Raw genomic sequence first — 57,289 nt, 5'->3', positions numbered from 1 at the left:
TTTGGCTAATTGCCGTCTATAAAAACAGCTTACAAAAAAAAACCGCCCACTTAGGGCGGTTATAGTTCCAGAGTCATATTTGGTTCATATTCGAGTCTATTTTTGTTTTAACTTTTGTCATCTACTTTGTCCGGCATGGTATCACGCTCCATCATGAGGCTTGGAGGATATTGGCCTGGTTTAGGATCCATGCAGGCCGTTAGTGAAGATGCTACTAAGAGTGCAGCTAATATGAGTGAAAGTTTCATTTTTGCAGTCTCCTATATAGTAAAAAAAAATATAACAAAATAGATCTTCTAAAATATATTTACGACCACTTGCCCTTCTAATTTGTTACTGAAAGACAGCAATAGATTTATCATGACCAAAATAGATTGTCAAGAAATAAATATTGTCCAAATTCCGCGATTGAATTTTTAATTTCATATAATTTGCCCATTCTTTAAGTTTAATTCGGAATAAAGGTAATGCCTGTCATTGCGAAGTACATAATAGCAGGAACGATGGAGCACGAAAAAAATTATCGTTATTTAGCAGTAAGATAGCGACCGATATACGCTACTACTGTGGGAATTTGGGGCAAGTTTTGTCTTCTGTTTCACTCTATTTTAGCTCTGCGCCAAAATTAACCCTTTGTAAGAGAAGGTCAGGTCGCTATTGGTTGCTGAAAAGTCTAGGATAACGCTAGGATGTGCTCGTGTTAAACTTGCAGAAGTCAACCTATTTTAGATATTCATAAAACTACATAGAGTATATATTTTGTATCAAAATTAAGGTTAGATCATGAGGGTAAGCTGTGTATCAGATTGAATTGATGCCGAGGGCTATTAAAGATCTGAAAGATTTACCGAAATTAGATGTCAAGAAGATTATTGAAAAGATAAAAGTGCTTGAGAATGGGTTATCCGGAGATACCAAGAAACTAACAAACTTTAGTCCAGAATATCGACTGCGTGTTGGGAATTATCGAGTACTCTTTGAGATTGAGAACCACAAAATTATTATTTATCGAATCAAGCATCGAAAAGAAATTTACTTACAGAAATAATGCTATGAAACTCCATCCACAGATATTAGAAAAAGAAGGTAAGAATGAATTCGTCGTGCTTCCTTACGAAGAATATCAGGCATTGATGGAACTGATGCACGATTATGAAGACCTGAGGGATTTAAGAGAAGCTAAAGAGGAATCAAAGAAAGATAAAAGTATTCCACTTGAAAAAATAATTTCTAATCTGTGATTCCGCATGATGGGGTCGCGAATGAAGAATTTGATCTATTCAGATCATATCGCAACATATCGGGGTCAGGCCGATAATCAGGAGTTCGAATGCTCCAATTACTTTCCACCAAGCTTTCTCGAATAAAGAAGGCGGGCCGGGCCGAAATTAATATTAATACGCCAATGAGAGTTACTTTATCTTCTACAACCCTACATGAACACAGCCTTACCTTCCTTGCCCCATAAGGTCGACAACGGCGCTGCCCAAATCCCGTTTCCGAGCGGCATCGTCTCAGTACCGTCGTACAGCAATACGCCCATCTTGAAGTGGTTACCCGCTAGGCTCGCAAGCTTCTTGAGCCCACGAAGATCGTTTTCCTTAACAGTGGCGGCAGCTTTGACCTCAACCCCTATCAGCCGTTCTGCCGTATTCTCAATCACGATATCGACCTCAAACTTGTCAGCGTCTCGGTAATACATAAGCCGATAGTCGCCATCTGCCATGGTCGCGTGCTTCAGCAACTCTCCAAAGACAAAGGTCTCCAGTACATTACCAAACCGCGTACGGTCCTGATGCACCTCCCTGGCTGTCAAATCAAGCAATGCAGCCAGCAAGCCGGTATCGATGAACTGCAACTTTGGTGTCTTCACCACGCGGTTCAGTCGGTTACGTGCCCAGACATCGATCCTCTTAAGTAGGTACATCTGCTCGAATACACCGACGTAGCGCGAGGCAGTCTTGCCATCCAACCCGACCTGACCACCAAGCTGGGTGTAATTGCACATCTGGCCCGCCGTCTGTGCCAGGGCACGTAGGAATCGCGGCAACTGGTCGAGCTTCTCGATACCAGCCACGTCACGAACATCGCGCAGAATGATGGCATTGATGTACTGACGCGCCCACACCACACGGCGTTTGGCCGATGCGCGTGAAATCGCTTCGGGGTAGCCGCCACGCAGCACGCGCTCGATCAGATCACTGCCCAGTGCGGGCTGATTCACCTTGAGTATACGGCCCGCGAATGCGCCATCGATCCAGTTCGCTGAGCACGACTCGATCTCGCTCTGCGACAACGGCAACAACGACAGGGCTTCCATCCGGCCAGCAAGTGAGTCGGCTACGGTTGGCAACGCCATCAAGTTGGCTGAACCGGTCAGCAGGAAGCGCCCTGGGCGCCGGTCCTCGTCCACGCTCTTCTTGATGGCCAGCAGCAACTGGGGCGCGCGCTGAATTTCGTCGATCACCGCTCGATCCAGGCTACGGATCATACCGACCGGGTCTTCCCGTGCCGACAGCAATGTCAGCTCATCATCCATGGTCAGATAGCGCAACCCCTGTTGCTCAGCAATTTGCCGTACCAGCGTTGTCTTGCCTGCCTGGCGAGGACCCGCCAGTAACACGACAGGCGTGTCCAGCAGAGCTTCAGCAATGCGCGGTTCGATTCGACGCGGGAAGAGAGATGTCACAGTCATATCCTCATGGTATCTAAAATACCGGAATCATTCAACGTAAATTACGGAATTTACTGCCGTAAATATCGGAATCAAGGCACGTAAATCAGGGATGAATAGCCTCTGACGTAAACGGCAGAAGTTCGTCGATGCGGCTATGAGGTCAGGCGGAGAGTTTTTCGAGGGTTTCGGTTAGCCATTTTTCAGGGTCGGGGGTCGAGGTCGGGGTCGGGGTCGAGTTGACCTCAATCAATCGATGACTTTGCTAGCGTTTTCATGGCGTTATTATTCCAGGGGAGCCGCTAAAAGCGGCGTCAATATTGGCTTTCAGTTATATTTCTTGATACAAATTGTCGCGCTCAATCGACACCAATCCACTCCCATGATCAACCACTCCCCATTGCGCCTGCGTCAGGCTGATGCATCCTTCCTTGGCACACTGCCAAATCGCCAAATCTATCCCAACACGGGTGATTTTCATAACCTTCCTCCCACTCACTCTTTGATTGCTAAAATCTTTAGTTTGGTACATTGCAATGCCATTGAGTGGGAAAAGTCCATTCCATCGTCCTATGCAGGCTGAGACAGATTCGTTTGCCATAGGGGGCAATCAACAACGCGAATAAACCCCCATTTTTCACATAACGGCACAACGCCCGATGGCGATTGCGCCTTACACGGGCTACTCGTCCTTTTTTGAATAATCTTTCCATGCGTCGTACGCAAGGTAATAGACAAAGGCAATAAAAATACACCCCATTATCGCCATCAGGATACTATTCAACATTTTCCAGTCTCTCCAGTAATTGTTTGATCTTTTTATAGTTCCAGACACCAAAACCGGCTGCACCGATCAGGCTAATCATGGCTAACAAAAGAACCCCAGCACTGACCGATAAATAATTGTTTGCGGCCCATCCCAGCAACCCAAGGATCATGGCGATTGCTGTAAAAAACATTTTTTCATGAAAAGAAATTTCAGCCTTTAATCTATCCAACTTACTCATGTCAAAAGGCTACGCTGATTGAAAATTTAAGTCAATTCCACTTCAATAAAGCTGTACTTCTTTAAAATTTACAGATAAAAGCATATAGCACGCCGGATGGTAAAAAAACCGCCCTGATGTTTTTTCCCGAGCGGCTTCAGTTGTAGAGTGAGGTGGTAGGATAATAAGCAACGCGCATTGCACCATCGGTCGGCGTTATTCCTTACGTGACCCAGAGCAAAGAATTACCCGGCAGAAAATTCACCTTACAGAATTATTCTTCTGACAGCTTATATACTGCAAACAACATTAATGCCGCTGTCAGCACAGCAATGCCAATAATTGCAAGCAAAGCCAGCTCCATAACTATAACCCCCTGATCTCTTTTGTTTTATTAGAAATTTTAAGGATTAATAAGAAAATAACCAACAACAAAAATAGCGAAAATAACACACCCAACCAGAAAATCGTATCTACACGATTATCGTAGAAGCGCTGTCCCGGCGCTTAAGCGGCCATAGAAAAACCGCTCCCAGTTTCCCGGGAGCGGTTTTTTTGAATACGCCGCACGTGGGCACATGAAACGGTGCCCACCCTACACAGCTGTTATTTCACATGCGGCGCAATGCCCAATGATTATTGCGCCCTCCGCGGGTTGTCAATTATTGTCGTGATGTTTGATATACCAGATCAGGCCTAAGCCGATCAGGTTGATGACTGCCAGTGAAATCAGCAATGCAATCAATTCGGTTGACATTTCATTGCCCTCCTTCTTTATCCCTGCGAATGTAGGACAATATCCATACAGCAAGGCATTCGATGTTCAAAAAACCCAGTGCAGCAAACCCTATTTGCAGCCATTCCACCGGCCGAGCCATCAAACCCGTATAGCCAAATACTGCAAACAGGCCAATCGCCATGACATGGAGAACGGCAGCAATATGTTTTAACTGATCATTGTTCATGAACAAATTATAGCGCCACGATAAGCCAGTAGACAATGAGAAACCAATTCGGCTGGCGGCTTTTTTTTAGCGTGCGCTATAAGCAAAGCGCATTGCGCCGTAATAAGTATCACTTTTTATCCCACATCCAGCGAAATGCCCGATGGTTATTGCGCCCTACGCGGGCTGCCTTTTTAAGAGCGGCCCGTAACGCAAGAATAGGCCTCACGATGTGCATGTACGCGTGTCATGATGAGAGGCCTGACCCCTTTGTGCTGTAACTCCACATTACGGCACAATGTCCGAGGGTTATTGCTTGTTAAGCGAGTTAAATGGAGTTAATGCAACACGACATATAAATAACAACATTAATTAGTACCAGTAAAAGCACGATTACTATAAAGAACCAATGACCTTTGCCAACAGCGCGGTTGAAGCAACAATTTCTTGCGATTACAGCATCTCCATATTTTTTAAATAAAAACTCATCAAGACATTCTTGAGGTATTTCAGGATCATTAATCCTGATTGATTTAAGGAGATTTCTTGAGTAAATCGAGATTACAGCATTTATTTTCGATATTTTTTCGTGGTATTCACAAATTAAATAACAAAAATATCCCGGAATTACGAACACAATCACAAACGCCAAAAGACAGAAAGTAATCGTATCGCTCGAAATGCAAAGAGAATTATTTGCATTGAGCTGCAAAGCCATTAATCCCGCATACAACGTCGCAGTCAATACAAAAACAGTATGATGAAATTTTCTATAATACCTGCTCTCTTCAAACGCCTGATTTAATAAAATTTCTTTCATTCCCCCCCCCTAAATTCAGCTACATTCCCTACCTACTGCAGGCGCAATAAGCGAAGCGCATTGCATCATCGGTTGGCGTTATTTCACGTACTACGCGGGCTGAAGTGGCCAGAGGCCGCTTTTACCATGAAAAAACCGCGCCCGGGAAACCGGGAGCGGTTTTTTTTAAGCATGTTGGTAGGCACATGAACGGTGCCCACGCTACTAACCAAAGGTTAGAAGTTGATGTCGGTTTCCGACAAGGTAGCCACGCCCGTCAGCTTAACGATCAAATCATCAGCCGCAGTGAAGTTCCCATCTTTGTTAGCATCGATAAACGCGTAGATATTAGCTCCAACTGAAGAGTAAGCCACGCCACGATCACCTGCTGGCGTATTAAACAGATCTGCAATACTAGTCAAATCGGTAGCTGCAGTGACAGAACCAGAAACATCTGATACGCCCCGTTGCGCACCACTGAAAGCAAAATTAGTGACATCCAGACGATCATTGGTTAAACCACCACCACCGTTGAATACAACTATTTCATCAAAACCGGTGTCGTTAGTGAGGTCAATTTTGCCATCCTCGTTTGTATCCGTAATTTGAGAGTCAGTAGCAGCCTTCAAAACGAAGGTATCACGCGCTCCTGCGGCTCCAAGTGTTACTACGTCGGCACCTTGAGCGGTGTATATAACATCACCTTTTGCGCTTCCTTTATAAGTATCAACACCCTCTGAGCCGTTATAAGCCACGCTATTGCCTTGAGTAGAAAAATCAATGGTAACATTGCCTTTGGAAGTAGTTGCATCGACTTTACTTACCACACCAATCGTTGTAACCCCTGAAAGATCTACCGATGCATCACCCTTGATCGTCAGTGTTTCTGCTGCTGCTGCAGTAATTGCAGCTTTCAATGTGTGCTCAGAAGCGGCTAGTGCATCAGTGCCACCATCAAGGGTACCCACATTGGCATCAATAACCAAGTGCTCAACATCTGCTACTGTAATAGCGTTAGCGACAATATTACCATTAGCAACATTATCCTCATCACCATCATGTATAGTTGCAACCAAAGTAAAGGTTTCCGCATCGGCTGTAGCAGTCGCTCCGGTGTAATCTTTACCAGTCACTGTAATAGTATTACCGACCGCAAAATCAGCGCCTGTTCCTGCTTCACTGGCAATATTAAGCGTGAAGCTATCCGGCGCATTTTTGAAATCAACAGCACCAGCTAGCGCGCCATTGATGGCTTCATCGATCTGGACAGTAGCAAAATTGTTCAGAGACACATCATAGTTACCCGTTCCACCCGAGACATCCAGCGTTTCAAAATTGGTAATAAATTTTGAGTTTGTTGCATCCAACGTTGCGCCATCAGTGATGTTGATGATATCGGTCCCTTCACCTCCGTCAGCGCCTTTGTTGAGGTTAGCAAGTTGCGCGCCTACATAAAGTTTGTCGTCACCTTTACCTAATGCAACCGATGAATCTTTCGTTACAACAGTATCCATATCGATTGTATCTGCACCATCGCCTGTGGTCACTGTCGCCGCGGCGGTACTTTGAATATTTGCTTGAACACCGCCGGTATTGGTAGCCGCATCAAACTTGGTCAATGCACCGGTGAAAGCAGCACCAGTCAAATCAACCGATCCCTCGCCACTGACCGTCACAGAAGTCGCTTTAGCAGCTTCAGTCATTTTCAGAATATTTTCACCAGAAGCAGCAATGCTCAGCGTTTTAATTATCTCGCCAGCATTAGAGTCTGTCACTTCTGCATTGGTATTATTAGCCGTCACATTTAAGGTCGTTGCTTTTGAAGGAACAGCACTCCCTAAATTAACAACAGTTTGTGTTGGCGTTGTGAAATTACCCACTGTATCCAACGCCAAGCCTAGAGTGGCTGCAGTAGAGCCGCTAAAATTAGCATTTTGCACTTGATTTTTTACTGCTAGATTAGCAGCGCTACCTACGCTGGTAACGGTACCTACAGCTGTACCATTGGCCAAGGTAACCGTTTCTACACCGCTAGAACTGCTAAGATCAACTGATTGCGCGGCAGTAAAACGCAGATTGACATTTTCGATATTTTTCAGTACGGGTGCAGGACGTCCGCTATTGATAGTTGCATTCAGGGTATCTGTTCCAGTATTGCCATCAATAATGTCGAAAGACTCAAGGGTATCGATCGTTGTGCCTGCATTGCTTTGTATAACAGGCGCATCAAAAATATCGTTATTCGTTGTTCCGGTAAGCTTATCTTCACCGATCGTTAGTGTGAACGTGCTGCCCGGATTTTCGCCAAATCCGAGATCTTCCAGATATGCCATCGCATCGGCTTCATTCGCAGGTCCTGCTGCCGTTACGCCTGCTAGGATAGCTTGTAAGTCAGCTACGTTGTCATCAGAATTTTCTCTTGAGTAAATACCCGCAACCAGAATCTTGTTTTTGAACAACGCGGCCACATCTGCAAAAGCGGCAGCGGGGCTGGCGGGATCGGTATTGCCCGGTGCCAATCCAAAGTTGTTTAACAACACGGATACCTGATTGGAAACAGTGACATTGCCTTTCAAAATATCTTGCTGAAACTGAGGAGTGGAAACGAGAAAGTCAGCAAGATCTTCGAATGAGGTACCTGCTTCGATCGCATTAGAAAGTTCACGCAGATAGTTAGCACCAGGCGCAGCGTTAAACAAGCCTACGACCAGTCCTACGATATATTCTTTTTGAGTGTCAGAAATAGCCATAACAAGAGCTTCCTTTTAATAAGAGTTAAAAAAACTTCAGACAAAACACCATATGTCACGAAATTGCTGAATATAAAACAATTCATCCTTGCAAGCTGTTAAAAGTCAGTTTTCGCGTTCCTGTTGCCTGATTGCATATTTCATGACAATGACAATGGTAGCTATCAGAAATCGCCACAGTTGACAAGTTTCGACGATTCTGCCTAAAAAATCCAGCGCATGCAAGCAATCCGGCAACCTCAAATCATACTCTGTTGCTTATTTGCAACAATTAGGGCGATACCTTAACAAAAAAACAAATGGTCAAAACGATAGTTAACGAACAAAAAAGGGTCATTTAATCTTTTTGGCTAACGACTCCCGTGCGTTACACTTGGTGTCAGGCTGGCAGCCATGCATTTATACTCATCGCATCTCTAAATTCGATTTTTATCGCCCCGCATCCAACCTTCTCCCAGCAGGAGAAGAGCATAGATGCCGAATCTCGAGGATCGAAGTATAGATAATTCACGATCCCACCACGCCCAAATCTAATGCTGGCCGGTTATCTTCTTCAAAGTGCGCATTTCTCCATTTTGTTTGAACCCTACGGTTGCGCCTTAAATTTGCATTGTGCATCCCAGGGACTGATAAGCGAGTGATTTTTGTCACATTGATATGATTTTTGTCTGTGAGTAAAGCTTGATATTTTTCCATTTTAACACCGATTGCTGGTCATGCGTACGATCATTAGCCGTTATTTGGAATGAAGGGGCTTAGGCTAGCGGGACAAGGAAACGTTACTTATCCGGCGATCCACCGCCCTCAACATATGCCGCTTTTGCTTAAAGGGTAAGCGTCAAAATGGAATCAGACCGGCATCGAATCGATAGGGACAGAACTGTCGAAAAGTGTCTCAGGTGCGATGTCGATATTACCTGGCCACACGACAGTGCCGTAGTCGACATAAGCCAAAGAAAAAAAGCCTGGATTGGCCAGTCGGCGAAATACCGGGTAATGCAAATAAGGACGCATATCGAAATAGCGCCGCTCACCGTTATTGAAAGTCAGCAACAAAGCAAATTCATCTGTCGTTTCGACGGATTTGACCTCGATCATAGTTTTACTTTTTCAACGCAAAGAATCGATCATAAATTAATGTTAGCCGGTCTACAAAAACATAACGCTGTCTTTTTCAAAAGCAATGATATCGACGCTAGCGACGCCCCTGCCCGCCTCGCTGAATGATTTTTTGTTGGAAGTGCACTCACAGTGATCAGGTTTCTACGTTAATATCCTCTTTTTTCCAAGAATCCATCAGAGCGAGTTATGAAACCGGAAGAAGTTGCCTTTTATCTGCGGAACAATCCGCAATTTTTTGATGATTATGCCGAAATGCTGGCTGAAATCAGGATCCCGCATCCTTACGACGGCCGGGCGATCTCGATCAGTGAGCGGCAGATCGCGTCATTGCGGGAAAAAAACGGTCAATTGCAGCAGAGGCTGCATGAATTGATCAGTATTGGCGAAAACAACGACGCCATCGGCGAGAAAATGCACCGGCTCACCGTGGCACTCATCTCGTTCAATACGCTGGAAACGATGCTGCAAGGTTTGTACGATCATTTACGGGATGATTTTTCCATCTCTCATGCGGTCATCCGGTTATGGTTTCCGTACGAGATCAGCCGCAAAAAACCGCGCCTCGAATTCACACCGGTCAGCGATGCAGTGCGCGTCCTGATCGATAACATGAAAAGACCTTATTGCGGATCGCTGCTGGCAGATGAGATCAAACAATGGTTCGGGCAGGATGCCAAGCGTTTGCAGTCTTTTTCCTTGATTCCACTTCGCAGGAATCAGCCCATCGGTTTATTGGCGATGGGCAGCCCGTCATTGGAGCGGTTTTATCCCGATATGGGCACGCTTTATCTGGAACGGCTGGGCGAGCTGATCGCGAGCACGCTCGCCCGGCTGACCGATTATCGTATCGACCTGCCAGCACATGCCCCCCCCCAATCCTGACGACCCGGCAGCACTGGTCGGCGCCTTTCTCGCGCATTTGACCCAAGAACGGGGGTTTTCGCCGCTGACCGAAAAAAGCTACGCACGTGACCTGGCCGCTTTGCTGCACCATTCCGCAGGTAAGCCGTTGCGCGCATTGCACATGCACGATATTCGCCATTTCGTGTTCAAACTGCATGCGAGCGGACTTTCCGGCAGGAGTCTCGCACGCATGCTCTCCGCCTGGCGCAGTTTTTACCGCTATTTGATCCGCCATCATAGTTTCAGCGACAATCCGTGCCTGGGCGTGCGCGTCCCCAAATCGCCCGGAAATTTACCGCATGCCCTCTCGCCGGAGGAAGCCGCCAAGCTCATGGCGTTCGATCCTGGCGATCTGCTCGAAGTGCGCGACCGCGCGATGTTCGAATTGTTTTATTCATCCGGCCTGCGTCTAGCGGAATTGACCGGGCTGACGCCCAAAGATATCGATTTTGCGGATGGCACGGTGCGGGTGCACGGCAAAGGCAGCAAAACCCGCATCGTACCGGTGGGTCGCTTTGCGCTGCAGGCGTTACAGGCTTGGCTCGCGTTACGGCAAGGGATGACAGCGCAGGAAGAAAACGCACTCTTTCTTTCGCGCCAAGGCAAGCCGATCAGCCCGCGCGCGGTTCAATACCGCTTGCAAGCCCGCGCCGCCCGGCAACAGCTCGATAACCCTGTCTTTCCCCATGCATTGCGGCACTCGTTTGCCTCTCACCTGCTGCAATCGAGCGGAGATTTGCGTGCCGTGCAGGAAATGCTGGGGCATGCCAATATCAGCACCACGCAGGTGTATACCCATCTCGATTTCCAACATCTCGCCAAAATTTACGACAGCGCGCATCCGCGTGCAAAGCGGAAAAACAAGCCTGTCCGCTGATTTTTTAGCAAAATTTCATTTTCACAGTCTCTCAGCGGGAATACTAACGATCGGGGGCCAGTATCAAAGGCGGTTTATGAAATTTATGGCGCATGGCGTTGATCGCTTTCAATATGCCGGGCCGGCCGACGATTTTGGCTTCCAGTTCGCGCTTTCCAGGAAAATCCAGCAAGGAAATGCCGATCAACATGGTGAGAATGCCTTGTCCAGGCAAAAACAGCATGATAAAACCCGCCACCAAGAATACCGAACCGACGCAATTCTTGAGGATCAGGCCGATGATACGCAGTACCGGATGATGGTCTTTCATCCAGTAGCGCGGGATGCGCGTGTCAAAATAGTCCGCGGGCAAACGGATCAGAATGATCGGGATCGTGATCACGGAACCAATCAAACCGACAATCGATGCGATGGTAAAACCGATCAGCACATGCAGCGGAATCCATTGTTGAATATATAAATATAGCTCATTCATGACGTGTCTCTCACGCTATCGCTCGGGGCAAGCATAAACCGATGCACTATATATACGCTTCGCACCTCAAAATTCAATTTTTTATCATCCCTCATCCAACCTTCTCCCAGCGGGAGCAGGTATAGGTGCTGAATTTTGAGGTGCGATGAGTATATACCCTAGGGGTTTGTGCCAATCGTGTGTGCGATCGCCGCTTAAATGCCCAGTTTGATATTCTTGATCGTGATCGCTTCCAGCGCGTCGAATTTGGTCGGGTTCATCATTTCTTCCAGCAATTTCTTGATATCTTCGATACTGGCCTTGGACAGATTGATATCCAGTTCAACGGTCACTTCTACTTTCATAGGCGGCTCCTGTGAGAGATTTTTTTCAATAGTCAAAAGTATTTTGTTTCCAAAGCGATGGCTACAGCAATTCGTTAGCCAGATTGGCCAAGGCCGAGCGCTCGCCCTTTTCCAGACGGATATGCGCAAACAATGCATGCCCTTTCAAGCGGTCGATCAGGTAAGTCAGCCCATTGGATTGCTCGTCCATATAAGGCGTGTCGATCTGGTTGATATCCCCCGTGAACACGACCTTGGTACCCTCGCCCGCCCGGGTGATGATCGTTTTCACCTCGTGCGGCGTCAGGTTTTGCGCTTCATCGATAATAAACATGACATTGGACAGGCTGCGCCCGCGAATGAAAGCGAGCGCGGTGATGGAAAGCTTGCCGCTTTCTTCCATGTCGTCCAATACCTTGGATTTTCGCTCGGTTGCACGAAACTGGCTTTTGATATAGGTCAGGTTATCCCACAAGGGTTGCATATAGGGCGATATCTTGTCTTCCGCACTGCCCGGCAAAAAGCCGATTTCGCGGTTGCTCAACGGGATGACCGGCCGCGCGAGGATGATCTGGTTGAATTTATTTTTTTGCTCGAGCGCCGATGCGAGCGCCAGCAGGGTTTTGCCGGTACCCGCCACCCCTTGCAGAGCGACAAGCTTGATCTCGTCGTTCAACAGCGCATTGACTGCGAAAGCCTGTTCGGCATTTCTGGGTTTGATGTTGTAGACATAGCTTTTTTCAACCCGCTCGACGGTGTCGGTCGCTTGATGGTAGCGCGCCAGCACCGAGTCGCTGCCGCTTTTGAGAATATAATAGCCATTGGCGATTTTGTGGCTGCCGAGCAAACCGGCTTCCTCCACGCTGCCTTTGTGATACAGCGCACTGATGATAGTGGGCGCGACGTGCTCGATCACGGGAAAGCCGGTCGAAATATTTTTGACGTTCTTGACCTTGCCCGTTTCATAGTCTTCGGAAGGCAAGCCGATCGCTTTGGCTTTCAACCGCAAATTGATGTCCTTGGTGACCAGAACCACCTTGGCCGTTTTTTCGGCCTGCGCGAGCGTAAGGGCGGCATTGATGATCTTGTGATCGTTTTTTCCTTTACCGTAGATTTCTTCAGCATCCATGCCGCTGACCAGGTTGGACATGACGATCTTCAACTTTCCTTGCTTGGGTCCAAGCGGAATCCAGTCACTCAAACCATTGTTTCCCGACAGCTTGTCCAGAAAGCGGATGACCTCCCGTGCCTCGAAATTTTTCATCTCATTGCCGACCTTGAAGCGATCCAACTCCTCCAGACAGGTAATGGGGATGGCGACATCGTTTTCTTCAAAATTCTTGATGGCATTGTGATCGAACAGCAGCACGGAAGTATCGAGCACGTAGATTTTTTTAGCGTGTTTCGCCATGATTTTAATTGTCAGCTGGAAGCCGTCAAAGGAAATAGAAAGAAATAGAAAAAATATACACCCTTTCCAAGCAGGAAAACCATCTAAAAATTTGACCAGCCCATAGCCAACGGCTCAAGGCGGGCACGACCCCTATTTGCTCATTTGCTTGCCTATAATTTACCACGGCAAGGTGGGGTAACCCCTGCCGCGGTGACAGTGACTATTCGACGAAAACCGCCGTCCCGCTGACCGATACCATCAGCATGCCATTTTCCTTACCGAGCACTTCATAATCGATGTCGATGCCAACGACTGCGTTGGCGCCGAGTTCCTCGGCGCGCTCTTGCAGCTCTTCCAACGCATAATCGCGCGCACGCTGCAACTCTTTCTCGTAGGTGCCTGAACGCCCGCCGACAAAATCGCGAATCCCGGCAAAAAGATCTTTCAATACATTCGCACCGAGCACAGCTTCGCTGGCAACGATGCCACAATATTTCGTAACGCGCTTCCCGTCGATATGGGGCGTGGTGGTAAGTAGCATGATCAATTTTCTCCTTGATTTTATGAATTTACGATGACATGGCCAAGCGCCACTCAGTTTTTCCAATTACCGGCAATCTGCCGAGCATGGTTGATTGTTCGTATCCATTCCATGAGACAAACTCAAATCCGATACCAGCCAGTGATATAATTGCACCCGATTTGAACAACCATTCACCTCGATTATCCGGAAAATATCAGCTTGAGCATACAAAAAAAACCAACAGGAATGGCCAGCGCCAACCATTCTTTTCTCACGCTTTATCGATAGCTTCAACAAAATCCCGAGCATGTTTCGCTTCCGCTTCCCGCTTTTGATTCAGCGCTACTGACGTATCGATTTATTTTATTTATTGGAGGAAAAATGAGTCACACACTATATGAAACCAAGATTCAGCGCGTGCAGCGTTGCGAGTTGGCCGTACCCGGTTCGCGCCCGGAAATGTTTGAGAAGGCATTGAAAAGCGGCGTGGATTTCATCTTTCTGGATCTGGAGGACGCTGTTGCGCCCGACGATAAATTACAGGCCCGGAAAAACATCATTCAGGCGATCAACGATCTCGACTGGAAAGGACACGGCATTACGCTGTCGGTACGCATCAACGGGCTGGACACGCAATATATGGTGCGGGACGTGGTCGATCTGGTCGAACAGGCAGGGCATAAAATCGATACCCTGTTGATCCCGAAAGTCGGTGTTTATGCCGACGTTTACATGGTGGAAGCCATGGTCAGCCAACTGGAAATGCAGCAAGGACTCAAAAACCGCATCGGGCTGGAAGCGCTCATCGAAACGGCGCTGGGCATGGCGAATGTCGAGGATATCGCGCGTAGTGGGGCATGCGGACGGCTGGAAGCGCTGCATTTCGGCGTGGCCGACTATGCAGCCAGTAACCGCGCCCGCACCACCAACATTGGCGGGCTCAATCCCGATTATCCCGGCGATCAGTGGCACGCAGCGATCAGCCGCATGACCGTCGCATGCCGCGCTTTTGGGTTGCGGCCGATCGATGGACCTTTTGGCGATATTCAGGATCCGGAGGGCTACAAGCTGGCAGCCAAACGGGCTGCTGCGCTGGGTTGCGAAGGCAAATGGGCCATCCATCCCACACAAATTGCGCTGGCCAATGAGGTCTTTACACCGCCCGCCGCAGAAATCGAAAAAGCCAAACGCATCCTGGCTGCGTTGAAAGAAGCTGCCGCCCAGGGCAAAGGCGCCGCTTCGCTCGATGGTCGTCTGATCGATGCCGCTTCGGAAAGAATGGCCAATAACATTGTGAAAGCAGCCGAAGCGATTGCCGCAAAAAATAAATAGCCCACAGTCGGCTGATTGATAGTTCTTTGAAAGAAAAGGGAGAAAGACATTGGATATTCACGAGTATCAGGCAAAAGAAATCCTGGTTGAGTATGGCGTCAAGATTGCAGAGGGCGGCTTGGCCTATACGGTCGACGAAGCCGTGCAGCGCTGCCGGGAAATCGATGGAAGTGTCTGGGTCATCAAGGCGCAGATTCATTCTGGCGCCCGTGGCAAAGCAGGCGGCATCAAAGTTTGCCGGACACATGATGAAGTAGAGGCGGCCGCTGAGGCGCTTTTGGGCAAAAAACTGGTCACGCATCAGACCGGCCCGGCCGGTAAGATTTGTAACCGGCTATATGTCGAGGCTGGCACGGAAATCGCCAGAGAGCTTTATCTATCGTTCATGATCGACCGCAGCCATGAACGTGTCATCATGGTCGGTTCGGCCCAGGGTGGTATGGAAATCGAACGCCTGGCCGTCACCGACCCCAATGCCATCATCAAAATCTATGTAGAACCGGCAGTCGGGCTGCAGGATTTTCAGGCGCGCACCATGGCGTTTGCCTTGGGTCTCGGCGAAGACTTGCTCAATCACGCGGTCAAGACCATCAAAGGGTGCTACCGCGCCTTGCGTGACCTGGACGCCAATATTCTGGAAATCAATCCGCTGGTCGTAACCAAAAACAATGAGTTGATGGCGTTGGACGCAAAAATGAGTTTCGACGAGAACGCTTTGTTCCGCCGCCATCGAATCGCGGAATTGCGTGACAACACGCAAATCGATCCACGCGAAGTGGCCGCCGCAGAAGCCGGTTTGAGCTATGTCGGGCTGGATGGTGATATCGGCTGCATGATCAATGGCGCGGGTTTGGCGATGGCGACCATGGACATGATCAAACTGGCAGGCGGGGAGCCGGCCAATTTTCTGGATGTAGGCGGCGGCGCGTCGGCGGAGCGGACTGAGAAAGCATTCCGCTTAGTACTCGCGGATGAAGGCGTCAAAGCGATGTTGGTCAATATTTTTGCCGGCATCAATCGCTGCGACTGGATCGCCGAAGGGGTCGTTCAGGCTGTGCGCAATATCGACATGAAAGTGCCGCTGGTCGTACGCTTGTCCGGCACCAACGTCGAAGAAGGCCGCCGCATCATTGCTGACAGCGGCTTACCGATCATTACGGCAGAAACATTGGCGGATGCAGCAGAGAAAGTGGTCCGGGCACGCGACGAAATGGTTGCAAAACAAGGGTAAGGGAGAACAGACAGAGTGGCTATTTTAATTGACGAAAAAACGCGCATCATCGTGCAAGGCTTTACCGGCCGGATTGGTACCTTTCATGCGCAGGAGATGATCGAATATGGTTCCAACGTGGTCGGTGGCGTAACACCGGGCAAGGGCGGACAGACGCATTTGGGATTGCCGGTTTTCAATACCGTGAAAGAAGCGGTCGAGCAAGTCGGTGCGGAAGCGAGCATCGTGTTCGTACCGCCCGCCTTTGCAGCGGATTCGATTATGGAAGCCGCCGATGCAGGCATCCAATATTGTGTTTCCATCACGGATGGAATTCCGACTCAGGATATGATGACGGTCAAAAGCTTTTTACGCCGATTCCCTAAAGCGAAACGCATGATGCTGACCGGCCCGAATTGCTCCGGCACCATCAGCCCGGAGCGGGCCATGTTAGGCATTATGCCTGGCCATATCTATAAACGCGGCAATGTGGGCATCGTCGGGCGCTCGGGAACGCTCGGCTATGAGGCGGCAGACCAAATGCGCCGGCTCGGTATCGGAATCTCGACCTCGGTCGGGATTGGCGGTGATCCTATCATCGGCAGCTCGCACCGCGATGTACTGGAAAAACTGGAGCAAGATCCCGAAACCAAAGTGGCCTTGATGATCGGTGAAATCGGCGGGCCGCAAGAAGTGGAAGCGGGTATTTTTGCCAAAGAAAACATGAGCAAGCCTTTGATCGCCTATATTGCCGGATTGACCGCACCCCCTGGGCGGCGGATGGGCCATGCGGGTGCAATTATTTCCACCGCTGGCGAGAGCGCCGCGGAAAAAGTCGAACGCCTGAAGGAATTGGGTGTCACCATTTGCCCCACCCCTGCGTTGATGGGACAAACGGTCGCGGAAGTATTGGCTCGTCTTTAGTGTTTCATCGCTAGTCTCTATTCATCGTCCAGCAAAATTTGATATCCCGACCTTCTTTCATGAGAAGAAAGCGGATGAAAGCTACATGACAATCTGATTTTGCTGCGCAATTGGCAATAGTCGGTTATCAAGCTATCGATCAGGCTCCGCAAGCAGCCTGATCGATTCGCTTGAGCCTGACCTTTGCCACAGCACAATCCTACGCAAAACCAAAAAAGTAACCGATTTGACGACATATGGATATCCATCAAAATACTGACAAAAAAAGAATTTCAGCGATCGCACGCTTTTTGTTTTTATCCCGTTGGTTGCAGTTGCCGCTCTATCTGGGGCTAGTGCTCGCACAGTGCATCTATGTTTTCCATTTCTGGGTCGAACTGACCGACTTGATGGGCGCGATCATGGGTGACAAAGATGCACTGCAGCATATTCTGCATAGTGTTTCTCCGGAAGATGACGATGCGCCTCTAAAAATCACCGAAACTGCGATCATGCTGGTGGTATTGGGTCTGATCGATGTGGTAATGATTTCCAATCTGTTGATCATGGTCATCATCGGTGGTTACGAGACGTTCGTATCGCGCATGAATCTGCAAGGTCACCCTGACCAGCCGGAATGGCTGTCGCATGTCAATGCGTCCGTATTGAAAATCAAACTGGCCACGGCCATCATCGGCATTTCGTCGATTCATTTACTGAAAACGTTTATCAATGCCAGCGCTTATGACGAGAAAACACTGATTGCGCAAACGGCTATCCACATTACGTTCTTGCTATCCGCGGTGGCGATTGCCTACACGGATCGACTGATGGCTTCGACCTTGCAAAGCAGGACGGAATCAGGCCACTGAGGGCGGTAATTCGTTCAGTAGTTCGAGCAGACCAGACAAGGCGGTGGCCACGGCTTGCCGCCTGACCGCTTCCCGATCTCCTGAAAAAAAGCAGGTTCGCGTTCTGGCGAGGCCCTGTTTGAGCGCCCATCCAAAACAAACCATACCGACCGGCTTGTCTGCCGATCCCCCACCAGGGCCCGCAATACCCGTGACAGCCACAGCTACCTGCGCCGCACTCATTTTGAGCGCGCCCGCCGCCATTTCTTGCGCAGTTTGCTCGGAGACGGCGCCATGTTGAGCCAAGGTGATCGCTTGTACGCCCAGCATTTGCTGCTTTGCCTGATTACTATAGGTAATGTATCCACGATCATACCAAGCCGAGCTGCCTGCTAGGGATGTTACAGCCTGCCCTATCCATCCCCCCGTGCACGATTCCGCGCTCACCAGCCAGCACCCCCGCCCAGCAAGGGCAGCCCCTACTTCCTGGGCAAGCACTTGCAGTGTTTGATCATCGCACTTCATTTCAGATTGTTAAAAATAGCTTTCGAATAACACGAGTGATTTCCAGCCAGCCAGACAAAGCAAAGTGTAGAAAGCAGCGAGCAAATCATCGAACATGACGCCGAGCCCACCGCGCAGCTTGCGTTCAAAATACTTGATCGGCGGAGGTTTGAGAATGTCAAAGAAACGAAATAAGATGAAGGCGGCGATTGCCCACAACCAATGATCGGGAATGAAATAAAGCACCAGCATGAACGCGACGATTTCATCCCATACCATGCCCGAATGGTCGTGAGCGTTCAGCGCTTTGCCAGTCACACTGCAAGCCCAAATACCGGCAATGAAAAAAATATCGATCGCCAGCAATAGCGCGATGGGCTCGAACATCGAATTGAGCGTCCAGAAGATTGGAAAAGCGATAAGCGTTCCCATGGTGCCTGGCGCATACCGGCTTAAACCGACCCCCCCGCCGAATGCGATGAAGTGCGCGAAACGGCTGTGCACGAACGCCATATCAGGCTGCAAAGGGGGAAGCTTGAAATTGGATTGATAGGGTTCAGGTAAGGAAGTGGTCATAGCCTTTTTTCTCGTATGTTAGGGCATTACCGTTCGAATCAAGCACGCGCAAGCCTTCGCCTTCGGTGATTTCTCCTATGCAGGACAAAGGGATAGCCAATTGTTGCGCTAGCTGCATGATCTCAACTCGCTTGGATTCGGGTGCGGTAAAACACAGTTCATAATCATCGCCCCCCGCCAGTAAGCAGTCAACTGCCAATGCTGTTGCCATGTGTTTTTTTACAACGGTTGAGCAGGGAATTTTTGCTAAATAGACCGTTGCGGCAGTGTGGGAGCATTCCAGGATATGCCCAAGATCGGCTAGCAAACCATCGGAAATGTCGATCGCACTGCGAGCAAGATCGATCAATTGCTGCCCGAGTTCGACACGTGCCGTGGGCGTGAGCAGAGCAGGCAGGCAGGCTGCCAATTCCGCCGGATCGAGCTCGATGCGCCGTTGCAGATGCGCAAGTGCCATTGCGGCATCGCCCAATTGCCCAGAAACCCAGATGTCATCTCCAGGCAATGCGGTGCTTCTTCTCAGCGCCTTGCCCTTGGCAACTTCGCCGATGATCTGAACGCCGATATTCAAGGGGCCGCGGGTGGTGTCACCACCAATCAGCTCCACCTGGTAGGCATTTGCCAGCGAAAAAAAACCCCGCATGAACGCTTCCAGCCAGTCCGGCTGGCTTTGTATCCGATCGACCGGCAACGTCAGCGCGAGCGTAACCCAACGCGGTGTCGCGCCCATGGCGGCCATATCGGACAAATTGACCGCCAGCGCTTTGTGGCCGAGCTTGCCCGGATCCGTATCGGTAAAGAAATGCCGATCCGCGACCAATGTATCGGTGGAGATGGCTAAATCCATACCAGGGTCACAAGCGATCAACGCGGCATCGTCCCCTATACCCAATACCGCCCGATGAATCGGCCGAGTAAAGTAGCGACGAATGAGATCAAACTCGGAATTCACGCCTTACCTATTATAGCCTGCAGGTGATCAACCCACTTCTGCCAGGCAACAACGATCACAAACGTTTATGGGGATTCCTCCTTCTTCCTGGCTTGCGATTGCACTTCGACAGCACGCAACTTTGTCGCAAGTTTATCCAGTACGCCATTGATGTATTTGTAGCCATCCGTTCCGCCGTAGGTTTTGGCCAGCTCTATCGCTTCGTTGATAATGGCGCGATAAGGAATTTCCACATGATGGATGAGTTCATACGTACCGAGAAGGAGTATGGACGATTCGACAGGGCTGAGGTCAGCCATCGCGCGATCGAGATAGGGTTGGATTTGCTGTTCCAACATCGTTGCGTTGTTGATTGTACCGAGAAATAGGCGCGAAAAAAAAGCTTCTTCTACTTTCGAATAAATACTCGTTTCCCGCAATTGGTCTTCGATAAAACTTGCTTCACCCCCCGCAATTCGCCATTGATAAATACCCTGCAGCGCCAGTTCACGTGACAGATGACGGCGCTTCTTGTATTTAAAGCCTGTTTTTGCAGGAGGGGTTGATTGTATAGCCGCCATGGAAAGTTGCTTAAAGTATGCGAACGAGCTGTGGTGAGTGCTGCCCCACAAATGGATGGAGGTATGCGGTCACGTTATTCATGTCAATTCATCGAACTTTGCCAGCAAATTCGCCATTTCAACCGCAGCGCGCGCGGCATCGATACCTTTTTGCGTCATCCGGGCAAGAGCCTGATCATCGGTGTCCGTCGTGAGAATGCCATTTGCCACCGGAATGCCGGTATCGAGCTGAACAGCAACCACCCCTCCGGCCGATTCGTTCGCTACCACTTCAAAATGGTAGGTGTCTCCACGGATGACGGCACCCAATGCGATCAGCGCATCAAATTGATCGGATAAGGCCATTTTCTGGAGTGCCAACGGAATTTCCAGCGCACCCGGTACCGTGATCAGCAGGATGTTCGAAGCTTGCACCCCGAGCTTTGCCAATTCTTCGGTACAGGCACCGAGCAATCCTTCGCCCACTTCAACGTTGAAGCGGCTCATCACGATGCCAATATGAAGCTCGGCACCATCGAGGTTCGTTTCTTGTTCGGGAATGTTGTCATAATACGCCATGCTGGCTCCAGTAAGCGTGCTAAAAAATTTAAGGAAAAAGATTCAACAAAAAGTTTCAATTCTACCGCAAAGCGGTAGGTTTATTCTGGGTTTCAAGATAGCCGGTCACTTCCAGGCCAAATCCTGTCATGCTGGGCATTTTGCGGGGTGTGGCCAGCAGCCGCATTTTACCGACCCCGAGATCTTTCAGGATCTGCGCACCAATGCCATGATCACGCAAATCGGTCTTGGCGGAATCAGGACGTTGCGCTTTCATTTGCAACAAACGTTCGGTTAGCACGGCCGCATCGCCTTTGCGATGGAGCAATACGATCACACCCTGTCCCGTTTCTGCAATGATCCGCATGGCGTCATTGATGCTCCAAGAATGGGTGTTGTCTTCGATATCCAGCACATCGATCACGGACAGCGGTTCGTGCACGCGCACGAGCACTTCATTCTCGGGATGAAGCGTGCCTTTCACCAGCGCCAAATGCGTGGTATTGGCGGTTTTATCGTGGTAGGCCGTCAGGCGGAATTCACCATAAATGGTTTGGATGGGACGGTCGGCCACACGCGTGACCAAGCTTTCCGTCAAACTTCGGTAATGGATGAGATCGGCAATGGTGCCAATTTTGAGTTGATGTTGCGCCGCAAATTCGATGAGATCGGGCAAGCGCGCCATTTCGCCATCATCTTTCAAGATTTCGCAAATCACCGCAGCCGGTGTCAATCCTGCCATCTGCGCCAAGTCACAGCCTGCCTCGGTATGCCCCGCGCGCACCAATACGCCCCCCTTCTGCGCTTTCAGCGGAAAAATATGGCCGGGTTGGACGATATCTTCGGGTTTGGCATCGCTGTTCACTGCGGCTTGGATGGTACGGGCGCGATCTGCTGCGGATATACCGGTTGTCACACCGCTCGCCGCTTCAATCGATACGGTGAAATTCGTCCCATGCGACGAATAATTGGCGGAGACCATCAGCGGCAATTTGAGCTGATGACAGCGCTCTTCGGTCAGGGTCAAACATACCAGGCCACGGCCATACTTGACCATGAAGTTGATGGCATCGGCTGTGACGAAATCCGCAGCCAGCACCAAATCACCTTCGTTCTCACGATCTTCTTCATCAATGAGAATGACCATTTTTCCGGTCTTGAAGTCAGCGATGATTTCCTCGATGGAGCTAATTGTCATAGTTTTTTTACTTGCTTAGGGTTGGTGAAGCCACATCCATCAGACGCGCGACATAACGTGCCAGCATATCCGATTCCAGGTTGACTCGCTCACCCGGTTTGAGATGTTTCAGATTCGTTTCGGCTAAGGTATGGGGGATGAGATTGATCTCCAAGTGGTCGCCATCGATCTGGTTGACCGTCAGACTGACACCGTTGACCGTTAGCGATCCTTTCACAGTAATATATTTTAGCAGTGCTGCAGGCGATTTGATCACAAAACGGATATTTTCGCCAACCGGCTCGAATTGAATCACTTCACCGACACCCTCCACGTGGCCACTTACCAAATGTCCTCCCAAGCGATCCGATAGCCGCATCGCTTTTTCCAGATTGACGAGATTGTGGACGCTATTCAGGCCGTGCGTACAGCGTAACGTCTCGTCAGAAACATCGACGGTGAACCTATTGTCGGCCAGTGAAGTGACCGTCAAACAAACGCCGCTGACCGCAATACTGTCACCGATCTTGACATCGCTCATATCCAATTTGCCTGGTGCAATATGCAGGCTGAGCGCATTGGCTTTCGGGGTAATCTGCTTAATCTCTCCGACGGCTTCGATAATACCTGTAAACATCTTTTCGTTTCCTGAATATGAAGTAAATACACGTTGCTTGCTCTGAACGATCCCTATGATCGAACCCTGTGCGGGTCATCACTGCGTGTGTGCGCGCACTTTCTCCAATGGGGATTTTTGCCAAAACAAACTACAGCATACGCCATCTCGCGTAACGGCTGCATATCTAATCGACCCAATCCGACTTTGCCGAAATATTTTTCGTCTTGCAAACCCTATTTATGGCATCGAGCGAAACCTGCTTCGCCAACGCATAGGTTTCCACTTTTCTGCCATGACCAGTAACTCATCGATTATTTCACAACATTTCCAATGAATTGATCAACTTACCAGCCGGAAAGTCGAGTTACAACTATTTCTGGCACGCTACTTGCTTCTATTTATTGTGAAGGCAACCAAAGTTATGCGGGTTGCCCTGACGAGAGCAAACCCAAAACGCGTAAGCACCGGTCCCGATGAGTGATTCAGCCATCGGCCGGACTGTGACGGCAAACCTGACAATTGGAGGAATCAGCCATGTATGAAAGCGAAAACACATTCGAATTCGATCCTGAAATGAGCAGCTTCGAGAGCGAACAATACGAGAGCGAACAGTTTGAGAATGAACAATTCGAGCAATTCGAGTTTGAAGAAGCCGAATGGGGCGAAGTATTCAACGAGAGCGAGGTAATGGAGTTGACTGCCGAGCTCATGGAAGTCACCAACGAAGAGGAACTCGATCTCTTTCTAGGCAAATTGATCAAGAAGGCGGGGAGCGCCATCAAGAAGGTGGTGAAATCGCCCATCGGACGGGCGGTAGGCGGGGTGCTCAAAGGTGTGGCCAAAAAAGCCTTACCGATTGCAGGTGGCGCCTTGGGCACCTATTTCGGCGGCCCGTTGGGCGCCAAGATTGGCAGTGGTCTTGCCTCAGCGGCAGGCAAGGCGCTGGGACTTGAACTAGAAGCGCTCAGCCAGGAAGACCGTGAATTCGAAGGCGGCAAGCAATTCGTCCGGTTTGCCGCAAATACCGTCAAAAATGCGGTTTCAGCACCTGCGTCTACCGATCCACGACGAGCAGCTCAAGCAGCCGCCGCTAAAGCCGCGCGAAAATTTGCGCCTGCCTTGTTAGGTGCTGGCACAAGTACAAGTGCATCGATGGGCAAGGGCCGGAGTAGTGGGCGATGGATTCGGCGAGGCCGCAACATCATCATCCTCAATGCCTGAACCCTACCTAGTCATATATTTTTCGAGGAGGATTACACCATGCACGATATCGACCGCACCACTCTGGAAACCGACTCTGAGTTGGAGAGCTATGAACACGAACAATACGAATACGATGAAGCCGAATGGGGTGCTGAAGCAGGTGTTTTTAATGAAGCAGAAGCCATGGAACTCACAGCCGAGCTATTGGAGATCAATAGCGAAGCTGAACTGGATCAGTTCTTGGGCAACCTCATTAAAAGAGCTGGCCGCGCTGCGGGCCAGTTTATCAAGTCACCGGTAGGTCAACAACTCGGCGGACTGTTGAAAGGCGCTGCCAAAAAAGCCTTCCCCATGGTTGGCAGCGCCATAGGCGGCTATTTCGGGGGCAGTAGCGGCGCCAAATTAGGCAGCCAGGTTGCGTCCACTGCCGGCCGAATCTTTGGCTTGGAGTTGGAAGGATTGAGTCTGGAAGACCAAGAATACGAAGCCGCAAAAAGATTTGTTCAATTTGCCGGTACGGCCGCTAAAAACGCAGCCTCCGCACCGCCGACGGCCAATCCGAGAGCGGTGGCGCAATCGGCCGTACTGGCTGCCGCCCGTCAGCTTGCGCCAGGCCTGACAAGTAGTGCCCCTACCGTCACGCCTGGCGGCATGATGGGGACAGCTTGCCCCACTTGTGGACGCGGTGCAAAAAGCGGACGTTGGTTGCGTCGCGGCAACAAAATCATTTTGTTTGGGGCTTGACCATCATGGCCGCCGTTTCCTACGCCACATGGATGCTCGAGCAGGAAGCTCGCGCCTTAATGACCCGATTGAAACGCATCAAGCCTTTCGCATTGCATGAAACGATGGTGCCGGCGGCGGCTATCTTACCAGCAGCACAAATCAGTATTGAACAGCATCTCACAAAAGGCCGGCGGGAGCTCAGGAGATTGATTGAGCGCTATATCCGCTGGTTGCATAGCCCATCCGCTCAAAGCGCCAGCCCAGCGCAAGCGCAGCGACTGTTTTCGCTTCTGCGGCTCAGGTTCAATACCGTGCTGACCCAGTTTGATTTGTTCAACGATGTGTTGACGCAACGCAGCGAGCATGAAACCGGCGTTTGGCTTTCTGGACTGGATGTCGTTTCTGCCGATGCTCTGGCACTACCCGGTCATTATTACGAGGTGCCGCCTGTCATCTGCTATCTCGATCGTGGCGCCGGAGCCGCTATCCGACGTGCACGAACACGTTTGCCAGGCGGTGGTGAAAATCCGGTAGCGGTGATACGCGTGCCGCGCGAACGGATGATTGGCAGTGGCATCGCCTCTTCGCTGATTCACGAGGTCGGTCATCAGGCTGCCGCCCTGCTCAATCTCGCGAATTCACTGCGGCCCGTTCTGCAGGGTATGCAACGCGGTAGCGGCTCGCACAGTGCCGTCTGGTCGTTATGGGAGCGGTGGATTTCTGAAATCGTGGCTGACCTTTGGTCGGTTTCCCGTATCGGCATCGCATCTACCCTGGGCCTCATGGGGGTTGTCAGCTTGCCGCGCGCCTTCGTGTTTCACTTGAATCGGGATGATCCGCACCCTCCACCTTGGATTCGCGTCAAGCTGAGTTGCGCCATAGGTGAGGCGCTCTATCCCCACCCGCAATGGGAACGCTTGGCCAGATTGTGGGAGGCGTTTTACCCGCTAAGCGGGCTGAATGCTGCACAACGGCAGAACTATGACGCCTTACAGGCAACGTTACCTGGCTTTGTCGCACTATTGATCAACCACCGGCCAAAATGCCTGCGGGGCCGCAGTTTGGCTGAAGCCTTACAGGTATGGAACCGTCAACCCCATCATTTGCAAGCGCTCTTCAGGCTCTGGCAACAAGATCCGTCGAAAATGTACCGCGCCCCCCCTACCTTGGTCTTTGCCGTGATCGGCCAGGCGCGTGCTGACAGTCGCCTGAGCCCGGAACAGGAAAGCACCATTCTGGGTAAATTGCTGACCCACTGGGCACTCAGCAGCACCTTGCAAACAGCCGCTGACTGCTCGATGCGATCCGGCCCTCGCCAATTACCGGTAACGGCTCAGTTTCAGCAAAACCGTTTTATTAATTATTCACTCAGGAGAATGACATGAAAACCATAGAAGATTCATCAGCCGGCACCATTACAGTTCAGGTAACGGGCAATTGTGAAGATAAAAGACCGATCCGCGGGGCGCTTGTTACCATAGAAAAAGGCTACGCCATGGAAAAACCCGGCGCGGCTAAAAAATCTGCACAAGCAAGAGAGCTATTCCAATCTGCATACACCGACAAGAATGGATGCTGCGTCTTTACCGGCGTTCCAGCAGGGACTTACACCCTCTCCTGCAAATCTTTCAACGATCTTGATCCGAAAACTGTGGTAGTGGAATGCGGATGCACCTCATCCGTGTGTTTCGAGGATCCCATCAATGTGAAGATCAATCCGAAGAAGGCACTGGCTGACTGCACATTGATTGATTGCAATCAAACAACAGTAGGCAGCCCTCTGCACCTGATCGCGGATATTGGCGATGAGAATGTCATGAAGAACCGCATCAGCAAGCTGCGCTGGCGTGCTCCCGACGGCAAGGCCACTTTGACGCTGGTGGATGCCGATAACCGGGAAATACTGTTTACTCCCACCGAGGCGGGTATCAACAGAATACTGCTGTCAGTAACAGGATTGCCCGCTGATGGCGAAGCGAGTGGCCCCGCGATGGAAATGGATGTTCCAGGTACGGTTAACTCCGAGGATCCACCCAGGCAGGCCATTTCCGGAGAAATCAAAACGATCACCACCATGACGCGTACCGAGACTTCTTTCACGGAGGACACTGCGTTCTGGACAGCGATCCGCAATAGTACGGACGCGCTTTCGTTTAACAAGTACCTCAGTTTCATGGACTGGATTTTCTGTGGCGGCAAGCTGCCTGCGCCGGGTTTTGAAGCCAATCGTTTCCCTCTCAAGGATAGCGAATATCGAAAGCTTATCAGCAGACGTTTCCTGTCCTTTACTGATTCCGATACCTATCGCGTCGTAAAAGCGGCAACTGAAGCGTTCGTAATGGTGAATTGCGGCGTTCTTCAGGATGAATTGCAACCGTTCGACACGGATAGCGATAACGCCTATCTCGATAGACGAGACCTACCGATTCCACAGAACGGGCTACGCAACGCCTTCAACAACGATTACCTGGTTGGCGTCGATGGCAATGGCGATGTATTACCCTACCTGGCCATTATCAGACGGAAGCTCCCTGATATCCCGATTAAATCAGGCACATTTGAAGACGCCGTACCCGGCAGGGAATTGGATAATTGCTTCGGTTTATTGCAAGAAAAACTCGCCAACCCTTGCTTTTTGGAGCTGATTTGGTCTTACTGGCACGAAGAGGGCATGCTGGTGCAAACGATGAATGCGCTGTCTCGACGTTTTCAGAATATACGCTCGTCCATGCAGGATCCGCTCGCCAACTTAGAAATGGATCCTCTGCGCCCACTCAACAATTTGCTCTGGAGCTACATTCAGGATGAGCAACATCGGCTGACCATCAGTCGCCGCAACTACGAATACGATCATCATTACGGTTTGCGGCTAGAGGGCAAAGCCGTGCAGGATTTTCGCCCGGTGGACACACGTTCGAAATTCCTGGAAGCCTTCCACCACTTGTTGCGCTTGTGCACCGTCTTTTATAAGCAGGATGACGATACCACGGTCAAGGCGGATGCCTTCCCGGTGCTCAATGCCCTCAAGGAAGTGCATTTGATTCTTTCCCAGGGTGCGCACAACCAGTTCGGTGATTTGCCATCGACTGCTCGCATCGAAATGCTGATGCAGCAGTGGCTACTCGCACGCCCCGAATTCCGGGAATTGCTGCCAACCCGCATCATGGTGGCTTACCCCGAGCCGTGGATGGATCGTGTCGATGCCATGAAGAAACTACAGGGATGGACCGACACCAGCGTGCTGCACTTCCGCAACCTGGGCATGTTCGGCGAGCAGCTGCTGCTTTCCATCCGCTGGGGCCACTGGAGCGATGAATTCGAACCGGTGAAGGCACTCAATTGGGCACGGTTCTTCCGACCCCAGGTGCAAGGCTATATCCATGCTTACCGTGCTGCAACGGGCGTGGATCTATCGGCTGATCCAACAGTGAATGCACGCGTGGATTCCACCTTGCCATCGGTGTTGTTGCAGAAGCGGCTGGCGAGCCAACAACGGGCAAGCTGAGATGCGCCGTCATGATCGACTTCACCTCGGCACTCTACCTTGGATTGCATCACCCAAGCCGGCTGCTGCAGCCTTGGCAGCAGCTCACCTTGGGTATGCCGGCTGCACTAGCCGAGCCGCCTGGCGCTGCGGAAGTCGCTCAGAAACTGGCACGATTGCAAGGGTGCGAGCGAGGCGTGCTGATGCCTTCTACCTTGCATCTGTTCTGGGATTTGTTCGGGATGCTGTGCCGACAACCTGTGACGTTGTATCTGGATGAGGGTACTTATGCGATTGCTCGCTGGGGCATGGTGCGTTTAAGTGCAAGAGGGGTAGCTATTCACCCCTTTCGCCACCACGACGCCAATGCGCTTTTGACCAAAATTACGCGACAGGCGCGTAACAGGAAATATCCAGTGGTCGTCGCCAATGGCTTCTGTCCCGCCTGTGGTACGGCAGCGCCTATCGGTGACTATCTGGACATCGTCAGGCGTTTCGACGGTCTCCTAGTGCTGGACGACACGCAGGCACTCGGTGTCTTGGGAGAAGCCCCCGCATTGCATCGCCCCTATGGTCTTGGTGGGGGAGGTATTTTGCGCTGGAGTGGGCATACCGGCCCGGACATTCTGGTGGGTTCTTCACTGGCCAAAGGATTGGGAGTGCCGGTAGCAGTGCTGACTGGGAGTGACCGTTTGCTCAAGCGCTTTACGGCCGCGAGCGACACGCGCGTCCATAGCAGTCCACCTTCGGTGGCTGTCATCCAGGCCGCCATTCATGCGTTGGCCGTCAACCGACTTCAGGGTAATCTGCTGAGACAAAGGCTGGCACAGCGAGTGGGGCAATTCCGCAGTGGATTGGCGGGCATTGGATGGTCTTCCACGGGCGGTTGGTTTCCCGTGCAGACCTTGTGCGGCATCACGGAAAAAGCTGCGATACGGCTGCATCAACGTCTTGCGCAGTGGGGTGTGCAAACCGTATTAACCCGGCCACGCCATAATAGAGCAGCCCGTTTAAGTTTTTTGCTCACGGCACGGCATCGTGCCGAGGAGATCGATCAATGCATCGACATGCTGGATGCATTAGCTCATGAAATCGAAGCGCCCACAAATATTGAAGCACCCAAGGGGCGGCCAGTTTTGGCCTGCCAGCCAAGAGGATAAACCACATTTTTAAGAGGTGAATCATGAACCAAGAATTCAGCTTTGAAACGATACCTTTCGAAATCGCACCCGAATTGCAGAGTGAATTATTTGAAGAGGAAGAGGAAGGCGAACGGGGGCGGCGGGGCGCTTATGGTGGCGGGCGTCGATACGCAGGCTCGCGTGCTCGGCTGGGATTGCGCCCGAAAGGAAGTCAACGCCCACCGCTTGCCCGGCCCCGTCCTGCTCCGAGGGGACGGCGGCGGCCTTGGGGGGTGATACGCGAACCTTATGGTATCACGAGCGAACCCTATCCGATCGAGTCGGGACCGGTGGGCTCAGAGCGAGTGCGCTGGCTGCAAGACTGCCTAAATCAGGCGCTGGACACGCAATTGCCGGTGACCGGCACCATAGGGCCGGAAACGCGCAGTGCCATCAGGCGCTTTCAACAGCAGCAGGGACTCAGGACAACCGGCATTGCCGGTCCCGATACCGAAGAAGCATTGAGATCCGCTTGTGAAAGGCGGGGTGGCGAACTATCAGCAGCGGAAATGGAATTGGGCACGGGTTACGAGAACGAGTGGCTGGAAATGGAATTGCCTGCAGACTTTCAAGCCCATTTTCAAACGCTCGTCCGCCGCATGAAAGCAAAACACCAGACCTTATGGGACAGCAAACGATGTTATCCCTTGTCGCAATGGAACAATGCACCTCAACAAGGGGGGGTATATCTCCTCATTTTCCGCAATCGTTCGCCCAGTGGCCACATCGGCTATGTGGGCCAGACCGGGAATCTGTATGTACGAATGAGAGTGCACCATCGACAAATCAGATCCCATGGTCTTGATCCCGACAGTTATGCTTTTTGCTGGTATCCAACGCCTCAACACAAATCGATCGAAGAGAGTCTTCGGGCCACCCTCAATCCAACGGGTCTGGTTACCAATGATCGCGAGCTCGAATTGGCGCTGGCAAGCCCGTTCAGTGAATCGGAAGAAATCGAACTCGCTGCGGAGTTGCTCTCGATTTCCAGCGAGGAAGAACTGGATCAGTTTCTTGGCAAGTTGTTCAAAGGCATAGGCCGGGGCCTCAAGAAAGCAGGCCGCTTCATCGGCAAAAGAGTACTGCCTGTCCTAGGCAAAGGGCTGAAATCCCTGGCAAAAGTAGCGCTGCCAGTCGCGGGCAAAGTGTTGGGCTCCTTCATTCCAATACCGGGCGTCGGTACGGCAATCGGTGGCGCCGTGGGATCAGCGCTGAGCAAAGCACTGGAACTTGAAGTCAGCGGCTTGAACGCGGAAGAAGCAGAATTGGAAAGGGCGCGGCGCTTTGTCCGTATTGCAGGCACAGCAATGCGCCAAGCAGCGCTGACGTCGCCCGATATCGATGCGGAAATGGCCGTTAACGAAGCGATTATCAATGCGGCTCAGAAACATCTGCCTTATCTTCACTTGAGTGAGTCCGGCCGATTCGGGATGCCTGGCACAGCAGCGCAACATGGCCGATGGCTGCGCCGTGGCGACAAGATCGTTGTGCTGAGAGCACCGGCGAGCAGTTTGATGAATTCCGCCACATCGCAAGATTATTCAAGTGGGTTAAGAGAAGTGGCCATGTTAGATGAATTCGAGCCGGAATCTCCATTCAGTGCGTCCAATGCCGAAAGCAGTGCCGACGAGTTCGAAACACACCGTGATCAGAAAAATTGGTACTATTTCGACGTCTGGTTACGTCCGAAGAAGGGTAATGTTCGACGTCTCCAGGAACAGGGCCCTTCACTTATGACGGCAGCGAACGCGAAAAACTTTTGCCAGGGCATGTGTCAGCAATTTACTGGTCCCTCCAGCGGGTTGAGCGGAACGGTCGTCACGCGTTGCTGGGTATGGCTTCCGAAGTCTCAAAGATGGAGCCCTTGCAAACGTACGAGCATGAGCGGGACTGGATCGTTCTCGTGCGGAGTGTTCTGCTCTGACGAGACTCCGGAGCTGAAATGAACACCTTGGGGTTGGTGGAATTGGGACTGGAAAATCCGCCAGGTAAAACGGGCGGGCCGTTCGGTTCGTTCAACCCTCCAGGGCCAGGGATCGCGAGTGACGGCTTCCAGTTTGAGCAAGTAAATTCCTTGATGAGCGATACCCCCGTTCCAGGCCACTTTTACAAAATCAAGTATGGTGGAGGCGGGCTTCTCGAAACGGCGGGACGCGCGTATGGTCTCAAGTCTGGCGCGGAACGCCTGAAGCGTGCACAAACCATCAACAGTCATCCATTGAATATGAAATTCTGGCGGCCACCCGGAAATGCTTTCGAACGCAAATATTTCGGGAAAGGCGTGATTTCGTTCTTGCCCCGTTTCACCTGTGGTGACAGGAAATGCTTCGCCACGATCTGGATACCGCCGGTGACGTATATTCACCCCTTCCTGGGTCTCGGTACCGCGGTCGACAGTTTTGACGAACCGGTCGACCCGCGTCAGCCCCAACGGGAATGGGGCGAAGAAAGCGCTTTTGGGCACTTGTCGGCGCGACGTCATATCGATATGACGAAAGTGCCGTTCAGATGGATATGCCGCTTGCGGGTGTTTTTAAAACAGCCAGATGGGAAGATCAAACAATCATTTGCGACCGGCACGCTCATCGGCCCGCGACACGTGCTCACGGCCGCGCATGTTTTTGACGCGAATTGGGCAAACGATCCCACTACGCCAGCCGAAGTACTCACCATCAATGTTGCTGCCGGCGCTGATGGCTTGCGGACTCCCTTCTCGTGGTCAAAGACAAAGCCCATCGATTGGCAATCACACCCCCATTGGCGGTCCAGCCAATTCGACCCACGCTTCGATTTCGGCCTAATCAGGTTGCCCAATCCACCCATCGCATATCGAAGGTTTGGCAAACTAAAGAATAAGATGCTGAGCTTCTGGGGCAATAAAGGGAAAGTAGACGACACTTTATTGCTGCCCGTGGAAGCCTTACCCAAACACGGCATCCAGACACTGACTGGGAAAGCACTCAATCTTTGCGGTTATCGAAAACATGACAACGGTCGGCCTATACTTGTCCCAGCCATGGTCAGAAGTGCGAGTCCAACTGCGAGGAAACGGCCAGTCCGTCAACTCATTACCTATGCCGCCGATACCTCCCAAGGCATCAGCGGGTCTCCGGTTTGGTATTGGGATGAAAAATCAAAGAGACGGTATCTGATCGCAGTTCACCATGGCGGTTGCGGTAATTGTGAAACACCCCCTGCCCTGGATGACTGCACGACGCAACAGGTCGGCGAAGATTGTACGAGCGACCCCAAAATCGGCGTCTTGCTAACGCGGCAGGTGGTCAGGCAGATACGCGACTGGATAAACGAGGACTACGACGCGAAGAGAGGCGTCGCCTTATGATCATCGATTGCCACTGCCACGCCGGTATGGGCGATGGTTTAACCGGGCCGTGGGACACCCGAGCCCCCTTGCAGGACTATTTGCGCCGCGCTATGGCAGCAGGGATTCATCGCACAGTGCTGTTTTCTGCGTTTCATTCGAACTATGCCGTCGCCAACCAACAAGTGGCGCGCATTGTCGCGAGCAAGCCTGAGCGCTTTTACGGTTTTGCCTTCGTGCATGCCGAGCGAGACCGGGGGCATGTGCACGAACGGGTCAGCATAGCCGTTAAACGCTACGGATTCGTCGGCATCAAGGTTCATCGCCATGATGCGGCTATCACACGCGAGATCTGTGCAGCCGCTCGGGCCTATGCTTTACCGGTACTGTACGATGTCGCGGGTGAAGTATCCGTCTGTGAACTGCTGGCCCAGGAATATCCAGACGTCAACTTTATCATTCCACATCTTGGCAGCTTTGCCGATGACTGGCGCGCTCAATTGGCCATGATTGACCAACTGGTGCGCCATCCGAATATGTACGCGGATACGGCTGGCGTGCGGCGCTTTGATCTGCTGGAACAAGCCGTCAAACGGGCAGGAGCGACTAAGCTTTTATTTGGCTCGGATGGGCCTTGGCTACACCCGGGAGTTGAACTTGCCAAAATCAAGGCATTGCGCTTGCCGCCCTTCCAGGAAAGCTTGATTCTGGGAAGAAATTTTGAAAATTTGATCAGCACGGCTTGGCGACGCAAGGCGATAACGGCTGGTCAGCGACATCCGAATGTAAGGTAAGCTATTGAATAGTTATATTCATCAAAACAATTGCTCAGTCTTATTGACCGATGATCTATCTTTCTTCCAATTCTGAACAGTACGGTCTGTTACCCCCAAGAGCTGAGCAGCCTGTTGGGTATTGCCGTTTACTTGCTCCAACACGATACGGAATGCCGTCTCTTCAGTGTTCCGGCTGATAGCTTTGAGTCCGACGCCACGATTCAATGCAACACGGATCGCGCGCTCGAAGCCCGTATCGCGCCATTCTTGCCAGCCCTCTGCCCACAGCGGACGATCATCCGGTGGAATGCACCCCACTGTGATGGCACCTTTACCTGCGTGACGGCAGAGCATACGGGCGATGACTTGTTTGAGATCGCGCACATTACCGGGGTATTCGCGGCGCAACAGGTACTCCTGCACGGGGGCATCCAATTCGGGGGGGGCTTGATCAGGATAGCTTGTCTTCAGGAAATGGTTGGCCAGTGGAAGAATATCTTCAGGGCGCGCCCGCAAGGGAGGCAATTGACAAACATAACTGGCGATACGATAGTAAAGGTCGGCACGGAATTCTCCGCGTTGAACTTGCGCCCAGAGATCGCGGTTAGTCGCGCACACCAAACGAAAAGAAGTGTGCTGCCAAGCGTTACCACCGACGCGTTTAAAGGTATGTTCCTGGATGACACGCAGCAACTGGGTTTGCAATGCCAGTGACAACTCACCTATTTCATCCAGAAACAGGGTGCCCCCGTTCGCCAGCGCGAAAACGCCATCCCGCGCGGACGCCGCGCCGGTAAAGGCACCTCGTTCATGACCGAAAAACTCGCTGCCGGACAGCTCCGGAACAATGGTCGTGCAATCTAGAATGACCAGATCGCCTTTATCAGGGCGGGGATCCAGCGTATGGATGAGATTCGCCAGCAACTCTTTACCCGTGCCGCTTTCACCGAGAATCAAAACAGAAGCATCGGTAAAATGCGCCACCTCTACCACTTGGCGCAGGATCGCCTTCAAAGCTTGGCTTTCTCCCACCAGCACATGCTGCACCTCGGGTGAATGCACGATGCGATCGACTGCTTCCCAGCGTTGAAGACGAGAGATGATCTCATAGATTAGCGGGCTCCATTCCGCATTGGCCAAGACGTCGGCAGCACCTGCTTCCAATAACTGCCATACGGCATTGCTGGGAATAGCCCCATCACAACAAACAAGAATCCGTATTTGGCCGTTACGGCTCAGCTCACGAAGTTGTTCGCATAGGGCTGGCGTGACTTGATTACTGAAAATCACACCAGGGTGATTGGATAAATAATCATCTTGATCTTGAACTTCGATACCCTGTCGGATCAGGCAATCAGTCATTTCATGCACAGTTTGTTCCTGAAAGCCACTCAACCAGCGAACCCAAACTCTGATAGCCATGTCTAACCTCGCGTACCCAGTATTCTCGAACAAAAAAACAACCCTTGAATCAAGAGAAAAACGGAAGCTTATTCGTATCAGCCAGGCTCCTGAAAGGCTGCAAAGAACAGCGAATTGTCCTGCCTTTCCTTTTTTGTCGTAATGCTCATAGCTCCCTTTGCAAGATGAGTGGAAAAGTGTGCAAGGTTATCGCGTCATGACATGCAATATCGAACCTGAGCATAGCCCAGATGCCAGAGATCAAAAAGTTGATACATGCCGGTTTAAGTTCTATTCCGCCGATAGGTTATCGAAATACGCTCTTCAGAAAAATACGTGCAAACACGTAAGAAGCATGCTCTTTTGACGGAAGATTTTTTGTGGACAAAAACAGGTTAAAGATAATTATGTCACTGATTTTCTGATATAATATTATGTTTTTTTATTTCTTCAGCTTAATTCTTAGGGACTTATCTTATGTCACGCCCACTTCGTAACATCGCCATTATTGCTCACGTTGACCACGGCAAGACCACCATGGTTGACAAATTGCTGCATCAAGCAGGGACATTTGCCGCACATCAGCATATTGCCGAACGTGTTATGGATTCCAACGACATCGAACGCGAACGTGGCATCACGATTTTTTCCAAGAATTGCGCAGTCGATTATGAAGGGGTGCATATCAATATTGTCGACACCCCCGGTCATGCGGATTTCGGTGGCGAAGTGGAGCGCGTTCTATCGATGGTCGATGGCGTGCTGTTATTGGTTGATGCCGTGGAAGGTCCCATGCCGCAAACACGCTTCGTCACCAAGAAAGCGCTGGCATTGGGACTACGGCCTATTGTGGTGATCAACAAGATCGATCGCCCTGGTGCACGGCCCGATTGGGTGATCAACCATACCTTTGACTTGTTCGACAAGTTGAATGCGACCGAGGAGCAACTGGATTTTCCGGTAGTTTATGCATCTGCGCTGAATGGTTATGCCACGCTCGATCCGGCGCAACCCAGCACCGATATGCGTCCGCTGTTTGAAACCATCCTCAAGCATGTGCCTGCCCCCACCGGCAATCCCGATGAGCCGCTACAACTGCAAATCAGCGCGCTGGATTATTCCAGCTTCGTTGGCCGGATCGGTATCGGACGCATTACGCGCGGACGCCTCAAGCCTGCTCAGGATGTGATGGTCATGACCGGTGATCAAACGCCCAAAAAAGCGCGTGTCAATCAAGTGTTCGGTTTTCGCGGCCTGGAGCGGGTACCGATGGAAGAAGCCATGGCGGGTGATATCGTGTTGGTAAACGGCATCGATGCGCTCAGTATCGGCACGACATTGGCGGATTTCGATCAACCTGAAGCATTGCCGATGCCTGTGGTGGATGAGCCAACGCTGTCCATGACTTTTCAAGTCAATACCTCACCTTTTGCAGGCAAGGAAGGAAAATTCGTGACCAGCCGGCAATTACGCGAGCGTCTGGAAAAAGAACTGCTCACCAATGTAGCGCTCAAGCTGGAAGAAACGGCAGATACCGATTCATTTCTGGTTTCCGGACGAGGCGAATTGCATTTGACCATCTTGCTGGAGAATATGCGGCGCGAAGGTTATGAACTAGCTGTTTCAAGACCAAAAGTAGTCATCCGCGAGATCGATGGTGCAAAATGTGAGCCGTTTGAGGTACTTACGGTTGATGTTGACGAAGAGAATCAGGGCGCTGTGATGGAAGCACTCGGCGCACGCCGCGGTGATTTGCTCGATATGGTGTCGGATGGGCATGGCCGAGTCAGACTGGATTATCGGATTCCTGCGCGCGGTCTGATCGGTTTCCAGTCTGAATTCATGACCATGACGCGTGGTACCGGCATGATGAGTCATGTCTTCGACGAATACGCACCGATGCGCCCGGAAATCGCTGCACGCAGAAATGGTGTGTTGATTTCTGCCGAAAATGGTGAAGCGGTTGCTTATGCATTATGGAAGCTGCAGGAGCGTGGACGCATGTTCGTCAGTCCAGGCGATCCGTTATATGAAGGTATGGTGATCGGCATTCATAGCCGTGACAACGATCTCGTGGTCAATCCAATCAAGGGCAAACAGTTAACCAATATTCGTGCTTCGGGTCATGATGAGGCCGTGGCGCTGACACCGCCGATCCAGTTAACGCTGGAATCCGCTATCGAGTTTATCACTGACGACGAACTGGTAGAAATTACCCCCAAAAGTATCCGCATTCGCAAACGCCTCCTATTGGAGCATGAACGCAAAAGAGCATCCCGTACTGCGGCCTAGAGATTTTAGCTCATCGGGATGAATGAACGCACACTGTGGTATGTCGCTGACCCCATGTGCTCCTGGTGCTGGGGGTTTTCGCCTGTCATCGAGGCAATCAGGCAAGCGTATCGCGAACACTTGACAATCAAGCTGGTAATGGGCAGATTGCGTCCTGGAACGACAGAACCACTCACCCCTGAAAAACGGGCCGAAATATTGCATCATTGGCAAAACGTCCAACGGATGACCGGTCAACCCTTCAATTTCGATGGCGCGTTGCCGCCAGGATTCATTTACGATACCGAGCCTGCCTGCCGCGCTGTCGTCAGCGCGTCGATCGTCGATCCCTCCCGCACGTTCTCGTTGCTTGCAGCGATTCAATCTGCTTTTTACGTGGGACAAGCCGATGTGACGCAAACGAATGTACTGACTCAACTGGCGAAAGGCTGTGGCATCCCTACTGACCCTTTCTCACAAATCTTTGCGTCGGATACTGCCAAACAAACTACCCAACAGCATTTTCAGCAGACCATTCAGTGGGGAGTAAGGGGTTTTCCTTCTATCGTTGCCCAGGATGCGAAAGGTTATTATTTGCTTGTCAGCGGCTATTGCCCGCTCGATACGCTGCGTCAGCGCATCGATCCGGATAATCTCGGCGCGGAATATGCACCGCAAAGAGAGATTGATATATGAACAAGTAAAAAAAGAATCCTAAATTCTTAAGAGGAGAATCGGTGCATGAAAGATAAATTACTTATGCCAAAATCTGGTTTCTTATCACTCGTACTCATGCTGGCGTACGACGTATCTTACGCCATGCCAGGCATGCACGGGTCTGGCAGCGGAGGGGCGACAGAAGGGCCACGAGTGTCAAGAAGTATGGGCGAACCCATCAACTCTCCCGGTGCGGAACTTGAGATTACCTATAGTGCGGATGGCAAAACAGCGATCTTCGTTTCAACCCGCGAGGGCAGCATCGAATCGCCGGGTAGCCCCTACAGCTTCGATATCTGGATGTCTCACAGCGTGGATGGTGTATGGCAAAAGCCCATACATTTGGGACCCGATATCGACCCTACTGTCGGGCCGAACATTAATACCTCCGCCTGGGAACTGGAACCAAGCTTTTCCGATGATGGAAATGTAATTTATTTCACGAGATACGAGCCCGGAAATTTATTGTCGGGCGATCTCTACGTCGTTCAAAAAATTGATGGCGTATGGCAGTCAGCCAGAAATTGGAACGATGTGCCCGAGCTACCGAATATCAATACGCCGACCGGCGAAGAGCATTGCCCGATCATCGCCTCTGATAGCCTGATTTACTTTAGCTATCATCAGCCGGGTGTGACACAGGATAGCGATATTTGGAAGGTTGAAAAAAAGGACGGCGTATGGCAGGAACCAGAGAGCTTGGGACCGAAAATCAATTCTCCGCACCGCGACCATATGCACTGGACTGGCCTGTCAAAGGACGGCAAGAGCCTGATCATTACCAGCATGCGGCCTGACCTAGGCTCACGGGGTGGGCATGATGAATGGATTTCGCATCAGAATGAAGAGGGCGAATGGCAGCAACCATTGAATCTCGGGGATGCCATCAATACCGCCGGAGAAGATATGTGCTGGACTTTTACCCCGGATGGCAAGAAATTCACGGGCAGCTGGGGGCCGCAGGGTACGTTCGATATGGATATCCGATGGGTCTACAAGGATGATGTTCCCTTGTTAAAGGACTTCGAGCCGATCGGGCCACCACCCAATCTATTGATCAACAGCAAGAAAAAGCCGGATACAGATAAATGATCGCAACCATAAATATCAAGAACCCATTCGTTTTGAAACGTGACTTCGTAATGATTTAACATTTTAGCTTGCGGGTATTTGCCATGATGCCAGCATGCTGTCTTTACCTTGAGTCATTTTGACAACGCGCGCACAGCCCATGCAGCTCAAGTTGCTGGTGGGCCAGGGTAAAGCCAGTAGTTTGGATGCTGCGCGCGAGCTCTAGCATGATGTGCTTTTTGATGCCAATTTCCTTGACGGTAAGACAGCGGTCACATATCAGGAATTGCGGCGTCTCATGCTGATGATCACAGGCAATATGAGCGCACGCGACATACAGGCTGGCTGTTTCGAGCTTGTGCACCAGTTTTTCATGAATCAGAAAATCCAATATGCGGTAAACCGACATAACGGGCAGCGATTCATTGAACCGCGTTTTATATCTTTCCGCAATTTCATAAGCGGAAAGCGGTATTGGGGAGCTGAGCAGCACGACAAGTACATTTCTACGCTTGGGCGTTAATTTAGCACCTGCCGATGCGCATGCTTCTTGTGATTTCTGGATGATATGGTCAATATCGGCGGACATTTTTGTTCATTTCCCATGACTCAATAAACGAACAAGCAGTATTCATAGCGGGCTCAAACGAAATCCAAGGTAAGCAGTAGTCGTACTTCGCCTGGATCAAGCGTGGGAGAACGATGAATCACACCATGGCTTCCTTGTTCATCCCATCGGTCACCTTTCAGCAAGGCAATTTCCCCTTCCTGCAAGCATTGGATGGGGGTTTGCCCAGCAAATCTGCCTGCCTTTTCATTAAACTCATTGCAAGCTGCAAGCATAACATGATCCATGGATTTGTGATCCAACCATTCCGTGCCTTTGCCAGCATAGGTTGTGATCAAACGGCATGGCACTTTGTCCGTATGGAAACGGGGGCACATGGTTTTGGCAAGCACGTTCAACCGTAAACCGACATTGGCCAAATCGAACAAGCAGGCAAACATCTCGACCACCCAGCCTACATCCTCAGCAAAGGCACTCAACGTGGGATGCGGAGGCAACATGGTTTTCAGGGTTGCTCTCGCGTACGTCACATTGATTGGCTGTGCCAACTCAAAACCAACATATTCTTGGCACACATGAGCGGCATAGCGTTTGATATCGACACCCAGCACACGCTGCAAAATGCACAAATGGATGTGCCTATCGTAGATACGCGTGCATATCTCTGGCTCATGGCCTACCGCACTCATCCCTTCCTTTGCTGAGAAGTGGCCGGGTAAGCCAACTCGCTGTGTAGACGTACGCATATCAACCCCTGTCCCAGGAAGGAAAGGGATCCTGCAATGTTGACCAATAGGTTTTGCCAGCCTGAAGTTCGGCATCGCTCAGCAGGCATTCGTCTAACCATTGGCGGATCGCTTGTTCGTCAAGATGTTGTCCGATGAAGACCAGCTCCTGTCGCATATCACCAAATGGTTCCACCCACTGTTCCCGGATCGATGCCAGATCATCTTCATGCTGGGGCCATTGCGATTTTGGCACTGCTTTCCAGAACATTCCGCCATAGCCATAACGTGCGATACCCCCTGCCTGATTCCATTGCCCGGCATAGTCAGGCCGCGTCGCCAACCAAAAATAGCCTTTTGAGCGCAGTAACTTGCCCTCTGTCCAAGGTTGATGGAGAAAATCGTAAAAGCGTTGTGGGTGAAACGGTTTCCTCGCTGTGTAAACAAAGCTGCTGATACCGTATTCCTCGGTCTCTGGAATATGTTCGCCACGTAATTCCTTGAGCCACCCTGGGGCTTGTTGGGCGCGCTCAAAACTGAATCGGCCGGTATTCAACACTTTGGTTAATTCAACTTGCCCATTCTCGATCGCGATGATCTCAGCTTGCGGATTGAGGCACCGTAAAATGCCTTGTAGCTTTGTCAACCCGTCCGAAGTCACCAGATCGACCTTATTGATCAAAATGACATCACTGAACTCGACCTGATCGACCAGCAAATCGGCTACGCTCCGTTCATCATCCTCGCCAAGACTCTCTCCCGTCTCTTGCAGCATTTTCGCTTCGTCAAAATCATCAAGAAAATTGACCGCATCGACCACAGTGACTAGGGTATCCAGCCGCGCGATATCCGATAGACTGACGCCATTCTCATCCGCAAAAGTAAACGTTTCTGCAATCGGCAATGGCTCAGAGATGCCAGTAGACTCGATTACCAGATAATCAAATTTTCTTTCCGCAGCCAGCTTGCGCACCTCAATCAAAAGGTCTTCGCGCAATGTGCAGCAAATACAGCCATTGCTCATCTCGACCAATTTTTCTTCGGCACGGTTGAACGCGATTTCTTTTTCGATCGTTGCTGCATCGATATTGATCTCGCTCATGTCATTTACGATGACCGCCACGCGCAGACCCTGGCGATTATTGAGGATATGATTCAAAACCGTGGTTTTACCCGCGCCCAGGAAACCCGAAAGAACTGTCACAGGTAAGCGGAAGGAAGAATTATCAGGCGCATTTAAAGTAGCCATGCAAAGGAACTCCAGAATCATTAGATAATGTTATGATACAACATAACATATATAAATTAAGTATTTTTACTGTTTAAATGGGTCTTATTTTCATGAAAAAGGGTGATAGCACGGAAGAAACATACCTCGCCAGCTCGAAAAGCTATACGCTAATCAAAATAACACCAACCTTTGAAAAAGCTGAGATTAAGCCGATTTACTCATAAATTCTGATATTTTGTCGTATTTTGTTGCTTTCTGGGAATGAACCGGTTATTTTCCTGGTTAAACACTTTTATGGCTTATCATGACACAACGCATCGCATTGGTCACTGGTGCATCCAGTGGCATTGGTAGAGCGACCGCTTTATTACTTGCCAACAACAACTATTATGTCTTCGCCATGGCAAGACGCATGGATCGATTAGAACAGATCCGCTCCGATCGGATCGAGCCTATTCACTTGGATGTGACTGATGCAGCCGCTATCGAGGCAGCGGTAAGCCATGCCATGGCCACCAAAGGACGGATCGACCTGCTCGTCAATAACGCGGGATACGGTCAGCTGGGGGCGATCGAATGCGTTTCCATGGAAGCAGCCCATCGCCAGTTTGAAGTCAATGTTTTTGGTTATGCACGTTTCATGCAGGCGGTATTGCCGCATATGCGCGCGCAGAAATCAGGCTGCATTATCAATATTGCTTCGATTCTAGGCAAAATCTCCATTCCGGGTTTTGGTTGGTATGCGGCTTCCAAGCACGCGATAGAAGCCTTATCGGAGACCTTGCGCGGTGAAGTCATGAAATTGGGTATCAATGTCATGGTAATCGCGCCTGGCCTGATCAAAACTGAATTTGCCGAAAAAGAATTTGAATTACTCAAAACTGTCGAACATCCCCCTGCCTATCAAAAATTACTCACTGCACTGCCGCGTCTTTTGTCGGGAGAACCACTAGCACCCGGCCCGGAAATCATTGCTCAGGCCGTGCTCGATGCCGCTACGGCTTCCTTTCCCCCGATGCGGCATGCTTTACCACTGGACGCCAAAACAGCGGTGGTAGCGAGGTGGTTACTCGGAAGCCGCCTTTTTGACTGGACAGTCAGGCGCAAGATGAGAATTTAGAACTAAAACTTACCTTGCGATGCCCAAAATGCCCATTTTTCTACTGCCACAGCAGGCTTGTCACTCTTTTATCCATCACATCCTCATTAAAGACGACTTGTGCGATCGGCGTATCGGCGCAAGCAACCCCATAACAAACATGTAACGGCAAAAGATGCTCTTCTCTCGGGTGACAAAATCGTGCGGAAGGTGCCTTTTCCCATTCAAGCAATCGCTGTTCGCGCTCTATCAGCGAAATCGCTGGATGAGCGCAGGTTTCGATCAGCCAGTCGTCAAATTCAATGTTTTCTTTGATACCATTCATGCCTCCCGAGAAAAATGTTTTAAGGTTATGAAACGACATGCCTGATCCGACAATCAAAATCGGTTGCTTTCTTAATGCAGCGAGTGCTTTTCCTAGTGCGATATGTGCTGCAGGGTCCAAATTCTTGAGAAGGGATAGCTGAATGCAAGGGATCTGCGCTTGCGGGTACATCAGCTTAAGCGGCACATACATGCCATGATCGAAACCTCGCTGTTCATCGATTTGTGCGGGAATTCCGCTGTCCATTAACAGCGCGTGTACTTGTTTTGCAAGCTGAGGATGGCCTGGCGCAGAATACCGTATTTGATAAGCTTCGGCAGGGAAGCCGTAGTAATCGTAGATGATTCCAGGCTGCCCCCCACCTGTAACCGTCGCTCGCTCTTCCTCCCAATGCGCACTGATGACTAAAATCGCAGAAGGCTCAGCCAGCTTGTCTGCGATTTCTTTCAGAAATGCAACCATCTTCTCATGTTGGCTATCCCCCAAAATCGGCAATGGCCCGCCACCATGCGGGAGATACAAAACGGGTGAAAGCGCTTCAGACGATTGGTTGACCATTTCTTTCTCCTGCTAATGGTAAATGGATAGCGCTGCAATGAATGGCGCATCTGGGAGAGATCCTTCCTTGCAGGTCAGTCTAATTAGACTGACAATTTCTTCGTAATCTCAGCGACATGCGCGCCCTGGAAGCGTGCGATCGTCAATTCGTTCGCCGACGGCTGTCGGCTTCCATCACCCCCCGCAAGCGTACTCGCCCCATAAGGCGATCCACCGGTAATTTCGTCCATGTTCATGATCTCTTGGCAAGAATAGGGGACACCCACGATGATCATACCGTGGTGCAGCAAGGTGGTATGGAATGAAGTAATGGTGGTCTCTTGCCCACCATGTTGCGTCCCGGTAGACGTGAAAACACTGCCCACTTTGCCGATTAAACCACCACTCAGCCATAACCGGCCCGTCTGATCAAGAAAATTACGCATCTGCGCGCACATATTGCCAAAACGGGTGGGCGTCCCAAAAATGATAGCATCATAATTTGGCAGTTCATCCACCGTTGCGATTGGAGCGGCTTGATCGAGCTTGGCCCCAACCTTACGGGCCACTTCTTCCGACATGAGTTCCGGTACACGTTTGATGGTGGCGTCTGTTCCGCCAACGCTGTCGGCACCTTCAGCCACTGCCTTCGCCATGGTTTCGATATGGCCATACATGCTGTAATAAAGGACAAGGATTTTTGCCATGGTGTGTCTCCTGATTGAGTAGGGTCGTAAAATAGGAATAGCTTGAACTCGTCTAAAGATTAGCACTCATTCAAGGGTTAATCTGCCTCTTCAACTTTAACTTGCCGTCTTGCAAGTCGCGCGTTGGGATGACAGAGCGATCCAGATCGCCTTTTAGCGTTTCAAATAGATCTTGCATGAATACGCGATTACCGATATGCCACGAGTGATCGAAAGATCCAAGCAGTACAGCCTGATCCTCACTCCTTACCGCAGCATCCGTATTCAGCAGATTAAAGTAATCTGAGCAGTCGACATCGACAGCTTTAACCGGCACATTGAAAGGCAATCCAACCCGGCCGACGCGGGGCGCAATGCCGACGCGTTTGGCGTTTGACAGCTTCAGCGCAGAATCATGCTGATTAAAGTAATTCGTCAATCTCGTACAGTGCCGATACAGAGATTCCGTCGAACTGTTACCGTCATGCATCGAGTTTGATGATACATCTGCCGCGATGAAAACAATTTGACTGACAAGCCAGGCATTGTTAGGCAATGCCACATCATCCGCATCGTCGAAAGCTTCGCGTATAACGTATGCCCCCGTTGAATGGCCAAGCAGATGCACATTGATCGTGCAGTCGACAGTTTGATGCAGCGAAAGCAGTGCGATCCCATCAGATACCAATTGCATGGCAGACCGCTTGGCATCATGCCGATCTTCAAGGTAATTGAGCGCTTTATTGTCGCTTGGCCAGCAAAACGTCATGATCTCGCCCTTAAAGCCCACCTTGCTTAGATCATGTTTTAATTGATCATGGCGATCAGTGATGATCTTAAGGTCATTATTGTAGCCATGTACAAAAACCAGCAAATCTCCTCTGTCCAGCGCCTCGTTTCGCGCATCTTTGCCCCAAATCGCGGCCTTGCGCAACGCTTTTACCCACAGCGTCTTGGAAATTTCATGGGCAGGGGCAGGTATCTCTCCAATGGGTACACGTAAATATCGGGATGGGCCTGGTTCTGGTATGAATTTCCCACTTTTGGTAGCGCGTGCGCAAAGAATAAATCGATGATCGTTCATGACGTACCTCCTTCGCTGATTGGGTCCGACGCTACGAATCAGGTGCACACGCCAGACCGAAATTGGGACAAGCACATTAGGAGCGCATTCCTCTTTCCTTCATCATCCACCTGCCAGCCACTTGCATCGTACAATCTGCTGGCTCGTGCTGTACGTCACACCCTTAGCCGCGGCCAAACCGCGGCCGAACATCAACACCTGGATGAGCAAGGTTACCGCACATCGAAGCTTTACGCCCACCATTTCATGCTGATTCGCTGATACCTTGCAGGAAGCAGCACTTCCAATGATTGTATGTCGGCAGAAAGAGAAGTCAATTGATAATTGCGATGGACGTGAACTCAATAATTATCACCCTCGGTGGTTACCGAGGATTTTCTTTGTATCACGCTGCCGTGAGTTGGGGTTCCCGCCACATAGCTGCAATGGGGGGCCCACCAGGACCGAATGTAAGCGTTCGAATAACCTGAAATCCATGCCGCCGATAGAATGATATATTGCGAGGATGCGTAGCCTCCAAGTAGGCCGGCATTTTTTCGCGGTCACAACGCTCGAGCATGACGCGCAGCAGCGCGGCGCCCAAACCTTGTGATTGGCAATCGGGATGGACGCCAATCATGTAAAGATAATAATGGGGGACTACTGGGTGAGCCCATTTCATTGTTTCGAATCCACGGCTTAATCGCATGAAGCGACGGATACCGCAGATGCGGACATAGAGTGGAATCAGCATGCATTCCTGCCAGAAGGTCAGTTGCCACTGATCGTGACGAGCCCAAAGTGCGACACCCGCACCATTCATGGCGGCAAATGTCATGCCGTAGAAACAATAGATATCGAGCGCCCGTTTGAAACCGGCATGCATCGCCCAATCTCGGCGTGAGTCAGCGCGAATACAATATCTCGCTACGGGGTCATTATCGAATGCAGCGGCTAGCGTTGTAGCCAGCACCGAATTTTCTGTGCATTCGGCTCGATGAATCATCGGCTCTATTGGTAAGCTAGGCATATATTTTAGGCAAGTAAAAATGGGGTTACTTACACCCACTGATAGTCACTGATAGTGATAAGGCGCCTGATGCCATTAAAATAAATTCATGTAAGCCTCTTTAATCAGATACAGATTTATTGTGCCCAGTTAAGGGTATGCATGTCCATCATCGGGTTCAACTGATTTGATAAAGAAGGAATCAATGTCTATCACATTTGTTCGATTAGGCAGCGCTCAAGAAGCCGGAGAGGGTCTGCGGATCAGAGCGGCGCCGATTCGCAGACCGAAGAGTACAAATCTGATTTTCTAAGGCTTGCTGGTCACAATAGGGCTCGCGTTGAGAAATCCCCAAATAAAGTCCGTTTGCATCACCAGCATGTTAGGTCGACTGTTATTATCATTGTAGAACCAGAATGGGTCGGGAACACCATGGTGGCTGCGTGCATAGCCAAAATCGGTCAGGTTACGCTCGAAAACGGACAACGCAAGAAAATTGGCTGAGCCGTCACTATTCAATGCTGCGCCCGCCCTTGCATGGCAGCTAATACAGCTTGAACCATCCATAAAACCCGCTTCGGTAACTGAATTACCCAACAGGGTCGGCTGGCCAATAGAATTGACAAACTCTACTTGCGAACCCTTGAGGCGAAAATTACGCCAGGCGACATCCTCTGGATCGGGCTCAACCTGACTTGTGCTGCTTCCGCTGCCGACATTCAGCGCGGTGAGCAACTTATCCCATTCTGGACGGATTATTTCCAACGGATAACCCTGATCAGGATTAAATACGATGCTGGGTGAATTCAATTGATCGCTCCGCTGATTGGGCTTGACATAATTGGCAGCGGTGCCGACCGGGCGATTCTTGTCGCTGCTTGCATAGCCATAGGCGTCATTGCAACCGGTGATATCGCAACGACCCGGCAAACTGATGTGTTCGAAAGTCGTCCATACCCAATTTGGGATGTCTTTGGAGGAAATATGGAAGGCGACCAGGTGATGGATACCGTCAAGATTGCACGTCAGTGGAGATTTGCTGATTCCGAGCGCTTGCAGATCAATCTGTGTCTGCAACAATTTGCTGATGTACTGCTTGGGATCATCCGGCAGCCCCAAGGCGATAGCGAGATCATGGTGCAGCCAGTTGCTCTTGATCATGATGGCATCCGGTGGCAAATCCACCCGGGAAAGCATACCCGCTTTCCCCCCGTAAGCAGATTGGTTGACGCGGCGATAGGGTGCTTCTGTTTGCAGATTTATCTGGTTTGCCTTAAAAACATCGACCACCCCATTGGCGTTATACAAATTATTGGTAAATAGATAATCATGGAATACCTGGTTGCGTATCGTCAACTCAGCGTTGGTCTGGCGGATGACGCGGCCGGTACTTTCGGCATCGGATGGATTAAATTTCTTGATGATGTCTGCCACCAGATCTTCGATCTTGCCATTGACGGGTACCGCAGAGCAGGAAGGGGGAGGTGCATCAGCCGTTTTCTTGGTCGACTGGAGTTTGATCATGCGACTAAGCGGATGCAGCGCATCATGAAAGGGTAGGCGAGTATCACGCTGCAAAGCAGGATCACGCGCGAGTGTATGTGCTTCTTCAGTCAAAGCTTCCGTCAAACGCTTGAGTTTGGCAGTATGCTGAGTACCCGGATAAACTGGGCAATGATTGGGATCGTTGTTAGCCGAACCCGGCTGGCAACATGCATCCTTGCCGGGCCTCTGGTCAGCTTGACAAAGTGCATAAGGCTGAGCCGGCCAGTTGTCGTTCTCATCAGCCCAGTTTGACCAGAATTTATCCTGAATCACCTCAGCAAAGAGCTTCCACGAAAACATATCGGGACATGTCATGGCTGCATTACTCAGCGGCTTGCCAGTACTGCGGTTGATCGCTATCAGTTCACCGTTTTTGACAACCATCGAACAGTATTCGGCATCCTTAACCGCTGCCTGGAAATAGAGGATGGAATCAATAGAGGTAGGTTTATAATTTTCTGCGTAAACGGGAAAGAATGCACTTATAACGAAGTAAATCAGGATACGAAGCAAGAAGCGAGAACGTAAGATCATATTGTTTCCTTCTAATGAAATTGGATGGATAGCGCTTGCTAAAGGATCGTAGAATGAAACCGTTACAGAGCTTACTTTGAAAATAGCCCTTTCTATGCGCTTAATCTCGGCTATTCTCACACAAGTCTGTGTTAGCGCATCCTCACTTTTTATTAAAAATTGAGTATACGCGCACCGTGTATTGTTATGAAATCACCTTATCATTTTCTATGAATCGGACTGCCTACAACGCTATTGCAAAGCAGTGGCATGCTGCCAGAAAAACATTTTTTGGGCGTGAGCGGGCATACCTCGATACCTTCCTTGCCGAACTTCCGGCTGCTTCTCTTATACTGGATGCTGGCTGTGGTACCGGACGCCCGATGGCCGCCTACGCCATCAAACGCGGTTGGTCAGTGATCGGCATAGATCAATCCGAAAATATGCTGGCGATTGCAAAAGCGAACTATCCAAAGGAAAGATGGGTTCTTGGCAAGTTAGAGAAATATCCTTTTGAAGCGCCTTGCGGAGGCATCATCTGCTGGGATGCGCTATTTCATATTGAGCGAAATTTTCATGAAGCGATACTCGGTCGCATGGCAAACTGCTTGCTTGCCAATGGCGCGCTCATGCTCACTGTTGGAGGCTCGGAGCATCCACCCTTCACGGATTACATGTTGGGTCAAGAATTTTTCTATGACTCTTTTCCTCCCCACAAAATACTTAACGTGCTAACTGATCTGGGTTTTCATATGCTTATAAGTGAATTCATGAATCCACCGACCACCGGCCGTGACAAAGGAAGATATGCGATCGTTGCAAAAAAACGCTAACCGATACTGGGAAAGAATCAATCCAGTAGGTTATGTCGTCTTTTCCTGAATCTCAATTTCTTTTGCAAGATAATCTGCTGCAAGATCAGCTGCTTCCTGGAAAATATTCACCACACGCGTAACACCTGCTTTCTGTAAAGCCAGAGCATGCTCGTCATCTCGCACCAGCCCCACGATACGTCCGTTAAACCCAGCTTCTTTAAGGGCATGCAGCAATGATCGATTAGCGTTCCACTCCGGTATCGTTGTGACGATCCAATCAACTTTTGCAAACGGTAACGAACCAAGAAATGCAGGATCTTCTGCATCTCCAAATCGTACAGGCATATTTCGATGCCTCAATGCCCTGACAGCTTCGGGATCAAAATCCACTCCCAATACACCCACGCCATGATGATGTAAATGCTTCAGTACCCTGGCACCATAGCGCCCTAGACCAAAAATGATGATCTTGGGATCGTTCTCTACCAAGTGTTGCTGCTCTACCGCAATCTCCCGGTAGGGATGGGTACGCTCGAACAGACTTAGCCAATGCGTCAAGGATTCATACAAACGTTGTGAGTATAAAATCATATAGGTGGATAAGGCGATCGTTACCACGCCAACGAGCGTCGTCAGGCCAAGCGCGTCCTGCTCCAAATGACCGAGGCTGATTCCCATGACGATGAATACAATGGAGAACTCACTTATCTGCGCCACCGTCAATCCAGCTAAAAAACCAGTTCGTTTGCGATAACCCATATACCCCATGATCGCCATCACTATGATCGGGTTACCGATCAAAACGAATAGCGATAAAATAACAGCAGATCCAATTTCTGCGCCAAGCACAGAGAAATCGAGCTTTGCACCTAAGTTGATGAAAAAGAACAGTAGTAAGAAATCACGGATACCCGTCAAACGGGCGCTGATAGCATCGCGAAAATGAGTTGAGGCCAGCAAGAAGCCAGCTAGAAAAGCACCAGCTTCCTTGGAAAAACCGGCCCATTCACCCAGGGCCGCCAAAAAAGTGCCCCATGCAATGGCAAAAATGAGCAGCAGTTCTTGCGATCGAGCAACGTACCTCACCAGTGAGGGCACAATGTACCACATGACAATAAACATCAATAGTGCTGTGAGACTAATACGGGCAATTAACGACGCGATAATCACCCAGCCACTCGAATCAACTACCGCATCTCCCCCCCTCACCGCACTCATTACCATCATAGCTAACACTACCGCAATATCCTGTACAATCAAAAAACCCACTGCGATACGGCCATGCAAGGCGTCGAGTTCTCGTTTATCAGTCAGCAACTTGACAATAATAATCGTGCTAGAGAAAGTGAGTGCAATGGCCACATAAAGCGCCGTCAGCCAATCCTTCCCAAGCAAGAGGATTAGCAAGAACCCAAAAACGATGGTGAAAACCAGTTGACCTAATCCTGTTGCCAATGCAACCGGGCCGATATGCCGTACATGTTGGAGATCCAGCTTCAACCCAACCAGAAAAAGCAGAACAGCAACACCGATTTGAGCGAGTAAATCGATTTGATCATGCGCTTGCACGAAAGAGAAACCTGCAGGGCCGACAAGAATCCCTACCAGGATATAAGCGATGAGTACTGGCTGTCGTAAATGAACAGCAATCACCCCCACTATACTTGTGATGATCAGTAAAAAAGCAAGCTCTGCAAAGGGTTCATGCACGATATAAATACCTTATTTCCTATTTCTTTGAGCATTTCTTGAAGAATATTAATTATGGATTATAGAGCAGTGCGTAATTTGAGCTGACCAATCAGCAAATTAAATAAACGCTAAAATAATTTAGCCCTCTGCAATTCGCAACATTACTTGACAGAGATAGCCCTTTGCTTTAGTTTTTGCACCCTGCTTCAGGTGCCCCTCGCAATAATGCTTGGGGTGAAACGGGAAGCTGGTGCATCCCGCAAACTAGGATAAAGCCAGCGCTGCCCCCGCAACGGTAAATGAGTCAATAATCTGCCACATGCCACTGTGTATTGCACGGGAAGGCGCAGATAGGGGATCGAGGATCCACTCATAAGCCCGGAGACCGGCCTGAAGAAATATCAGGTATTGCGGAGGGCAATGTGCCATACGTTTGTTTCTCTTCGCATGACCCACATCCAATCAATGCTATCGCGCGGGTGTGCGCGGAGGAAAATTTAATGAAAACAATCCCTTTATTGGGTGTCGGCTTATCTCTTGGTATAACTGCACCCGTATTTGCTAACAATATTCAGGCACCCGTCATTGTCACGGCAACGCGTACCGCACAGACAACCGATGAAACGCTTGCATCCGTCAGCGTCATCACACGTGCCGATATTGAACGCTTACAGGCACGCTCCATGGAAGATCTATTGCGTGGCATACCTGGGCTAAATATTGCTAATAGCGGTGGCCCAGGCAAACAAACATCCTTTTTTCTGCGTGGCACTGAAGCGGATCACGTGTTAGTTCTGATCGATGGTATTAAAGCCGGTTCTGTCACTTCAGGCACGACTTCCTTCGAAAATTTACCTCTTGATCAAATCGACCGCATCGAAATCGTTCGTGGCCCTCGCTCGAGCTTATATGGCTCAGAAGCGATTGGCGGTGTTATCCAGATTTTTACGCGCAAAGGAGGCGGTAAACTTAAACCAAGCTTGAGCCTGGGGGGAGGTAGTTATCGTTCAATCAATGGTTCCGTTGGATTGTCAGGAGGTGGAGAAAAAGGGTGGTTTAACCTAAATGCGAGCGGTATAGGCACACGCGGTTTCAATGCCTGCACCGGTTCGGAAAGTGCAGGCTGCTTTATTACTGAGCCAGAAAATGATAAAGATGGTTATCGAAATCTGGCGGGTACTTTACGAGCGGGCTATCGATTCGACAACCGCCTGGAAGTGGATGCTCACTTGTTGCATAGCGCTGGAGAAACCCAATTTGATGGGAGCTTCATTAATCGCTCCAAAGTGATTCAACAGACATTCGGTGGATCGATCCGTTATTCACCATTCGCATTCTGGCATCTCAATATGACTGGGGGGCGTAGCTTTGAAAAATTGGATAGCTTCAATAGAAACATTTTCGTCAGCCAATTCGATACTGTTCGTGATTCATTATTTCTACAGAATAATTTTTCGATAAATCAACAGCATGTTTTAACTACAGGTGTTGATTATTTAAACGACCAAATCAGAAGTACCATTGATTTTACAGAGACATCTCGGAAAAACTGGGGAATCTTTGCTCAGCATCAAGCGGCTATCGCTGCACACAATATGCAATTCTCTTTGCGTTGGGATCATAACGAACAATTTGGTAACTGGCTGACAGGCGGCCTGTCTTGGGGATACGCCATTACGCAGTATCTCAGATTGAATGCAAATTTCGGCAATGCTTTCAGAGCACCCACATTCAATGAATTGTATTTCCCCGGTTCAAACAATCCCAACCTCAGGCCAGAAGAGTCGCGCAGCTTCGAAATCGGCGTAACTGGCTCCTCACGTCTTGGCAAGCTATCGCTCAATGTATATGAAACGCATATCAGCAACATGATTGCTTTTGATGCCGCGACCTTTACGCCAACCAATATTGGTCAGGCACGTATCCAAGGGCTGGAAAGTGTTTTTAGCACCCAATTAATCGGTTGGAGTTTCGTTGCCAATCTCACTTTGTTGAATCCTGAAAACACTTCCTCAAGTGAAGATAAGGTGTTACCTCGTCGCGCCAAACATATTTTCAGGATCGATACGGATCGACAGTTTAACAAATACCGCCTGGGTGCCTCATTTCTAGCAGAAAGTAAGCGCTTTGATGATTTGGCAAATAATCATCCGATCAATGGTTATACTAGGGTAGATCTGCGAGCGGAATACGCTTTTGCCAAAAATTGGCGTTTACAAGCACGCCTAGAGAATCTTTTTAATGAACATTACGAAACAGCTGCTTTTTTTAATCAACCCGGAAGAAATATTTTCTTTACGCTACGCTATCAATCCTGAATACTTATCAGCAAGGAAATACTTTCAACCATTCGCCAATAACCAACCTTAATTATCATGAATGAAACGCCTAATCGTGAGCAACGCTATCGCCAGCGCATGCAGCGTAAAAAAGAAATTATCGATGCAGCTATTGCCAAAGCTGATCAAGAAAAAGGCTTGCTTCTAATCCATACAGGAAATGGCAAAGGTAAATCCAGCGCGGCATTCGGAATGGTCGTACGCGCATTAGGTCATGGAATGCGGGTTGCGGTAGCGCAATTTATTAAAGGTCGCTCGGATACCGGTGAGGAAGCTTTTCTGCGCCAACAACCCGATGTCACTTGGCTTGTCCTGGGAGAAGGCTTTACATGGGATACACAAGATCTCGCACATGATATAGAAACCGCTCAGCGCGGATGGTCAATGGCTAGAGGGTTTCTTCAAGATCCGTCAATTGATCTTGTTGTTCTCGACGAACTCACTTATCCAGTGAGTTACGGTTGGATCGACCTGGCGTTCGCCCTGGAAGATCTTAAAAAGAGGCCCGCCATGCAGCACGTTATCATCACGGGGCGCAATGCACCAAAGGCGTTTTGCGAGGCAGCCGATACCGTTACTGAATTTTGCAATGTAAAACATGCCTTTTACTCGGGCATCAAAGCACAACGCGGGATAGATCTGTAATAGATCTATCCCGCGTTAGCTGCTATTTTCTAACTACTACAACTAGAAACTAGATCCGTTGATTTACATCAATGATGATGTCCATGGCTATGGCTATCATCCTTATCTTCATCATCATCATGATGATCATGATCGTCACTTTGATCATGACTATCGCTCTCCGATCCTTTGGCACCTTGTGGAACAAAACGAGCTCCTTGCGTCTCATACCCAGGAATAGCCACAAAAACAGCTACAGCAGTGTCAGATGTGATTTTAAAATCACCCTTTGCTCTCATCATATTTGCAAATACTGGTTCAAGTGTCACTGATTGTCTCTTCCCATCCTTACCTTCTTGGATATTAGCCTTTCCCTGGCCGCCACGTGCTGGTATTGGCTTGTCCCCATGATCTGTTATATACAACTTTAGTTCTCCATCTTGAGCTACCAGTTCTAAATGAAAGGGCCCGGCTGCACGTAGCTGACCACCGTGAGGTGCTTCCACAGTAGCTAAATACTCATCAGTATGTGCCATTGTGAAATAGGGCACCATCAGCGCACTTAGAAAAACAGATGTAACGACTAGTCTTCTCATTTATTTCCTCCTAGGTTTATTGATTAAGATAAGGATCGTGAAACGATAACGATTTTGCAACATCAGTGTACATGATCACTTGGTGGAGGAAGAATCTCTTTCTCACTGTTAAGTTGAACCAGTTGTCGTGTCAGAAAATTTATATCTTCCCACCCATTTTCATCTATACCAGGGATCCATCTTGCACGCAAGTAGCCAAAGCGATCTATCAAAAATTCTAAATGCTCTGGAATGATGCCCTCGCCCAAGATATCGGGATGAGTGAGCGTTCTTCGATATAAAATATAGCTATTCTTTATTTCTAATGCACCTTCTGTTACGACTGGAAACGGTATATCTTCCGCTATCTCCATGATCTCTTGATTATCTAGTTGATTCATTGGAACAGCTAGCACAATTGTGTTGAGTTCACTCAATCGGCTATACGCCGCTTTTAACTCTTCCAATCTCTCATCAGATTGTGGCCATGTAAATAGCACAAGTACCACATTTTTTTTCTGACGAAAATCTTTCAGATAACCACTGGAACCATCATGAGCAAAATAAGAAAAAATCGGAGGGCCAATTGAAGGTTTCTCAGCAACCACTTGTGGACTGAGTAAACGCGCTTGATAGCCTCTCGACATGGCGTGCATATAATTAACAACATCCCAACGATCTTCTTCCGTTAAATTACTAGAAAAACCTGGCATACCCGTTTCAGCTATACCATAGGTCAACCAGTGAAAGAAATCACCCGCAGTGTGTCTTGCGGTATGGGGCTCAGTCAATAAATCAGCGGGTGGCGGATTGAATGCTTTAGCAGCTATACCATTGCCTTTACCTTGTGGGCCATGACAGGTTGTGCAATTCTCAGCAAAAAATACCGAACCATTTGATATGGAAATGGCATCAAATGGAACGGGTGTATTCTGATAAGTTTCTGGATAAGCATCAATTGCCAGTGGTGGTAAAGCCACAGCAGCAGATGCAACTACCAGCGCCACTGGAATCCCGATTTTCTTTTTCTTTTCCCAATTATTTTTGATACCCAGCCAAATCGAACCCGCTGCCATTAAAAACAACGCGACCCCACTCCAAAAGAAAAGTGGAACATTTGGCTCATCCCAAGTAGCATCGATTGAAAATCTAAAGGAATAAGGCCAATTCTCTACCATTGCATGCTTCGCAGGAATGGTGTTAGCTAAAATAGTTGCAAGCAATACTAAAATGACGGCCAGGACAAATTCGATCCCCACCCATTTTTTGAGATGTTCGCCACCACTTTGAACTTGTTCAACATTGCTGGTCTGCGTAAACAATGGCAGCCATTTTGAGCGTGCCCGATAAGCTATAACCAAAACAATTGCTAAAACTGAAAGCTTTATGTTGATCAACCAACCATAAGAACTGGCAACCAGTGCATGATAATCCTCTTCAATCATGCGATCAGCAACGATCACACCCGTAGCAATTATGATAACCATAGCGGGTAAAGCAATCGATGAAAATTTCTTTAGGCTCTCGATGCTTAATAAATCTAATGGCTTATCGGGTTCTTTCTTACTGAATATGATCAGTAAGAATGCCGGTAACGCACCAAACCAAATACCTGCCAAGAGGATATGCAACGCATAGGGCAGTATAGAGATTACAGACATCTCCTCAGCTGCCGAATGACTCACGAGTGAACCCGCTATCAAGGGCAACGCTGCTGCACCGGCACACAGGATGTAATGCCATCTCACTCTGTACACATGTTGAAGATATAAAATCACAGCTAACAAAATTAAAGCAAAAACTGCTCTTGTAGCCCACATGTGTCCTACGCGTGTCTGCTGCACTATTTCTAGCCACGCACCTGGTCGCCAAGTATTAGCTACAATACCCGTCGCTTCTCCCGTCGTGGTAGCTAAAATACCTAATAATCCAATAAGGATTACACCAACCATCCAAGGGAACCCGCGCTCTAAACGGGTCGCCCAAGAACTTTCAAATACAGCTCTCTGCTGTCCAGCTATTGCAAGAAAAACACAACTTCCAAAAATTATCAGATTAGCAACAAGCTGAGACCATCGAGCGAATGTAGCAACAATCTCAATCATCTTCTTTAACTTTAGCCTTTACTGTGTCAGAAATTGTGAAATTATATTCAGAATCAACCACATGACCATCTACCGAGAGCACCCTGAATTTTACTGTATAACGTCCCACAGGTATTTCAGGTAACTCCAGAACTATTGATTTGGGATCTTCTGGATGCACAGCGACTTTGTTATCGGTTATTGACTTTTTATCTTCATCTAGTACTGAAAGTGATGCAAAGGCCGCCTCAATTTCCTCATTAAACCAAAGACGAACTTGTGTAGGTGCTGTAGATAATACTGCTCGACGTGCAGGCTCGGCCTTAACTAAAGAAGCATGCGCAAAAACCTGATCTGTATGCACCAAAGTCATTATCATTATTATTATCGGTAATGTAAAAAAACGCTTTAACAGTGATACCGTCCATTTTATTCTCATTTAAGCACTCCTCATTTTAGTCTGACACATCGACAATTTATTATTTTGTTAGATTGCCGAGTAAAAGCATGGTTCTCTTTAATGATTGTAAATAGTAATTTGTATGGCTACGCAGCTTCGGTATTATTTTTATTACTACCACCACTGCGCATGAAGAAGAAGCCGACGCCCGCTATCAGTAGGACTGCACCAATGATATAAGGCATATTTGATTTACCCCCTGTTCCCACTGCAAATGGGAAGCGGGATACATATTCAACACCTTCTCCCTTTACTGT

57 protein-coding genes, 1 pseudogene and 1 riboswitch (1 of these 59 cut by a window edge) are annotated in these 57,289 nt (G+C 49.8%); of the genes and pseudogenes, 24 read left to right on the top strand and 34 right to left on the bottom strand.

All coding sequences use genetic code 11. The features are described from left to right. On the top strand, positions 1–9 hold the final stretch of the coding sequence (locus C8R30_RS07945) for a calcium/sodium antiporter (protein WP_090668645.1). 960 nt of this gene lie to the left of the window's left edge; only the last 9 of its 969 coding nucleotides appear in the window; its start codon lies off the left edge, out of view; the stop codon is at positions 7–9. Between the two features lie 98 nt (positions 10–107). On the opposite strand, the gene C8R30_RS15885 is transcribed toward C8R30_RS07945, so the two are convergent. After that, positions 108–248, bottom strand: coding sequence for a hypothetical protein (locus C8R30_RS15885; protein ID WP_181258720.1), 141 nt, complete (start codon positions 246–248; stop codon positions 108–110). A gap of 548 nt (positions 249–796) precedes the next feature. Between C8R30_RS15885 and C8R30_RS07940 the strand changes: the two genes are divergently transcribed. Both C8R30_RS07940 and C8R30_RS07935 read left to right on the top strand, forming a co-directional pair. Next, a complete protein-coding gene (locus tag C8R30_RS07940) occupies positions 797–1,048 on the top strand; it encodes a type II toxin-antitoxin system RelE family toxin (protein WP_204800276.1) in 252 nt (83 codons plus the stop codon). Between the two features lie 4 nt (positions 1,049–1,052). Beyond that, complete coding sequence (locus C8R30_RS07935) at positions 1,053–1,241, top strand: type II toxin-antitoxin system Phd/YefM family antitoxin (protein ID WP_107784028.1); 189 nt, start codon at positions 1,053–1,055, stop codon at positions 1,239–1,241. Between the two features lie 191 nt (positions 1,242–1,432). On the opposite strand, the gene C8R30_RS07930 is transcribed toward C8R30_RS07935, so the two are convergent. From C8R30_RS07930 to C8R30_RS07900, 8 genes are all read right to left on the bottom strand, one after another. After that, positions 1,433–2,689, bottom strand: a complete 1,257-nt coding sequence (locus tag C8R30_RS07930) for an ATP-binding protein (RefSeq protein WP_219908838.1) — start codon at positions 2,687–2,689, stop codon at positions 1,433–1,435. A 316-nt stretch (positions 2,690–3,005) separates the two neighbouring features. Beyond that, positions 3,006–3,155: a hypothetical protein gene (locus C8R30_RS15880; protein ID WP_181258719.1), complete on the bottom strand. Its 150-nt coding sequence runs from the start codon at positions 3,153–3,155 to the stop codon at positions 3,006–3,008. Positions 3,156–3,450: 295 nt separating this feature from the next. Next, the gene (locus C8R30_RS07925) at positions 3,451–3,681 is read right to left on the bottom strand and encodes a hypothetical protein (RefSeq protein ID WP_090668636.1); all 231 of its coding nucleotides are present in this window, start codon (positions 3,679–3,681) and stop codon (positions 3,451–3,453) included. Positions 3,682–4,418: 737 nt separating this feature from the next. Then, on the bottom strand, positions 4,419–4,625 hold the full coding sequence (locus C8R30_RS07920) for a hypothetical protein (RefSeq protein ID WP_090668630.1): 207 nt from the start codon (positions 4,623–4,625) through the stop codon (positions 4,419–4,421). Positions 4,626–4,932: 307 nt separating this feature from the next. Continuing rightward, a complete protein-coding gene (locus C8R30_RS07915; protein WP_090668627.1) occupies positions 4,933–5,424 on the bottom strand; it encodes a hypothetical protein in 492 nt (163 codons plus the stop codon). A gap of 215 nt (positions 5,425–5,639) precedes the next feature. Next, positions 5,640–8,153: a beta strand repeat-containing protein gene (locus C8R30_RS07910; protein ID WP_107789911.1), complete on the bottom strand. Its 2,514-nt coding sequence runs from the start codon at positions 8,151–8,153 to the stop codon at positions 5,640–5,642. A gap of 507 nt (positions 8,154–8,660) precedes the next feature. Then, entirely contained in the window at positions 8,661–8,849 is a 189-nt protein-coding gene (locus C8R30_RS07905) for a hypothetical protein (protein ID WP_107789910.1), read from the bottom strand. A 153-nt stretch (positions 8,850–9,002) separates the two neighbouring features. Continuing rightward, a complete protein-coding gene (locus tag C8R30_RS07900; protein WP_090668616.1) occupies positions 9,003–9,251 on the bottom strand; it encodes a DUF2442 domain-containing protein in 249 nt (82 codons plus the stop codon). 210 nt (positions 9,252–9,461) lie between these two features. Between C8R30_RS07900 and C8R30_RS07895 the strand changes: the two genes are divergently transcribed. Continuing rightward, the gene (locus tag C8R30_RS07895; RefSeq protein ID WP_107784035.1) at positions 9,462–10,157 is read left to right on the top strand and encodes a DUF484 family protein; all 696 of its coding nucleotides are present in this window, start codon (positions 9,462–9,464) and stop codon (positions 10,155–10,157) included. After that, entirely contained in the window at positions 10,138–11,055 is a 918-nt protein-coding gene (gene xerC / locus C8R30_RS07890) for a tyrosine recombinase XerC (protein WP_107789909.1), read from the top strand. The genes C8R30_RS07895 and xerC overlap by 20 nt, the downstream gene beginning before the upstream one ends. 43 nt (positions 11,056–11,098) lie before the next feature. Here xerC and C8R30_RS07885 read toward each other — a convergent pair whose 3' ends face one another. From C8R30_RS07885 to C8R30_RS07875, 4 genes are all read right to left on the bottom strand, one after another. After that, positions 11,099–11,530, bottom strand: coding sequence for a PGPGW domain-containing protein (locus C8R30_RS07885; RefSeq protein ID WP_107784037.1), 432 nt, complete (start codon positions 11,528–11,530; stop codon positions 11,099–11,101). Between the two features lie 194 nt (positions 11,531–11,724). Next, on the bottom strand, positions 11,725–11,874 hold the full coding sequence (locus tag C8R30_RS15875; protein WP_177182315.1) for a hypothetical protein: 150 nt from the start codon (positions 11,872–11,874) through the stop codon (positions 11,725–11,727). Positions 11,875–11,935: 61 nt separating this feature from the next. Then, positions 11,936–13,264, bottom strand: coding sequence for a PhoH family protein (locus tag C8R30_RS07880; protein ID WP_090668606.1), 1,329 nt, complete (start codon positions 13,262–13,264; stop codon positions 11,936–11,938). A 202-nt stretch (positions 13,265–13,466) separates the two neighbouring features. Then, on the bottom strand, positions 13,467–13,787 hold the full coding sequence (locus tag C8R30_RS07875; protein ID WP_090668603.1) for a heavy metal-binding domain-containing protein: 321 nt from the start codon (positions 13,785–13,787) through the stop codon (positions 13,467–13,469). A 363-nt stretch (positions 13,788–14,150) separates the two neighbouring features. Here C8R30_RS07875 and C8R30_RS07870 point away from each other — a divergent pair, with 363 nt between their 5' ends. From C8R30_RS07870 to C8R30_RS07850, 4 genes and pseudogenes are all read left to right on the top strand, one after another. Further along, on the top strand, positions 14,151–15,101 hold the full coding sequence (locus tag C8R30_RS07870) for an HpcH/HpaI aldolase/citrate lyase family protein (protein WP_090668599.1): 951 nt from the start codon (positions 14,151–14,153) through the stop codon (positions 15,099–15,101). Between the two features lie 46 nt (positions 15,102–15,147). Then, positions 15,148–16,332 (top strand): annotated as a pseudogene (locus tag C8R30_RS07865) (malate--CoA ligase subunit beta); the annotation flags it as partial. Positions 16,333–16,347: 15 nt separating this feature from the next. After that, entirely contained in the window at positions 16,348–17,235 is an 888-nt protein-coding gene (sucD, locus tag C8R30_RS07860; protein WP_090668593.1) for a succinate--CoA ligase subunit alpha, read from the top strand. A gap of 236 nt (positions 17,236–17,471) precedes the next feature. Then, positions 17,472–18,086 carry a YqhA family protein gene (locus tag C8R30_RS07850; protein WP_090668591.1) on the top strand — a complete coding sequence of 205 codons (615 nt, stop codon included), beginning with the start codon at positions 17,472–17,474 and terminating at the stop codon, positions 18,084–18,086. Here C8R30_RS07850 and pncC read toward each other — a convergent pair. The 7 genes from pncC to C8R30_RS07815 all read right to left on the bottom strand — a co-directional run bounded on the left by pncC (position 18,075) and on the right by C8R30_RS07815 (position 23,008). Then, entirely contained in the window at positions 18,075–18,590 is a 516-nt protein-coding gene (gene pncC / locus C8R30_RS07845; RefSeq protein WP_090668588.1) for a nicotinamide-nucleotide amidase, read from the bottom strand. The genes C8R30_RS07850 and pncC overlap by 12 nt on opposite strands. A 9-nt stretch (positions 18,591–18,599) precedes the next feature. Further along, positions 18,600–19,145, bottom strand: coding sequence for a phosphatidylglycerophosphatase A family protein (locus tag C8R30_RS07840; RefSeq protein WP_090668585.1), 546 nt, complete (start codon positions 19,143–19,145; stop codon positions 18,600–18,602). After that, complete coding sequence (gene thiL / locus C8R30_RS07835; RefSeq protein ID WP_090668582.1) at positions 19,126–20,097, bottom strand: thiamine-phosphate kinase; 972 nt, start codon at positions 20,095–20,097, stop codon at positions 19,126–19,128. Before thiL ends, C8R30_RS07840 begins: the two co-directional genes overlap by 20 nt. A gap of 65 nt (positions 20,098–20,162) precedes the next feature. Further along, positions 20,163–20,657 carry a transcription antitermination factor NusB gene (gene nusB / locus C8R30_RS07830; protein WP_090668580.1) on the bottom strand — a complete coding sequence of 165 codons (495 nt, stop codon included), beginning with the start codon at positions 20,655–20,657 and terminating at the stop codon, positions 20,163–20,165. A 78-nt stretch (positions 20,658–20,735) separates the two neighbouring features. After that, positions 20,736–21,215, bottom strand: coding sequence for a 6,7-dimethyl-8-ribityllumazine synthase (gene ribH, locus C8R30_RS07825; RefSeq protein ID WP_090668577.1), 480 nt, complete (start codon positions 21,213–21,215; stop codon positions 20,736–20,738). Positions 21,216–21,276: 61 nt separating this feature from the next. Continuing rightward, positions 21,277–22,392 (bottom strand): bifunctional 3,4-dihydroxy-2-butanone-4-phosphate synthase/GTP cyclohydrolase II, encoded by a 1,116-nt coding sequence (ribBA, locus tag C8R30_RS07820; protein ID WP_090668574.1) that lies wholly within the window; start codon positions 22,390–22,392, stop codon positions 21,277–21,279. Between the two features lie 7 nt (positions 22,393–22,399). Then, positions 22,400–23,008, bottom strand: a complete 609-nt coding sequence (locus C8R30_RS07815) for a riboflavin synthase (RefSeq protein ID WP_090668571.1) — start codon at positions 23,006–23,008, stop codon at positions 22,400–22,402. 516 nt (positions 23,009–23,524) lie between these two features. On the opposite strand from C8R30_RS07815, the gene C8R30_RS07810 reads away from it, so the two are divergent. The 8 genes from C8R30_RS07810 to C8R30_RS07775 all read left to right on the top strand — a co-directional run bounded on the left by C8R30_RS07810 (position 23,525) and on the right by C8R30_RS07775 (position 33,700). Beyond that, a complete protein-coding gene (locus C8R30_RS07810; RefSeq protein WP_219908836.1) occupies positions 23,525–24,211 on the top strand; it encodes a hypothetical protein in 687 nt (228 codons plus the stop codon). Positions 24,212–24,250: 39 nt separating this feature from the next. Next, positions 24,251–24,937 carry a hypothetical protein gene (locus C8R30_RS07805; RefSeq protein WP_107789908.1) on the top strand — a complete coding sequence of 229 codons (687 nt, stop codon included), beginning with the start codon at positions 24,251–24,253 and terminating at the stop codon, positions 24,935–24,937. A gap of 5 nt (positions 24,938–24,942) precedes the next feature. Beyond that, positions 24,943–26,304: a hypothetical protein gene (locus C8R30_RS07800; RefSeq protein WP_219908834.1), complete on the top strand. Its 1,362-nt coding sequence runs from the start codon at positions 24,943–24,945 to the stop codon at positions 26,302–26,304. Positions 26,305–26,600: 296 nt separating this feature from the next. After that, a complete protein-coding gene (locus tag C8R30_RS07795; protein ID WP_146162686.1) occupies positions 26,601–28,424 on the top strand; it encodes a hypothetical protein in 1,824 nt (607 codons plus the stop codon). A gap of 11 nt (positions 28,425–28,435) precedes the next feature. Further along, the gene (locus tag C8R30_RS07790) at positions 28,436–29,563 is read left to right on the top strand and encodes an aminotransferase class I/II-fold pyridoxal phosphate-dependent enzyme (protein ID WP_107789906.1); all 1,128 of its coding nucleotides are present in this window, start codon (positions 28,436–28,438) and stop codon (positions 29,561–29,563) included. A 23-nt stretch (positions 29,564–29,586) separates the two neighbouring features. After that, positions 29,587–31,530: a peptidoglycan-binding protein gene (locus C8R30_RS07785; RefSeq protein ID WP_107789905.1), complete on the top strand. Its 1,944-nt coding sequence runs from the start codon at positions 29,587–29,589 to the stop codon at positions 31,528–31,530. Further along, entirely contained in the window at positions 31,527–32,927 is a 1,401-nt protein-coding gene (locus tag C8R30_RS07780) for a trypsin-like serine peptidase (protein ID WP_107784049.1), read from the top strand. The genes C8R30_RS07785 and C8R30_RS07780 overlap by 4 nt, the downstream gene beginning before the upstream one ends. Then, positions 32,924–33,700 carry an amidohydrolase family protein gene (locus tag C8R30_RS07775; protein WP_090668552.1) on the top strand — a complete coding sequence of 259 codons (777 nt, stop codon included), beginning with the start codon at positions 32,924–32,926 and terminating at the stop codon, positions 33,698–33,700. Before C8R30_RS07780 ends, C8R30_RS07775 begins: the two co-directional genes overlap by 4 nt. Before the next feature lie 21 nt (positions 33,701–33,721). Here C8R30_RS07775 and C8R30_RS07770 read toward each other — a convergent pair whose 3' ends face one another. Continuing rightward, entirely contained in the window at positions 33,722–35,104 is a 1,383-nt protein-coding gene (locus C8R30_RS07770; protein WP_219908832.1) for a sigma 54-interacting transcriptional regulator, read from the bottom strand. A gap of 456 nt (positions 35,105–35,560) precedes the next feature. Here C8R30_RS07770 and typA point away from each other — a divergent pair, with 456 nt between their 5' ends. From typA to C8R30_RS07755, 3 genes are read left to right on the top strand one after another with little or no spacing between them, the layout of a single operon-like run. Continuing rightward, complete coding sequence (typA, locus tag C8R30_RS07765) at positions 35,561–37,375, top strand: translational GTPase TypA (RefSeq protein WP_107784051.1); 1,815 nt, start codon at positions 35,561–35,563, stop codon at positions 37,373–37,375. Between the two features lie 18 nt (positions 37,376–37,393). Then, positions 37,394–38,050: a DsbA family protein gene (locus C8R30_RS07760; protein ID WP_107789904.1), complete on the top strand. Its 657-nt coding sequence runs from the start codon at positions 37,394–37,396 to the stop codon at positions 38,048–38,050. A 45-nt stretch (positions 38,051–38,095) separates the two neighbouring features. Continuing rightward, positions 38,096–39,163, top strand: a complete 1,068-nt coding sequence (locus tag C8R30_RS07755; RefSeq protein WP_090668544.1) for a PD40 domain-containing protein — start codon at positions 38,096–38,098, stop codon at positions 39,161–39,163. Positions 39,164–39,266: 103 nt separating this feature from the next. Here the strand turns inward: C8R30_RS07755 and C8R30_RS07750 are convergent, their stop codons facing one another. From C8R30_RS07750 to zigA, 3 genes are read right to left on the bottom strand one after another with little or no spacing between them, the layout of a single operon-like run. Next, positions 39,267–39,731 (bottom strand): Fur family transcriptional regulator, encoded by a 465-nt coding sequence (locus C8R30_RS07750; protein WP_107784603.1) that lies wholly within the window; start codon positions 39,729–39,731, stop codon positions 39,267–39,269. A gap of 53 nt (positions 39,732–39,784) precedes the next feature. Continuing rightward, the gene (locus C8R30_RS07745; protein ID WP_177182314.1) at positions 39,785–40,456 is read right to left on the bottom strand and encodes a DUF1826 domain-containing protein; all 672 of its coding nucleotides are present in this window, start codon (positions 40,454–40,456) and stop codon (positions 39,785–39,787) included. Position 40,457: 1 nt separating this feature from the next. Further along, a complete protein-coding gene (zigA, locus tag C8R30_RS07740; RefSeq protein WP_107784602.1) occupies positions 40,458–41,684 on the bottom strand; it encodes a zinc metallochaperone GTPase ZigA in 1,227 nt (408 codons plus the stop codon). A 286-nt stretch (positions 41,685–41,970) separates the two neighbouring features. On the opposite strand from zigA, the gene C8R30_RS07735 reads away from it, so the two are divergent. Continuing rightward, a complete protein-coding gene (locus C8R30_RS07735) occupies positions 41,971–42,786 on the top strand; it encodes an SDR family NAD(P)-dependent oxidoreductase (protein WP_107789903.1) in 816 nt (271 codons plus the stop codon). A gap of 40 nt (positions 42,787–42,826) precedes the next feature. On the opposite strand, the gene C8R30_RS07730 is transcribed toward C8R30_RS07735, so the two are convergent. The 6 genes from C8R30_RS07730 to C8R30_RS07705 all read right to left on the bottom strand — a co-directional run bounded on the left by C8R30_RS07730 (position 42,827) and on the right by C8R30_RS07705 (position 48,464). Next, on the bottom strand, positions 42,827–43,648 hold the full coding sequence (locus C8R30_RS07730) for a DODA-type extradiol aromatic ring-opening family dioxygenase (RefSeq protein WP_107789902.1): 822 nt from the start codon (positions 43,646–43,648) through the stop codon (positions 42,827–42,829). Positions 43,649–43,731: 83 nt separating this feature from the next. After that, positions 43,732–44,334, bottom strand: a complete 603-nt coding sequence (gene wrbA, locus C8R30_RS07725) for an NAD(P)H:quinone oxidoreductase (protein WP_090668526.1) — start codon at positions 44,332–44,334, stop codon at positions 43,732–43,734. A 70-nt stretch (positions 44,335–44,404) separates the two neighbouring features. Next, on the bottom strand, positions 44,405–45,397 hold the full coding sequence (locus tag C8R30_RS07720) for an alpha/beta hydrolase (protein WP_107784600.1): 993 nt from the start codon (positions 45,395–45,397) through the stop codon (positions 44,405–44,407). Positions 45,398–45,499: 102 nt separating this feature from the next. Further along, positions 45,500–45,640: a hypothetical protein gene (locus tag C8R30_RS15870; protein WP_181258718.1), complete on the bottom strand. Its 141-nt coding sequence runs from the start codon at positions 45,638–45,640 to the stop codon at positions 45,500–45,502. A 142-nt stretch (positions 45,641–45,782) separates the two neighbouring features. Beyond that, complete coding sequence (locus C8R30_RS07710) at positions 45,783–46,406, bottom strand: GNAT family N-acetyltransferase (protein ID WP_107789900.1); 624 nt, start codon at positions 46,404–46,406, stop codon at positions 45,783–45,785. A 288-nt stretch (positions 46,407–46,694) separates the two neighbouring features. Continuing rightward, positions 46,695–48,464 (bottom strand): hypothetical protein, encoded by a 1,770-nt coding sequence (locus C8R30_RS07705; RefSeq protein ID WP_107789899.1) that lies wholly within the window; start codon positions 48,462–48,464, stop codon positions 46,695–46,697. 209 nt (positions 48,465–48,673) lie between these two features. Here C8R30_RS07705 and C8R30_RS07700 point away from each other — a divergent pair, with 209 nt between their 5' ends. Then, on the top strand, positions 48,674–49,276 hold the full coding sequence (locus tag C8R30_RS07700; RefSeq protein WP_090668515.1) for a class I SAM-dependent methyltransferase: 603 nt from the start codon (positions 48,674–48,676) through the stop codon (positions 49,274–49,276). 30 nt (positions 49,277–49,306) lie between these two features. Here C8R30_RS07700 and C8R30_RS07695 read toward each other — a convergent pair whose 3' ends face one another. Then, positions 49,307–50,968, bottom strand: a complete 1,662-nt coding sequence (locus C8R30_RS07695) for a cation:proton antiporter (RefSeq protein WP_107789898.1) — start codon at positions 50,966–50,968, stop codon at positions 49,307–49,309. 173 nt (positions 50,969–51,141) lie between these two features. After that, positions 51,142–51,358, top strand: a riboswitch (cobalamin riboswitch). Between the two features lie 92 nt (positions 51,359–51,450). Here C8R30_RS07695 and btuB point away from each other — a divergent pair. Continuing rightward, the gene (btuB, locus tag C8R30_RS07690) at positions 51,451–53,268 is read left to right on the top strand and encodes a TonB-dependent vitamin B12 receptor (RefSeq protein WP_090668508.1); all 1,818 of its coding nucleotides are present in this window, start codon (positions 51,451–51,453) and stop codon (positions 53,266–53,268) included. Between the two features lie 57 nt (positions 53,269–53,325). Next, positions 53,326–53,934: a cob(I)yrinic acid a,c-diamide adenosyltransferase gene (cobO, locus tag C8R30_RS07685; RefSeq protein ID WP_090668505.1), complete on the top strand. Its 609-nt coding sequence runs from the start codon at positions 53,326–53,328 to the stop codon at positions 53,932–53,934. Between the two features lie 68 nt (positions 53,935–54,002). On the opposite strand, the gene C8R30_RS07680 is transcribed toward cobO, so the two are convergent. The 3 genes from C8R30_RS07680 to C8R30_RS07670 form a co-directional block, all read right to left on the bottom strand. Continuing rightward, positions 54,003–54,509: a hypothetical protein gene (locus C8R30_RS07680; protein ID WP_090668503.1), complete on the bottom strand. Its 507-nt coding sequence runs from the start codon at positions 54,507–54,509 to the stop codon at positions 54,003–54,005. Between the two features lie 62 nt (positions 54,510–54,571). Further along, complete coding sequence (locus C8R30_RS07675) at positions 54,572–56,593, bottom strand: CopD family protein (RefSeq protein WP_090668500.1); 2,022 nt, start codon at positions 56,591–56,593, stop codon at positions 54,572–54,574. Further along, positions 56,586–57,011, bottom strand: a complete 426-nt coding sequence (locus C8R30_RS07670) for a copper resistance CopC family protein (protein WP_090668497.1) — start codon at positions 57,009–57,011, stop codon at positions 56,586–56,588. Before C8R30_RS07670 ends, C8R30_RS07675 begins: the two co-directional genes overlap by 8 nt. Between the last annotated feature and the right edge of the window lie 278 nt (positions 57,012–57,289).

It is taken from the genome of Nitrosomonas nitrosa (assembly GCF_003051105.1).
GTDB classification, from domain to species: domain Bacteria; phylum Pseudomonadota; class Gammaproteobacteria; order Burkholderiales; family Nitrosomonadaceae; genus Nitrosomonas; species Nitrosomonas nitrosa.
The sequence above is the reverse complement of the archived record's forward strand: the minus strand, read 5'-3'. Positions and strand labels throughout refer to the sequence as shown.

What these genes read in the sequence shown, in the direction of transcription:
- wrbA (WP_090668526.1), bottom strand. Translation starts at nt 44,334, where the DNA reads ATGGCAAAAATCCTTGTCCTTTATTACAGCATGTATGGCCATATCGAA.
- typA (WP_107784051.1), top strand. Translation starts at nt 35,561, where the DNA reads ATGTCACGCCCACTTCGTAACATCGCCATTATTGCTCACGTTGACCAC.
- C8R30_RS07880 (WP_090668606.1), bottom strand. Translation starts at nt 13,264, where the DNA reads ATGGCGAAACACGCTAAAAAAATCTACGTGCTCGATACTTCCGTGCTG.
- C8R30_RS07870 (WP_090668599.1), top strand. Translation starts at nt 14,151, where the DNA reads ATGAGTCACACACTATATGAAACCAAGATTCAGCGCGTGCAGCGTTGC.
- C8R30_RS15880 (WP_181258719.1), bottom strand. Translation starts at nt 3,155, where the DNA reads ATGAAAATCACCCGTGTTGGGATAGATTTGGCGATTTGGCAGTGTGCC.
- C8R30_RS07745 (WP_177182314.1), bottom strand. Translation starts at nt 40,456, where the DNA reads ATGCGTACGTCTACACAGCGAGTTGGCTTACCCGGCCACTTCTCAGCA.
- C8R30_RS07700 (WP_090668515.1), top strand. Translation starts at nt 48,674, where the DNA reads ATGAATCGGACTGCCTACAACGCTATTGCAAAGCAGTGGCATGCTGCC.
- C8R30_RS15870 (WP_181258718.1), bottom strand. Translation starts at nt 45,640, where the DNA reads ATGGTGGGCGTAAAGCTTCGATGTGCGGTAACCTTGCTCATCCAGGTG.
- C8R30_RS07680 (WP_090668503.1), bottom strand. Translation starts at nt 54,509, where the DNA reads ATGAGAAGACTAGTCGTTACATCTGTTTTTCTAAGTGCGCTGATGGTG.
- ribH (WP_090668577.1), bottom strand. Translation starts at nt 21,215, where the DNA reads ATGGCGTATTATGACAACATTCCCGAACAAGAAACGAACCTCGATGGT.
- C8R30_RS07895 (WP_107784035.1), top strand. Translation starts at nt 9,462, where the DNA reads ATGAAACCGGAAGAAGTTGCCTTTTATCTGCGGAACAATCCGCAATTT.
- btuB (WP_090668508.1), top strand. Translation starts at nt 51,451, where the DNA reads ATGAAAACAATCCCTTTATTGGGTGTCGGCTTATCTCTTGGTATAACT.
- C8R30_RS07770 (WP_219908832.1), bottom strand. Translation starts at nt 35,104, where the DNA reads ATGGCTATCAGAGTTTGGGTTCGCTGGTTGAGTGGCTTTCAGGAACAA.
- C8R30_RS07760 (WP_107789904.1), top strand. Translation starts at nt 37,394, where the DNA reads ATGAATGAACGCACACTGTGGTATGTCGCTGACCCCATGTGCTCCTGG.
- C8R30_RS07905 (WP_107789910.1), bottom strand. Translation starts at nt 8,849, where the DNA reads ATGGAAAAATATCAAGCTTTACTCACAGACAAAAATCATATCAATGTG.
- nusB (WP_090668580.1), bottom strand. Translation starts at nt 20,657, where the DNA reads ATGGCGGCTATACAATCAACCCCTCCTGCAAAAACAGGCTTTAAATAC.
- C8R30_RS07920 (WP_090668630.1), bottom strand. Translation starts at nt 4,625, where the DNA reads ATGAACAATGATCAGTTAAAACATATTGCTGCCGTTCTCCATGTCATG.
- C8R30_RS07840 (WP_090668585.1), bottom strand. Translation starts at nt 19,145, where the DNA reads ATGACCACTTCCTTACCTGAACCCTATCAATCCAATTTCAAGCTTCCC.
- C8R30_RS07800 (WP_219908834.1), top strand. Translation starts at nt 24,943, where the DNA reads ATGGCCGCCGTTTCCTACGCCACATGGATGCTCGAGCAGGAAGCTCGC.
- C8R30_RS07915 (WP_090668627.1), bottom strand. Translation starts at nt 5,424, where the DNA reads ATGAAAGAAATTTTATTAAATCAGGCGTTTGAAGAGAGCAGGTATTAT.
- C8R30_RS15885 (WP_181258720.1), bottom strand. Translation starts at nt 248, where the DNA reads ATGAAACTTTCACTCATATTAGCTGCACTCTTAGTAGCATCTTCACTA.
- C8R30_RS07720 (WP_107784600.1), bottom strand. Translation starts at nt 45,397, where the DNA reads ATGAACGATCATCGATTTATTCTTTGCGCACGCGCTACCAAAAGTGGG.
- C8R30_RS07815 (WP_090668571.1), bottom strand. Translation starts at nt 23,008, where the DNA reads ATGTTTACAGGTATTATCGAAGCCGTCGGAGAGATTAAGCAGATTACC.
- C8R30_RS07705 (WP_107789899.1), bottom strand. Translation starts at nt 48,464, where the DNA reads ATGATCTTACGTTCTCGCTTCTTGCTTCGTATCCTGATTTACTTCGTT.
- C8R30_RS07935 (WP_107784028.1), top strand. Translation starts at nt 1,053, where the DNA reads ATGAAACTCCATCCACAGATATTAGAAAAAGAAGGTAAGAATGAATTC.
- C8R30_RS07805 (WP_107789908.1), top strand. Translation starts at nt 24,251, where the DNA reads ATGCACGATATCGACCGCACCACTCTGGAAACCGACTCTGAGTTGGAG.
- C8R30_RS07790 (WP_107789906.1), top strand. Translation starts at nt 28,436, where the DNA reads ATGATCGACTTCACCTCGGCACTCTACCTTGGATTGCATCACCCAAGC.
- C8R30_RS07670 (WP_090668497.1), bottom strand. Translation starts at nt 57,011, where the DNA reads ATGAGAATAAAATGGACGGTATCACTGTTAAAGCGTTTTTTTACATTA.
- C8R30_RS07780 (WP_107784049.1), top strand. Translation starts at nt 31,527, where the DNA reads ATGAACACCTTGGGGTTGGTGGAATTGGGACTGGAAAATCCGCCAGGT.
- C8R30_RS07885 (WP_107784037.1), bottom strand. Translation starts at nt 11,530, where the DNA reads ATGAATGAGCTATATTTATATATTCAACAATGGATTCCGCTGCATGTG.
- C8R30_RS07850 (WP_090668591.1), top strand. Translation starts at nt 17,472, where the DNA reads ATGGATATCCATCAAAATACTGACAAAAAAAGAATTTCAGCGATCGCA.
- C8R30_RS07925 (WP_090668636.1), bottom strand. Translation starts at nt 3,681, where the DNA reads ATGAGTAAGTTGGATAGATTAAAGGCTGAAATTTCTTTTCATGAAAAA.
- C8R30_RS07675 (WP_090668500.1), bottom strand. Translation starts at nt 56,593, where the DNA reads ATGATTGAGATTGTTGCTACATTCGCTCGATGGTCTCAGCTTGTTGCT.
- C8R30_RS07755 (WP_090668544.1), top strand. Translation starts at nt 38,096, where the DNA reads ATGAAAGATAAATTACTTATGCCAAAATCTGGTTTCTTATCACTCGTA.
- xerC (WP_107789909.1), top strand. Translation starts at nt 10,138, where the DNA reads ATGCCCCCCCCCAATCCTGACGACCCGGCAGCACTGGTCGGCGCCTTT.
- C8R30_RS07730 (WP_107789902.1), bottom strand. Translation starts at nt 43,648, where the DNA reads ATGGTCAACCAATCGTCTGAAGCGCTTTCACCCGTTTTGTATCTCCCG.
- ribBA (WP_090668574.1), bottom strand. Translation starts at nt 22,392, where the DNA reads ATGACAATTAGCTCCATCGAGGAAATCATCGCTGACTTCAAGACCGGA.
- zigA (WP_107784602.1), bottom strand. Translation starts at nt 41,684, where the DNA reads ATGGCTACTTTAAATGCGCCTGATAATTCTTCCTTCCGCTTACCTGTG.
- C8R30_RS07775 (WP_090668552.1), top strand. Translation starts at nt 32,924, where the DNA reads ATGATCATCGATTGCCACTGCCACGCCGGTATGGGCGATGGTTTAACC.
- C8R30_RS07875 (WP_090668603.1), bottom strand. Translation starts at nt 13,787, where the DNA reads ATGCTACTTACCACCACGCCCCATATCGACGGGAAGCGCGTTACGAAA.
- pncC (WP_090668588.1), bottom strand. Translation starts at nt 18,590, where the DNA reads ATGAAGTGCGATGATCAAACACTGCAAGTGCTTGCCCAGGAAGTAGGG.
- C8R30_RS07735 (WP_107789903.1), top strand. Translation starts at nt 41,971, where the DNA reads ATGACACAACGCATCGCATTGGTCACTGGTGCATCCAGTGGCATTGGT.
- C8R30_RS07710 (WP_107789900.1), bottom strand. Translation starts at nt 46,406, where the DNA reads ATGCCTAGCTTACCAATAGAGCCGATGATTCATCGAGCCGAATGCACA.
- C8R30_RS07900 (WP_090668616.1), bottom strand. Translation starts at nt 9,251, where the DNA reads ATGATCGAGGTCAAATCCGTCGAAACGACAGATGAATTTGCTTTGTTG.
- C8R30_RS07750 (WP_107784603.1), bottom strand. Translation starts at nt 39,731, where the DNA reads ATGTCCGCCGATATTGACCATATCATCCAGAAATCACAAGAAGCATGC.
- C8R30_RS07785 (WP_107789905.1), top strand. Translation starts at nt 29,587, where the DNA reads ATGAACCAAGAATTCAGCTTTGAAACGATACCTTTCGAAATCGCACCC.
- C8R30_RS07910 (WP_107789911.1), bottom strand. Translation starts at nt 8,153, where the DNA reads ATGGCTATTTCTGACACTCAAAAAGAATATATCGTAGGACTGGTCGTA.
- cobO (WP_090668505.1), top strand. Translation starts at nt 53,326, where the DNA reads ATGAATGAAACGCCTAATCGTGAGCAACGCTATCGCCAGCGCATGCAG.
- C8R30_RS15875 (WP_177182315.1), bottom strand. Translation starts at nt 11,874, where the DNA reads ATGAAAGTAGAAGTGACCGTTGAACTGGATATCAATCTGTCCAAGGCC.
- C8R30_RS07810 (WP_219908836.1), top strand. Translation starts at nt 23,525, where the DNA reads ATGTATGAAAGCGAAAACACATTCGAATTCGATCCTGAAATGAGCAGC.